We start from the raw sequence: 56,332 nt of genomic DNA, 5'->3' as shown, positions 1-56,332 counted from the left end.
CGTGACCACCTCGGCGCGGAAGGCGTCGCTGTAGCGTCGGTTGCTCGGGCGTCCTCGCTTGCGCGACACCAGGCCGCTAGCGCCGTCCTGTCGCAGGCGGCCCAGCAACCGGTACACCTGCCGCCTCGCAAGGCCGAGCAGCTCCATCGCGTCCGCGACCCGGATCTCGCCACGGTCGAGCCGCATCAGCGTGTCGAACCGGGTGATCTCAGCAGAACTCATCGCCAGCACCGTCATACAATGCGCGTCCTCGTTGCCGAGAACGGCTATGACACCGGCGACCCGCTGAGAGCACCGCAGAGTGCCATTTCTATCTAGCGGGCTGGTGCCATTTGTACTTAGCGCTTACACAACATAAGATCGATAACACAGATTATGTTAAATAGAGGACGTGTCTTATGAGCGTCGGGACAGCGCTATATAACATGACGATGTTCGTGGCATCCATCAACCTTGTTGCAGCGCTCCTTCTGACATTCATTCGCGCGCGAACGATTCATCACCTTGTTTTCGGTGTCGTGCCCTCACTCGGCGCCTTTGCGTTCGCGCTGGCCTCGCTGCTGCTCGATGATGAGATGCAGGCCGGCGTGGCTCAGGTCATTGCGCTTGCCCTGCTGGGCGTATCAGCGACCTTGGCGCGCAAGCTCCCGCAAAGGACCGACCTCTTCGAAGGCAATCGCTGAACGAAGACAGGGCTTAAGCCGAAAGCAGCGGCCCCGGCCCCGTCACTCGAAACGGCCTCAGGTTCTCACCCGACACACATATTTGTGTGTTGTCCCGCGCAGCTTGACCATCGGGTCAACTTCACATCTATTTCGAAGAGAAGTGGGGACGCCGTTGAATAACGTCTTGATTGCAGGAACGCTTATCGCGCTCGCGATTGCCGCCTGGAACGCTGTCACTGCTTGGCGGCATGCGTCGAAGCCTCATGATTGGCGTGTCGACCGCGTCGGCCTCCCACAGCCGGCGAATGGCAGTCAGCTGCTCGTCCTCGGCGCTGCGGCGTCCATTTCGATGATTGTGCTGTTGCTCGCACACGCATCGACCGATGCGCTGCTCGCCGTGCTGTTTGGCTGGTCGGTCGCCTTTGCGGTGCTCGCGGTGCAGAACCGACGCCGCTCGTACGCCTGGTTCCAAGGTCACGACCGCCCCCGCAGGTGAGACATGCGCCCGCCTGCGCCACGGCAGGACAGTAGCGCAAGGTATATTCCCTCCTACGAGGGACCTTGCTCGCGCCCAGGGGTTTAGGGCTGATGGCTCTTTCGACCAATCCCTACGCGCTTGTTGTTGATGACGACGCCATCATTCTCATGGATGCCTGCGGCATCTTGGAAGACGTGGGGTTCCGGACGCACGAAGCCGACAACGGCGACGCAGCGATCGTCATGCTTCCGGAGCATGCACATACGATCACCCTGCTCTTCTCGGACGTCGACATGCCGGGAGATACCGACGGGTTTGCCCTCGTCCGCCATGTCGCCGAGCTCTATCCGTGGATCGAGATCGTAATCGCGAGCGGCCGCTTGAAGCGCGAGGACGGCGACATGCCCGAGAAAGCCACATTCCTCAGCAAGCCCTTCTCCGCGGCCATGGTTCACCAGCACCTTCGGGACACCCTGCCAGACGGCAAGAAGCCGGAGCCGCTGCGGAACGCTGTCTGATCGGAGGCAACCCAGCTTGGTTTCGATGCCGTATCCGGTATGTTTGAAACGGACCAACTGGGAGCGACGATCATGGCCGAGCCTGACAGGGCGCGTCTCGCTATCCCCGAGACCAGCTGCCGGGATCACCGCAAGTCCGTTATGAACCTCATGGACACGGCCTACTGGTTCGCGGTCGTCGCCCTGCTCATCTACGCCGACGTGGACCCGTGGGTGTGGGGAGCGTCCGCCATCATCTTCGTCCCGATCTACGTCTTCGGCCTTGGCTATGTGCGCACGCGTCTTGGCTTGTTGAGGAGCAGCTGAGCCATGCGGCGAGAAGCATCCGCCGGCATTGGGACGGGTCTAGCGTCAGCTGCCCTGAAAGACCGTCTTGATCGTTGCCGGAGCGCCAGTGGTTAGCACGGCTAGACGCTCACGCACTGATATGTCGTCCTCGCCCGGCAGCCCTGCCATTGCCCAATCTCCAAAGGCGCGCTCCGTCTCGGCCGTGTCGCTCAGCACCTCGACGTGCGAGTGCCGGTCGTCTCGACGGATCCGCTCGAACGTCGTTGCCACGCTCTCGGGTGGGCCCTCGAGCACCTGCACGAACATGCCTTGCTTTGCCAGCAACAGGCCGCTGATCCCGTCGATGCCGTTGTTCGCGCGGCTCACCCGCAGGATGTCCACCAAGTCGTGATCGTTCGCGCGGCTGGTGTAGATGAGGCGGCGCAACGCGCCGGTGTCGTTTGAGGCCATACGGCCTATTTAGGAGCTCTGCGGCTGATTTGGAGCAACCGTGAAGGCGATCGAGTTTTCTCGGACTGCAGTCTACGCTATCGATGATCGCGGGGAGAACGGCAGCATGGATCAGCACCGCAGACAACCCGGCCAAGATCCGGTGATCAATCTCGAACGCAGCCTGCGGCGCATCACCGGTCGCTACACGTGGACGCGCATGTTCCTCTTCGGCGCCCTGCTCGTCTGGCTCATCAAATCCTATGGCACCCTCGTCTACGACGTCGTCGGCCAATCCTACATCGGCGTCTGGCTACTCGCGGCGATCGGATGCTGGACAGCGTCGGGGTGGCTGCTCGATCTTCCGCGCCAGCTCTTCCCAGACGTTCAAGCTTTTCAGCACCTGCGCCGGCCAGCGCCACCGCGTTGATCGGCGAGGGCGACTAGCACCAGGTTGGGCGATATTGTCCGGGTGCCGGAACAGCGCGATAGGAAGACTGTTCAATTGATGACCGATGCCGAAGCCCAGCGCTTGGTCCAACCGGCGCCTTGTTGATTTCTCCCCAAACGCAACGAGGCGCCATTTAGCCCTCTGCGATCGCCGCGCCCTTTCGGATTCGATTACGCTCCGTTAGCTCACCGCGTTGGGCAAGACGGTCCCAATTCAAGGCGGACTGCAAATGGCGTTCCTGCACGCGTTCTAGCGTTGCCTCGGCCGCGGCTCGCCGCTCGACCTCCGCCTGCTTGCGACAAAATATGTGATCCGCGATCATAGTTAACCCTCCCGCTCCCGCTGAACGCATAACGAGGCACTTCGTCCCCGCGACCGTGGCAACCAAGACGGGGCTACGCGTTTTCGCGTCATTGCACGGAGGATTAACGTTGGACAATGTAGCGCTCATCAACGTCAATACCGCCTCGGCCGAGGAGCTGGACGCCGTCCCAGCCTTGAAAGGCCACGGCTTCGAGATCGTACGCTATCGCGGCGAGCGCGGCCGCTTCACCGATCTTCGACAACTCGACGAGGTGCCCGGATTGACCGGGAAGGCTGACGATGGTCGCACCGCGCTGACGGTCGGCGACGCCTGAGTATGCGCGGCTAGGTGTAGCGGCTCGCAAACATAGCGGCGTCTGCTCGCCATCGAAGCGATTTTGTGCTCACGCTCTCTGCCACTGGCGGGTAAGCGTGATGTGGAGACCGCGGATTATGCGGCTTGTGCGGTCGGCTGATGTGCCGGCGGCATCCAGTTCCACGGCATGAGTTCATCCCATCGGCTGGCAAGCCAGTCTGCCGCGACTTTGGCGATGACGTCTGCGATATAGGTCTGCGGATCGACGCCGTTGGCCTTGCAGGTCTGGATGACGGTGTAGATGGCAGCGGCCCGTTCGCCGCCTGCGCGCGAACCGGCGAACAGCCAGTTGCGGCGTCCGACCGCGACACCGCGCAGCGCACGCTCCGCGATATTGTTGTCGATCTCCAGGCGGCCATCGTCGAGGAAGCGGGACAGCGCTGGCCAGCGCTTCGTGCCATAGGCGATGGCCCTTGCCATGTCGGACCTGGACGACAGGCGGCGCAAGCTGGCGTCGAGCACCTCGCGCAAGGCGTCGACCAGCGGTCGACTTTTTTCCTGTCGGGCTCGACATCGCACGTCGGGTGGTTGGCCACGGACCTCGGCCTCGACAGCGTAAAGCGTGCCGATCCGCTCGAGGATGTTGGTTGTCAGCGGCGTGGGTGACCGCTCGTGCAGATCGAAGACCTTTCGGCGAAAGTGTGCCCAACACGCGACTTCGGTCACGCCGCTGCGGTAGAGCCCGTCATAGCCGGCATAGGCATCGGCCTGAAGGAAACCGCGGAAGCCGGCGAGATGGGCCATCGGGTGCGCGGCCGTGCGGTCGGGCGTGAAGCGATACCAGGTCGCGCGCGGCGCCGTGCCGCCGGACGCCTGGTCGTCGGCTGCGTACACCCATAGCCGCCCGGTCGCGGTCTTCCCCCGGCCGGGGTCGAGCACCGGCACGGGCGTGTCGTCGGCATGGATCTTGTCGGCCTTGAGCACCTCGTCACGGATGCGGCTGACGATGGGGTCGAGGAGCACCGCGGCCTGTCCGGTCCAGCCCGCCAGCGTCGAGCGGTCGATGTCGAGCCCTTGCGCGGCCATCATCTCGGCCTGGCGGTAAAGCGGCAAATGGTGGTCGAACTTCGAGACGACGACATGCGCCAGCGTAGCGAAGGTGGCCTTGCCACGCGCCACGGCGCTGACCGGGGCGGTAGCCTGGACGATCTTCTCGCACACCCGGCAGCTGTATTTGGGGCGGACGTTGCGCACGACCCGCCAGCGCACCGGCACGATGTCGAGCATCTCGTGTGCGTCCGAGCCGAGCGCGCGCAATGCACCGCCACAGTCCGGGCAGGTGCAGGCACCCGACGCCGGCTCATGGACGACCTCCTCGCGCGGCAGATGTCCGGGAAGACTGCGGACGGGCACCGGCCGAACCGCCACGCCGCTGTCGGCCATCTCAGGCCCAGGCGCGTTGCGCTCCGTCTCCAGTTCCTCCAGCGCCAGTTCGAGCTGCTCGATCTCGCGGCCGAGCTTCTCGGACGAGGCGCCGAATTGCATCCGCCGCAGCCGCGCGATCTGTCCGCGCAGCGTATCGATGAGCAGGTCGCGGGCAGCCAGAGCGGCATTGGCCCGGGCGAGTAAGGCCTCCAGCGCGGCGATCCGCGCGGTGGCATCTGCAGGGGAAACAGGCGCTTCCGACACGCTGTCTTCATAGCAGATTGCAGGTCGGCGAGCGAGCAAAAGCGGCGTAAAACCGCCGTTCTCACCCCGCCAGCGTCGGCGCGAACGTCCGCTCGGGGCGTCGCCAGTCGATGCCCTCCAGCAGCATCGACAATTGCGCCGGCGTCAGCACCACCGTGCCGGTCGCGGTCACCGGCCAGACGAAGCGGCCACGGTCGAGCCGCTTGGAAAACAGGCACAGCCCCTGCCCATCGAACCACAGCAGCTTGACCAGATGTCCCCGTTTGCCCCGGAACGCGAACAGCGCACCCGAATGAGGATTCTGCGCCAGCACCTGCTGCACCAGCACCGCCAGACCATCGAAGCCCTTGCGCATGTCGGTCACCCCGCACGCCAGGAACACCCGCGTCGGTAGCGGCACCGGGCTCACCGCAGCACCGACAGCACCCGCGCCAGCGCGCCTGCATCCACGCCTGCGTCGACGCTTACCCGCACACCGCTCGGCAGTTCGATGTGGATGAGCCCCGATGAACATGGTGCCGGCTGTGGCGCTGACGGCGTCAGTTCCGCCACCTGCACCTCGGCAAATACCGGCAGCGACGGCATCGCCCCGGCCAGCTTGCCTTCGTGCAGCTGCTTGCGCCACGTGTAGATTAGGCTGCTCGATACCTCGCGATGTGCGATGACATCGCAGACCCGAACCCCCGGCCGGAACGCCTCGGCCAGAATCTCCAGCTTCTCCGCGTCGGACCATCGCCGTCGACCCGATACCCGGCCGACCACCTCTATCCGACCAGTCATACGAGTGCTCGTATGACTGGTCGTAGAACCGATAACTTCCTGCACCGCCCGCACCCTCTTCAAAGGCGGCAAGCATCCCGGCTACCGGCGCTACCGCAAGGCGGCCTGCTGACCACGCTTACACTGGCGGGCGGTATCGTGCTCGAATTAGCTGTCAGCGAGCTCGCCATCATCGGGCGCTGCTCGCAATCGAGGATGGCTGCTCACATTATCCGCTCCGGGCGGATGCCAAAGGCGAGTCCATTTCACGGGCCGGATCGTCCCATTTCTCCGTCTCCAACCGGCCATTTCGGGAATGAGCAATCGGGAACATATTTTGGGAAAACGGCTATTTCCCTGCCGTTCGGCGCGCCTTGCGACCGTCAGCCGTCCCGTTGGAGGTTCCTTTTTGGGAAAGTTTGGGGGGCCGTGTTATCCGATACTACCAAGCGGCTTTGCTCGACCATCTCCATCAACCGAAACCATCGTGAACAGCGCCGTGGCCGCATGTCGTCGTTCCCCGGATATTAAATCCTCGGCGCTCAGATCCACACTGATCCGCACAGAGCTGCGCCCCGTCATCTGTACTCCGGCAGTTAGCTCGACCATCTCCCCCTCCCGGATAGGGGAACGGAAGTCGATCCGGTCAGATGCTGCCATAACCATGACAGCCCGTGCCTGGCGCGTTGAGGCAATGAAGGCCGCCTTGCCCATCATGCGAAGCGCATCGCCACCATAGAGGGTGCCGTAATGGTTGGTCTGGTTCGGGAAAATCATCTCGACCATTCGCAATGGCTCCGCCGCATCATGCGGGACCGTCTCGCCCATCGGCGGCAGAGGGTCTTCGCTTCCGACCGAGACGAGCGTGAAACGGCCTAGCGTACACAGCCGTCGTTCGCCGGATACCGGCGCCTCTGCGATCAGTTCGACCTCTACGTCGAGCGACTTCCGCCCCACCCGCACGACCCGGCCTGTCACCTCGACCATGTCGCCGATCCGGGCTGGTGCCGTGAAATCGATCTTCTCCGAAGAGGCGGTGACGAAGGCCGCGCGGCCATGGCGTGATGCGGCGAGGAAAGCGACCTTGTCCATATGCGCCAGGGCCACACCGCCGAACAGCGTGCCGTGATGGTTGGCATCGCCCGGGAAGACCATGTCGATCAGCTGGATGGAAGTGCTGCGATAGTCCTGTGGCATCCTGGTCCTCAATCATGCGCGAGGATATCCAGACGCCAGCTACCAGCGAGAGAGTTACACCTCTCCCGCAGCAACGCAGCGGCCAGACCGGGCACCCCGCCGGTGGTCGTTATGGCGTCGAAGGCAGGTCTCCTGGCTCGCAGGTCGTCGTCAAAATCCCGGCCTTCCCAGCGCCAAAGCGCCAGTGACACACGAGGGGATTTCTACTCGCCGCTTACAGTTGCGGGGGCAGCATCGGCATTGAACCGATTTCCCGTCTTAGCCTTCGGCCATCCGGCGAAGGAACCTTGACCGTGCCAGGGTCGCAGGAAACGTCCCTATAGGTCAAGACCAGGGGGGATTTTCGACACCGCATGGCACAGTCGAAGTCATCACGATCACGACTGCGCTTCGCAGGAGATGAAGATATAAAGATATCTTTATATCAACGTTGACACCATCGGGCTAATGGTGTTGAACGGATATGTCGAGGTTCCCCATCCCAGGCGTGGCGATGGGGCTAAGACGGGAAGTCGGTGGTGTCCTTCGGGGCAGAATCCGGCGCTGCCCCCGCAACTGTAAGCGGCGAGTGGCGGCTCCATTTCGTGTCACTGGGCTCCCGCAAGGAGCCTGGGAAGGCCGGAGCCACCGCGTTGACCCGTGAGCCAGGAGACCTGCCTTCGACGCCATAACGTTCCTCGGACGGGGGTTCCTCCGGTGGATCGCGCTTGATGCGACGGTCCGTGGCTTGCCGCCATCCGGGCCTGTTCACGCCTTGCGCGATTTCGCCTGACCTCCCGCCCGTAAAGCCAGGGTTGAGTCATGACGAATAGCGGGTTTACATTCTCGATCAGCAGTATCCCGTTCGACGAAAACTATCGTCCGGCCGACAACACGCGCATCACTACCAACTTTGCCAATCTCGCGCGCGGGGACAGCCGCCAGGAGAATTTGCGCAACACGCTGATGATGATCGACCATCGCTTCAACGCGCTGATGCACTGGGATAATCCCAAGGGTGATCGCTACATGCTGGAGCTGAAAATCGTCTCGGCCGCGCTCACGCTCGGGAACGATGCCGACGACGAAGCCTTCCCGCTGATCGAGATCCTGCACACAACTGTGACCGACCGGGTCAGCGGCGAGCGCAGCGATGGTATGATCGGCAACAACTTCTCTTCCTACGTGCGTGACTACGATTTCAGCGTCGTCCTGCCCGATCATCTGAAGGCCGGACGTGGCGGCGCGCCGGAGGGCTTCGGCGATCTGCACGGCAACCTGTTCAAGCATTTCCTCGCATCGAGCGCGTACCGCACCGCGTTCCGTAAGCACCCGGTCATCTGCCTGAGCGTGTCGAGCAAGGAGGTCTATCACCGGACCGCCAACGTGCATCCGATCCTGGGCGTCGAGTATCGCAATGACAAATTCTCACCCACCGATCAGTATTTCGCGAAGATGGGCATGAAGGTGCGGTATTTCATGCCGCCGCATAGTGTCGCGCCGTTCGCCTTCTACCATATCGGCGATCTGGTCAGCGACTATACCAACCTGGAACTCGCCAGCACCGTCGCGACGATGGAGACGTTCCAGAAAATCTATCGTCCAGAAATCTACAACGCCAATTCTGTGGCGGCGGAGCATTATCAGCCGAGCCTGAGGTATCAGGACTATTCGCTGACCCGCATAGTCTACGATCGTGAAGAGCGCAGCCGCCTCGCCATTGAGCAGGGCAAATTTGCTGAAGAGCATTTCATCAAGCCGCACGCTGCCGCGCTGCAACGCTGGTCTGCGACCTGCGGCTTCTGATCCCCACGACACAAAGGTATTACTGATGACGACACTATTGCCGACGACGACCGCGGGCAGTCTGCCCAAGCCATCGTGGCTGGCCCAGCCCGAGAGCCTGTGGTCGCCGTGGAAGCTAGAGGGCGAGGAACTGATTGCGGGCAAGCAGGACGCGCTGCGCCTGGCCGTCGACGATCAGCGGCAGGCGGGCATCGACATCCTGGGGGACGGCGAGCAGACGCGGCAGCACTTCGTCACGACGTTCATCGAGCATCTCGACGGCGTCGATTTTGAGAAGCGCGAGACGGTGCGCATCCGCAACCGTTATGACGCCAGCGTGCCTACCGTCGTTGGTGCCGTCTCACGGTCGACGTCTGTGTTCGTCGACGATGCTCGCTTCCTGCGCGCCCAGACCGACCGGCCGATCAAGTGGACACTACCCGGGCCGATGACGATGATCGACACTCTCTACGACGCGCATTACCGGAGCCGCGAGAAGCTGGCATGGGAGTTCGCACGCATTCTCAACGAAGAAGCGCGCGAGCTGGAGGCCGCCGGCGTCGACATCATCCAGTTCGACGAACCCGCCTTCAACGTCTTCTTCGACGAAGCGAACGACTGGGGCATCGCCACGCTAGAGCGCGCGGCCGAGGGACTGAATGCCGAGACCGCCGTCCACATCTGCTATGGCTATGGCATCAAGGCCAATACCGACTGGAAGAAGACGCTCGGCACCGAATGGCGCCAGTATGAGGAAACCTTCCCAAACCTTCAGAAGTCGAAGATCGATATCATCTCGCTCGAATGCCAGAACTCGCGCGTGCCGATGGACCTGATCGAACTCATTCGCGGGAAGAAGGTGATGGTCGGTGCGATCGACGTCGCGACGGACACGATCGAGACACCAGAACAGGTCGCCGACACGCTGCGCAATGCGCTGCGCTTCGTCGACGCCGACAAGCTCTTGCCCGCCACAAACTGCGGCATGGCGCCGCTGTCGCGCAACGTCGCGCGAGGTAAGCTATGGGCGCTGGGTGCCGGGGCCGAAATCGTGCGGCGAGAAATAATTGGTTGATCACGACGGCGTTGGATCACCAGCGCGGGACGGGGTCCCACGCTGGCGATCCCCTCCGCCAGCTTAAAAATTGACCCTGGTGCCCAGACGCAAGGTCCGTGGCTCGACCACGCGGCTCAAGCGCCCATCGGTCGGTCCTGATGTATCGAAGGCGGGGATATACGACTCGTAGAAATAGGCGATGTCCTTGTCGCGGCTGTTCAGGATGTTGAGCACTTCGCCATATACCTCGAACCGGTCGATCTTGCGGGCCGCCCGGACGTTGACGACCGTGCTTCCGGAATCGCGAACACTGTTGTCCTCGATCAGGGGATAGGGGCCGAGGTGACGTACGCGGACGCTCGCCTCCCATGGATCGAGCACCAGCGCGATGCCCGCCGATGCCGCGTTCTCAAAGGCATTGGGAATGCGATCGCCATTGTCATAGCGTGACCGGCTTGCCGTGTAGTTTCCGTCGAGCGCAAGCCAAGGCTTCGGCCGCCAGAACGCAACCAGCTCATAGCCGCGCCGCTTGCTGGCACCAGTCGGCTCCACCGCGTTGGAATCGCCCACGAAGCGGAGTTCACTGCCCACATCGAGCCACCAATAGGTCGCAGTCAGCGAAAAGCCGGGCAACTGCCAGCGCGCGCCGAGTTCGCGGCCGTCCCCGCGCACCAGCACAGGCACCGGAGTCTCGACATTGACCGCACCGCGCACGTCGTTCGAGTGAAAGCCGCCCCCCAATTGGCATAGAATTCGAGGCGATCGGTCGGCGAATAGGCCACCGATGCCTTAGGCGACAGGATGGCGTCGTCCCCACTGCCTGCGCCCGCGATCGCCGCAGCTTCGTCGCGCGCCCGCACGGTGTAATGATAATAGTCACCTCGGACCCCGCCTATAAAACGTAGGCCATCGACCGGTGTCCAGGTCATATCGCCGTAGAGAGCAGCCGACGCCTCCTCGACGTGATACCGGCCCAGCGACGACAGGAACGAACGCGCGCTCGTACGATAGACGCCGACGCTTCCGATATGGTCGTAGCGTTCCTCCGTGCCGATCGACACGGCAAGCGCAGGCCCGAGCGTCCAGCGCTTTTCTCCTCGCGCGCCGACGATCCACCGTCTGTCGAACTGGCGGATCTGCGCGCTGGTCCCGTCCGGGTCGGTGTAGGTCGGATTGGAATACATCGACCAGTCGTAGAACTGACCATAGACATTGGCATGCCAGTCGGGCTGGCGCACCGCGATGTTGCCGATAAGCCGCGTCGTTTCACCCCGCGCCGTTGGATCGGGCGAGCAGAACACGTCCTTGCACAGCGCCGTGCCGATGATCCGCTCGGGGATCTGCTCGGTCGGCCGCCAAGTCGCGCGATAGGCGTTGAGCGACGCCTCGACCTGACCCGCACCGGCGGGAGCGATGTATTTCGCAAACCCTGATGCGTGACGCAGATGCTCGGGTTCCTGCCATGGTCCGTCATAGACCTTGGCCTGCGCCACCAGCGTCAGCTTGCCGGAGCCGACATCGTCGATCGTGCCGCCCGCCGCGACCCGGCCATAGCCGTAGGAGCCGCCCTCGATCGACATCCAGGGCCGGGCATAGCCATCGATCGTCGTCATGTAGGCGGCACCAGCCAGGGCGAAGTCGCCGCCATCGGCGCGGTACGGTCCTTTCCGGAAATCTTCGCGCGCGACGATCTCGGGGATCAGCCCATTCAGATCGAGATAGCCCTGTCCATGACCATGCGTCCGCAGGTTCATCTGCACGCCATCGATATAGGTCGTGAAGTCGGAGCCGTGATCCAGATTGAAACCACGTAGGAAATACTGGTTCGCCTTGCCGCTGCCGGAGTGCTGCGCGGCAACCATCCCAGGGACCGCTTCGAGTAGTTCGGCAACGCGAAGCAGCGGCCGAACCAGCAGGTCGGCACCGGCAACGGTGCCTTCGCTCGCCGCGTGCGCTACGCCGATCTTCGCCTCGCCCCGACCGAAGACGACGACTTCGTCGGCTGAAGCCTGTGTTGATCCGGCGTCCGCATCCTTCGTCTGCGCGTTTGCGGGCGTTGCACTGCACGCAATGATCATCGCTGCGCATCCGAGTAACTCTGCGCGTAATTTCAAAACCGTCATGTCCATCCCCCCATGCGCCAAGCGACTTTGGGCAGGGGCGTCCGCTGCGAACGGTCGGCGCGTGTCTACGGCCGGACGCAAACGCCCGCGACACGAACTGATGCGGCCCCCGCCGCTCGTTCGTCGCTCAGACGGAAGAACCGTGCCCCGACCATCCCCTGGGCCAAAGCAAGAGCGACCAGACGCTGGCAGGTCTCCTGGCTCACGGGTCGTCGCTCGACATACGGCCTTCCCGGATCGTTGCCGATGTGGTGGCTGATCCAGTGGCTGCATCCTCCAACGGAAAATGCGATGTACGTCTCGCTCGCCGCTTACAGTTGCAGGGACAGCCTCGGTTTGGGGGAGATTGCCTCCCTTACCGTGTTCCCTTTTAAGCCCCTTTCAGGACACCAGCGCGATCATTGCCCGGCAGGATCTACATCCAGCCCGACGAGAAGCGCGTACCCGTGGCACCGTCAATCTGCAAGATTGCCCATAGCTACCCTATCATGCGATCGGCATTGCCGGACAATCACCCGCCGCAGTGTCCCAAAACACCTATCAAACGGGATATCGAGACACTGGATAAATTCCCATTTCGCGATCCCAATGGGAATCCCCCGGCCGTCTCGCTGGCCGCTCATTTCCCGGCATCCCAAGTTGTTGCCCTATCGGGCCGGGCGGGTGCTAGACCAGCTATGTGTCGGATCAGGACCTCTGCCTAGACGTCCTTTCCAAAATGAACAGGAGTGATGGTGGCGGCACGGGAACACAGGATCGCGATCACGGACGAGGCGCTGCGTGATTTGCGGCGCCGCGTGATTGCAGCGCGCCTGCCCAACCCCATCGATCCTGGCAGCGGCGAGGACGGCACCAGTTTACGGTTGGTGCGGCAATTGGCGGACCGGTGGGCCGATGGATTTGACTGGCGCACGGCCGAGGCACGGCTCAACCGGCTTCCCCAGTTCGTTTCCCGCATCGACGGACTGGACGTTCACTATATCCATCAGCGCGGCGTCGGCCCCGCCCCCATGCCCCTCGTGATCACCCATGGATGGCCGGGATCGTTCATCGAGATGGAGCGTATCCTGCCGCTCCTTACCGACCCGGCGGCGCATGGCGGGCACGCGGCGGACGCGTTCGACGTGGTGGTACCCTCCCTGCCGGGATATGGTTTAAGTCAGGCACCGCGGTCGATTGGCGTGAGCTCCCGGACCATTGCCGACATGTGGGCAAGCCTGATGGCGGAACTGGGCTACGATCGCTACGGAGCGCAGGGTGGTGACATCGGTGCAGGCGTGTCGCTGTGGCTGGCACGGCAGCGGCCGGAGGCGCTGACCGGAGTCCACGTCAATTACATCCCCGGCAGTTTCGCACCCTGCATCGATGACGCGGTCGAGCCCATCACAGCGGACGAGCAAGCATTCCTCGACCGGGCGAGGATATTCGCGGCCGAGCACGGGGCCTATGCGGCGCTGCACGGCACGAGGCCGCAGACCCTCGCCTATGCGCTGTCGGACAGCCCGATCGGGCTTGCCGCATGGATGATCGAAAAGTTCGATGCGTGGAGCGACCACGACGGCGATCTCGAACGCACGATTCCGTTGGACACGATCATCACCAACATCGCCCTGTACTGGTTCTCCGGGACGATCGACGCATCGTTGCGGCTGTATAAGGAAAACAGGCTCAACCCCCTGGCGTTCGCGCGCGGCGAAAGGGTGCAGGTACCGCTGGGCGTGGCGGTCTTCCCGCGCGAGCTGCCGATGCCGCCACGAAGCTGGGTCGAGCGCGTATGCGATGTCCAGCGCTGGAGCGTGATGCACAAGGGCGGGCATTTCGCGGCCCTTGAGCAACCGGCAGCCCTCGCAGAAGAGATTCGCACACTTTTCCGACCGCTTCGCTGACCACCGCGACTGACGCTGCCGTATTGATCTGCGCACTGGCCGGCAACGGCGCGGAAACAAGCCGCATTCCCGCTTTCTCGTAAATCGATCCCAATGAGAATGCCCCGGCCGTCTCGCGTGCCGTTCCTAATCGGGAAAGTAGCTCACGCTCATTCTCACCCCTTGACCCTGACGCAACGTCATCCCGCACAAGCATGGCGTAGCGATTCGGAGTGAGATCATGCGGACAGTCAAACAGGTGGCGAAAGCGTCGGGGGTCAGCGTTCGTGCCCTGCACCATTACGATCATATCGGACTGCTGACGCCAGACATCGGCGAGAACGGCTATCGTTATTACGGGCAGGCGGAGATGCTGCGCCTTCAGCATATCCTGTTCTACCGCGAACTTGGCCTGCCGCTCGCGGAGATTGCCCGCATCCTTGATGATCCTGCCTTCGACACGCGCGCTGCGTTGCTCGATCTGCGCCGCCGGATCGATGAAGAGATCGCCCAGCGCCGCGATCTGGCGCAGACGATCGACCGGACGCTGGCGTCACTCGATGCCGACAAGGCGTTGGACGACCATCGCCTCTTCTACGGTGTCTCGGCCGAGAAGCAGGCCCAATGGGAAGCAGAGATCGTGGCCCGCTTCGGCGATTTGGGCGACGTCGCGGTCCGTGATGCCAAGGCGAGGATGGAGGGCCTGTCACCGGCCCAATTGCTCGACTTCAAGGCGGAGATCGACGCCATCCACGCTGGAATCGTCACGCTGATCGAGGCAGGGGGTACGCCCTCCTCCAATGCGGCGCAGGAACTGGCGGGCCGGCACTATCGCTGGGTGTGTCGTTCGTGGCTTCCCGATGCGGCAGCCTATGCCTCACTCGGCCGGATGTATGTCGATCATGCGGATTTCCGATCGATGTACGACGCCCTGCATCCAGGCATGGCCGTCTTCATGGAGCAGGCGATGGTTTGCCACGCCCAAACCGTCCTTCAGGGGCGCGTGCAATGAACCGCCGCACCGTCCTCGCCACCATCATCGTCGGAGCCACCTGCATGACCGCGAGTAATCTGAAAGCCGCCGCTCCGCAGGAGCGCGATGCGACCGTTACCGTATCGGGTGTCGAGATCGCGTGCCGCATCACGATGCCGCAGGGCATTGTACGCGGCGCGGTGCTTCTCATTCCCGGATCGCTCTACAGCGACGTGGACGGCAATTATCCGTCAATGAACATGCGCCCGCACGCCTATGCCGACCTGGCGCGCCAGCTCGGGAAGCGGGGCTTCACCGTCCTGCGTATGGCCAAGATCGGTCCCGGCACGGGGTCGCGCACGATCGACGCCGACGCCGCCCGCCGGCACATCGACTTTCTGACCCGCGTCGAAGTCGCGCAGGCCGGGCTGGACCTGCTTCGCCGCACCGTCGTGACGCGCCCGCTCCTTGTGGCCGGACATAGCGAGGGTGCCGTGGTGGCATCGCTGCTCGCCGCAGGTCCATCCGGCGCGGTGATCGACGGTGTGGTCAGCCTGTCTGGCCCAGCGTTGCCGATCCTGTCGATCCTGCGTGCGCAGGTCGCAGCCATGTCCCCTCCTGGCGTCACGCCAGACATGACGATGTTCGATCGAACGGCAGCCGCCATACGGGCGGGTCAGGCTCCCTCGGACGAGGCAAAGTCGAATCCGCAAACCGCTATGCTTGCGTCCATGCCCGAGCCGGGACTTGCCTATCTGCGCAGTGCCGATCGCGTCGATCCGGTCGCTGCACTGGCTAAAGTCCAAGCTCCGGTACTGATCGTTCAGGGCGGTCGGGACGATTCCGTCCCGGCAGCGCACGCCGAGATGCTGCGCGCCAGCCGGACGACGCTGCCAACGGAAGTCGCGACATTCCCGAACCTGACACACTTCTACAAGGTCGCCCCACCGGGCTTGTTGCCGATGCAATCAATGGGGTTGGAGACGGAAAGCGATCCGGCCATCGCCGGCGCTATAGCTGTATGGGCCAGCCATCTAGGCCGGTAGATTTTCTCAATTGCTACGTCCGCGACGGCTTTTGGGAAGGTTGTCTGCCTTCCCAAAACTCGATCCCAACGGGAACGCTCCCGCCGTCTCGCTGCCCGTTCGTTTGTGGGAAAGCGAAGTTGATCGGCTCCAGCCTCAGGCCGACGATGCCGAGTACCGGCCTGGTGTGATCCCGAAGTGTCGCTGGAAAGCCGCGATGAACGCGCCGACGCTCCTGTAGCCACAATCCATCGAGACATTCGTCACGCTCTCGCGGTTCGACAAGCCGATCACGGCGTGCAGCAGTCGCGCCTTCTGCCGCCACAGTTCGAGGGTCAGACCGGTTTCGGCGGTAAAGGTGCGTTGAAGCGTTCGGAGGCTGGCGCCGCTCGCGACCGCTAATTGACCAAGGCCCGTGGGATCAGCCGGATCGCTGCGAATGCGATCGGCGAGGCGGAGCGCGCGTGCGTCGCATGGTAGCGGCAGGATGAGGTCTTGGGGTTCGGCCTCAAGCAACAAATCCAAGAGGAAGCTGGCCATGCGGGCGTGCGTCGGCGTGTCTCTCGCCAGCATACCAACCTTGACGATGCGAAGGATCAGCTCCCGCAACAGCGGAACGACCTCGACGACCGTCGGCACGCCAGGAAGACCGATTGCGCGATCTCTCGCGATATAGAGCGTGCGAAGCGATACCTCACCACGCACGACGATGCTGTGGCGGACGCCCGCCGGCAGCCAAATTGCGCGGGTCGGCGGAGTTAGCCAGATCGCGTGATCGCTCCGCACCCACATAGCGCCGGATGTGGCGAACACGAACTGGCCCCAGCTATGCTCATGCCATCCGATCAGCGCTCCACTCCGAAACGTAGCGCCTAACGATCGTACATCGAAGCCGTCATCGTCCAATGGCATACCCCGGCTCGAACTGGATAGCCCCGGCGATGTTGCCTTCGGTGTCGCGGAAGTAGATCAGCTCGCCTACCCCTTCGATCCGGTAGGGCTGCATGACGATCTCACCGCCGGCCGCCTCGATTGCGGCAATCGTGGCCTTGAGGTCGTCCACGCCGAAGCTGGTCTCGAACGTCGCGGACCTCGCGCCGGGAATGATCTCGCGCCGCTCCTGTAACGCACCCTGCACTTCCGGTCCCGCGTTCTTCACTTGGTAGAAATTGGGCGGACCCCACGGGGCAAAGGTCCACTCGAAAGCCTGCTCGTAGAAGCGCTTGGCCCTGGGAACATCGTCGGCGTTAATCGCGAAATGACGAAGCGTAGCCGGCATGTCAGGTCTCCTTGCGACACGGCTTAGCTCAGCTCATGATGGCGCGCTTCCGATAACCTGTCATCCAACTCCTCTCACGCGCCAATCGAGCGGCGCCGGCATGTTTTCCCGATCAACGATCGTTGATCGGGAAAGCCTGCGAGCCGGCTACCAATCGCCCATACCCGACGCACCGGCCCGGTACTCTGCGATCCGCCGGGCCGTAGCTGGCGAGGTCGATGCCGGGAGCTTGTCGAGCGCGAACCACTCGGCTTCTTCGATCTCCATCAAGTTGGCACGTTGTAGCCGGTCCCCGCCCGGCGACCCTGCCCGAGCGACGAAGATCACGATGTGGTCGTCCTTGCTCTCACGTTTGCTGTGGTACACGCCTAGGACACGTTCAATCGAGGCGTTCTCCATGGCGACCTCCTCGGCAAGCTCCCGAGCTATCGCTGCTGCCGTACTCTCGCCCTTCTTCACGCCGCCGCCGGGCAGATACCATTGGTCAGTGTAGGTGTGTCGCACCAGCGCGATCCGGTTATCCCGATCCAGTAGGACAGCCCGCACGCCGATCGTTCGCGGTTTCGTGATGCGCCAAACCGCCCGAGCGGCTTTTCCGACTACCCGGTGGTGCCATGCCATCGCGTGCTCCTGTCAGCCAACTCTACGGCCGGACCATTAGTGCCCGAAAACGATCCCCAACCGGGAAACACGGGCGAGCGACGGCGCATAGCGACAACGCGAACACCCTGTTACGCACCTCCCGCCGTTGCATCATTCTTCAATGATGACGTTCGGCTTCTCCACGTTACTCGATCTTCTGAGTTGGATCGTGGCCATCGCACTAGGTGCGAAGGTCTGACCTGAGCCCTTCGGATTGGTCCATTCTTTGTGAGAAATTCCCGGTTAGGTTTGGCAGGTGCCGGACGAGGGAATCCGCCGATGAAGAAGTCGAGGTTCAGCGAGCAGCAGATAGCGTTCATCCTGAAGCAGGCCGAGGATGGAACGACCGTGGAGGAGGTATGCCGAAAGGCCGGCATATCGATCCAGACCTATTACCGATGGCGCAGCAAATACGGAGGGCTGATGCCGTCGGAGATGAAGCGCCTGAAGGTGCTGGAGGAGGAGAACGTCCGGCTGAAGCGGCTGGTGGCGAACCTCAGCCTGGATAACCCTGTCCTGAGCTTGTCGAAGGGGAAATGCTGCAGGACGTCATCCGCCGAAAAATGTAGGGCCTGGTCGAGCCCGGGAGATCGTCGGCTATTTGCAGGCGAGCTACCAGGTCAGCGAACGGCGAGCCTGCAGCGCGTTTCCGATCAATCGATCGACCCAGCGCTATCAGTCGCGCCGCCTCGATCAGGCCGGCCTCAAGATGCGGATCAAGGAGTTGGCTGCGACCCGTGTTCGCTATGGGTACCGACGCATCCATGTGCTGCTCCGACGGGAGGGCTGGGAGATCAACCACAAGCGCACTCATCGGCTGTATCGTGAGCTCGGGCTGCAGCTGCGCAACAAGACGCCCAAGCGCAAGGTGAAGGCGAAGCTGCGCGATGACCGGACGCCGGCGACGGCACCCAACGAGTGCTGGTCGATGGATTTCCTGTCGGACCAGCTGTTCGACGGTCGCAAGATCCGGGTGCTCTCGATCGTCGACAACTTCACCCGTGTGTCGCCAGCGCTCGACGTACGGACGAGCTACCGCGGCTCTGACGTGGTCGAGACGCTCGAGCGCATTGCCGTGGTACACGGTCGTCCCAAGCGTATTCGTCTGGATAATGGCCCGGAATTCATCTCGAAGGATCTCGACCTGTGGGCTTACCAGCATGATGTGGTGCTGGACTTCAGCAGGCCTGGAAAGCCGACCGACAACGCGTTTGCGGAGGCGTTCAACGGCCGGGTGCGGGCCGAATGCCTCAACGCATACTGGTTCTTGAGCTTGGACGACGCACGGGTAAAATGTGAGGCGTGGCGGCGTGATTACAACGAGCACCGTCCGCATAGCTCCCTCGGCAACCAGACCCCGATGGAGCGCGCTTTTTCGTCAGGGCAGGCATGCCTGCCCTGACGAAAAGAGAGCCGGTTTTCTCATAAAGACCGGACCAGAGACGGGGTGAGGCTCAAAGAGAGCCGGTTTTCTCATAAAGACCGGACCAGAGACGGGGTGAGGCTCAGACGACGATGCACTAACTATCTACCCGGACCACCCGGTGGGGGCTGCTCAGATGTCGCGGCCGGTCTGGCGCGATATCTCGGCGGCAAGGTCGGCGAGCGTCACCGCGTCGTCGCCGGCCAGCTCATAGGTCTTGCCCTCATGGCCGTCGCTGGTCAGCACGATGGCTGCGGCTTGGGCATAATCGGCGCGGGTCGCGAGCGACAGGCGTCCCTCGCCAGCGCTGCCGACGAGCGCGCCATTCTCCAGGGCTGCGGGAATCGAGCCGGTGTAGTTCTCGGTGTACCAGCCATTGCGCAGGAGGGTCGTCGGGATACCGGAGGACGCCAGCAGCGCTTCGGTCGCACGGTGCTCCTCGCCTAGGCTGATCGGCGATCGGTCGGCGTGCAGCAGGCTGGTGTAGACGATACGCTTGATGCCCGCCGTCTTGGAGGCCCCGATGACGTTGCGGTGCTGTGCCTCGCGCTGCCCGACCTCGCTCGACGAGATCAAGAGCAACGTGTCGATCCCGGCCAGTGCCGGAGCGAGCGTCACAGGCTGCGCGTAATCGAACGCGCGTGCCTCGACACCCAGGTCGCTGGCCTTTTCGGGCGAGCGCACCAGCGCCACGATCGGCTCGCCGGTCGACTTGCGCTTCAGGCTTTCGATGACGAGGCGGCCAAGCTGGCCGGTCGCGCCGGTGACGGCGATGGTCATGATAATTCTCCTTCAGTGACGCGGTGAGATCAGTTGAAACGGAAACCCGAGATGGCGGTCGACAGCACTTCCTCGGCATAGACCCGGGCGCCTTCGCCTTCGGCCGCGCCGGCCGCGACCATCAGGGGCAGCAGATGCTCCTCCTTGGCGGGCGGATGGGCGAACCGCGCCGATGGCGCATCGGCCCAATGCGCCAGACGCTCGGCTCGCTGCGCACCATCCAGTTCCATGCTCTCGGCCAGCCACTGGTCGAACGCCTGCGAGCCGGGCGTCGAGCGCGGGTCGCCATAGGCGCGCATGTTGTGGAAGCTCATGCCCGAACCCAGGATCAGCACACCTTCCTCACGCAGCGGCGCGAGGGCGCGCCCGGCAGCGACATGGAGGGCCGGGTTCAGCCCCCGCTCGACGGACATCTCGATCAGCGGAATGTCGGCATCCGGAAAGGCCACCTTGAGGGGCACGAACACGCCGTGATCCAAGCCCCGTTTCGCGTCGACAGACGAGGGGATGCCCGCATCCTTGAGCAGGGCCGCGGCACGGGCGGCGAGCGCGGGCGAGCCTGGTACGTCGTAGCGCAGCTGATAGGTATGGGGCGGGAAGTTGTAATAGTCGTAGATCAGCTCGGGCCGTTCGGCGCCGGTCAAGGCAAAGCCGTCCGTCTCCCAATGTCCCGAGACGACGAGGATAGCCTTGGGCTTCTCGGCAAGCGAGTTCGGCAGGCTGCGCAGGAACGCTTCCATACCGCTCCACACGCCGCGCGGATCGTCCATGAAGAAGCAGGGGCCGCCGCCATGCGGGATGAAGTAGGTAGGCTGGACGCTCATGGTCATACACTCCGGTGCAGGCGCCACGGAAGCCGCCTGGATCATTGTTCGATCTGTTGACCGGGATATGTGCCCACTATCGCGCAATGATAATCTGCCACGTAGAAGAGTCAGCTTCAACCACGGGTAGGAAATCATGGCGGATCGGTTGACGGGTATGGACGTGTTCGTAAAGGCGATCAGGCTCGGTGGCATCTCTGCTGCCGCACGCGATCTGCACATGTCGCCGACGATGGCGGCCAAGCACCTAGACGCCCTCGAAGCGCGGCTCGGCACCACGCTGGTCCAGCGCTCGACGCGTCGGCTGTCGCTGACCGAGGCAGGCACCGACTATTTCGAAAAGGCCGAACGTATCCTTATGGAGATCGGAGAAGCCGAGGCGGAGGCATCGTCGCGGTCGATCACCGCCCAGGGACTGCTGCGCGTCAGTGCGCCCGCCACCTTCGGCGTTCTGCACCTTGCCTCACTCATCCCTGCTTTCTCCGCACGTCATCCCGAGGTGACGATCGAACTGGGCTTCAACGATCGTTACGTCGACCTGCTGGAAGAGCGTTGGGATGTCGCTGTACGGATCGGGCGCCTCGCCAACAGTGCGCTTGTTGCCCGCAAGCTCGTGGCGATGCGGGTCGTGTTGTGTGCCGCCCCCTCTTATTTGGCGAGGCGGGGAACGCCAACCCGCCTGGCCGATCTCGGCGATCACGATTGTCTGGGCCACACCAACGCGTCGCTTGCAGGAACGACATCGTGGGCGTTCGGCAAAGACGGGACGATCAAGGTGCCGATCTCAGGATCGATGTGTTCCGACAATGGCGAGGCCTTGGTTCGCGCTGCCATCGCGGGCCAAGGGCTGGTCTATGGGCCACGCTTTATTGCGGCAGAGGCGCTTCGCGCCGGCCAGTTGAGCGAGCTTGAGCTGGACGAGCCGCCTATGATGCTGGGAGCGGCATATGCCATCACACACCCGACGCGGCGCCCCGCCGCCAAGACGCGGGCGTGGATTGACTTCTTAGCCGAAGCACTCCCCGCTCTTGGCACCGATTGGTGAGATGCCGAGCTGGCAGACGTCCCGAGTTTTCACCCGAGGACCGCGTCTGCTATCTCGAAACATCACGGTCTTTTACGATTGTAGATATCAGTGACCCAGCGAAAGCGACGCCCACAACCGCACATGGCGGGCATCGATAACGCCGAGGCTTGGTCCCTCTCAGTTGGTGCAGCGGGGGCCGCGGGCGCGGCGGACGTTGAGTGAGCGTGAACCGCATCACTGCCAACCCTCGATGACGATCTTGCCGCGTGCGGTAGTGCTCTCAAGCGCCTGGTGCGCGCGCTTGAGGTTCGCGGCGTTGATGGGGGAGAACCGTTCGGTGAGGGTGGTGCGCACCTCGCCGGCGTCCACGAGGCTGGCGATGGCCGACAGGATCTGACCCTGTGTTTCCATATCAGCAGTCTCGAACATGGACCGGGTGAACATAAACTCCCAGTGGGTCGACACCGACTTGCGTTTGAACGGTACGACATCGAGCGTCTTGGGGTCGTCGATGAGCGCAAAACGTCCCTGCGGGGCGATCAGCTCGGCGATCTGCTCGATATGCTCGTCGGTGTGCGTGGCCGAGAAGATGAAAGCCGGCGCGCCGATGCCCAAATTCGCCACTTGCCGAGCCAGCGGCTGGCGATGATCGATGACATGGTGCGCACCGAGCTCACCCACCCAGGCCTGCGTTTCAGGGCGCGAGGCCGTCGCAATGACGATCAGCTCGGGTACTTGGCGAGCAAGCTGGATCGCCATCGAGCCTACCCCGCCGGCACCCCCGACAATCAACAGCGCATGTGCTGCACCGGCTACAGGAGTACGCACGGACAATCGCTCGAAGAGGGCCTCCCACGCGGTGATCGCCGTCAGCGGCAACGCCGCTGCCTCTGCCCAATCGAGGCTGGCCGGCTTCTTCCCGACAATGCGCTCGTCGACCAGGTGCAACTCGGCGTTGGTCCCATCGCGGCCAATGCTGCCCGCGTAGAACACCTCGTCGCCCGGTTCGAAGCCGCGCACTTCAGGGCCAACAGCGCGAACGACACCGGCGGCATCCCAACCCAGGACACGCCAATCACCGTGGATCGAACCCGAGCCAGCGCGCACCTTCGTGTCAACCGGGTTTACCGAGACAGCCTTGACCTCGACGAGGAGATCACGGCCGGTAGCGTTGGGATCGGGAAGTTCGATATCGACGAGAGCTTCCGTGCGATCGATCGTTCCGGGCTGCTGGTAGCCGATTGCGCGCATGATAAATCCTATTGTCAGGGGCTGTATAGCGAACTTTGTCGCGTACGGGATACGCACAAGCGACATCGCGGTTCGACATCGTCCTCAGGCTGGCGACGGCGTGATTGCCGCTGCCGTCTTCCCCGTGAGGTCGGTGATGACCGCGCCGATCAGCGCCCGTAACCAGCGGTGTGCGGGATCATGCCGATAGCGGACGTGCCAAGCCATTTCCACGGGAAAGCTGCCAAGGTCGACCGGAGCCGGCAGGATCTTCAGCCGGGGGTCGTGCATCAGCCGCCTGCAGATGAGCGAGGGCAAGGTGGCGCAATAGTCGGTCACCGCCACCATCTCGGCTACCGCGAAGAAGTTTGTCACGGAGATTGCGACGTCGCGCTTCAGCTGCTGCTGCGCCAGCGCCTGGAACAGCCCGGCGCGCATCCGTCCGGGCGGCACGATGTTGACATGCTTCATCGTCTCGAACTGCTCGCGCGTCATGACATCGCCGACGCCCGGATGGTCGGCACGGACGGCGCAGGCGAGCCCTTCGTCCATCAGGTGCTGGACGACGAGGTTGTCGGGCGGATCGACGATGCGGCCCAGCACGAGCGCCGTCGTGCCCGACACGACCCCTGTTTCCACAAGATCGTTCCCGTAGGGCGTCAGACGAAGCTTTATGCCGGGGGCGACCTTCTCCAGGCGCGCCACGATAGCGGGGACGAGGACGAACTCGACATAGCCGTTTGGCGCAATCGTGAAGAGCCGTTCGGCCTGTGCGGGGTCGAAGGCCTGCTGACCGAGGACCGCGTCGTCGAGCTGGGCGAGTGCCTCGGCGATCAGCGGTGAGAGTTCAAGCGCGATCGGGGTCGGCTGGATGCCGTAGCGCTCGCGGACGAACAGCTGGTCCTGAAGCATCAGTCGTAGACGCGATAGGGCGTTAGACAGGGCGGGCTGCGTCATGCCCATGCGCTCGGCAGCCCGCGTGACGCTGCGCTCCTCCATCAACGCGACGAAGATCGGCAGCAGGTTCAGATCGTAGCGCATGCAGTCATCCTGTCAGACGTATATCTGACATCAAAAAGATAAACTTCTAGAATATATCAACGAGGCCCATTTCCCGTCCATCGGCGACGGGCGCCGCGAACATGGAGGTTCAGATGAGCAAGGGTCAGGTTCTCGTTCTTGGATCGAACGCGACACAGCTCGGTCTGCGTAGCGGCAGTACCGCAACGGTCGGTCAGTATCTCAACGAGACGGCAGTCCCCGCGCTGGCACTGCTCGACGCTGGCTATGATATTGTTCTCGCTACGCCCAACGGGACCAAGCCGCACATCGACGCCGGCTCCGACACGAAGGACCACTTTGGCGGTGATGAGGCGGCATACCAGCGCGCCAAGGACTTCTTCGCCAGCCACCCGGCCATGAACGACGTCCGCACGCTGAAATCGGTTGTCGACGAGGGTCTGGACGGCTTCGTTGGCGTGTTCGTGCCGGGAGGTCACGCGCCCATCGTCGATCTGATGCAGGACCGTGATGCGGGCACGATCCTCCGTCACTTCCACGCGGCGGCCAAGCCGACCGCGCTCCTCTGCCACGGACCGGTGGTCGTTGTTTCTACGCTCGACGATGCTCCGGCCTTCCGCAAGGCGCTGGAGGAAGGCGATGACGCCGGGGCGGCCGACCTGGCGCGAGACTGGATCTACTCAGGCTACCGCATGACCGTCTTTTCGGCGAGCGAGGAGAAGATTGCTGAGGAGCAAGTGCTGAAGGGCGAGCTCTTCTTCGACATGGAAAAGGCGCTGCGGTCGGCCGGTGGCGACGTCTCGGTCACCGACAAGAACTTCGCTTCGAATGTCGTCGTGGACCGGGAGCTGATCACGGGTCAGAATCCGGCGTCGGACCAAGCCATGGCCGACGCTTTGATCGAAGCCCTCGATCGCGCCGCTGCGTGAGTACCAGGATGACGGGCGGGGCGCTCAGGATGCGCCCCGCTTCGCATAGAACCATTATGAGGAACGGTACCATGACCGCCAACGTGAAGATCGTCGCCGTCCTCACCGCGCGTGCGGATACCGTCGACCGCCTGCGCGCTCTGCTCGACGCCATGCTAAAGCCGAGCCGTGCCGAGCCGGGCAATTTGCGCTACGATCTCTGGCAGGACCAGAGCGATCCGAACCGCTTCGTCCTCGACGAGCTGTACGCGGACGCGGATGCGGTTACCGCCCACCGCGCGACGCCCCACTTCCAAAACTACCTCTCTCAGATCGGCGATCTGGCCGAGCGCGCCGCGTTTGTCCTCAACCCCATCTCCGCGATTTAAGGGTGCTGCCATGGGCAAGCTTAAAGAATGGGTGGGGTCGGCGCTGCTGGCACAACCGTTCTACATAGAGGAGCTGCGGATGATCGGCCTGTTGGCACCTGCGCTTCGCGCGGGCCTTATGGGCCTCGTTCATCCACGCGGCTACCGCTGGCGCGGGGCCGCGACCCAGCGAAAAATCAACATCTGAAGTGAAGGAAACACAGTCATGACCAATGGTATCGAAGGCAAGGTTGTTCTCATCACCGGCGGGAGCACCGGCATCGGCGCCGAGACCGCGCGTCTTCTCGCCGAACGCGGTGCGAAGGTCGCCATCGCCGCACGGCGCAAGGACAAGCTCGACGAGGTCGTCGCGCAGATCGCCGAGAACGGCGGAACGGCACGCGCCTATGCGCTCGACGTCACTGACAAGTCGGCGGTCCAGTCCGTCGTCGCCGCGATCGTCGCCGACTTCGGCCGTCTCGACGTACTGATCAACAACGCCGGTCTGATGCCGATCCGTCCGATGGCCGAGGTCAACACCGACGAATGGGACCAGATGATCGACGTCAATTTGAAGGGCACGCTCTACGGCATCGCCGCGGCTCTTCCCGGCTTCCTGGAGCAGGGCAGCGGCCACATCATCAACCTGAGTTCGGTCGCCGGCATCAAGGTCTTCGCCCCGGGCGGCACGGTCTATTCCGGCACCAAGTTCGCCGTCAGCGCGATCAGCGAAGGTCTTCGCCAGGAGGTGGGCGAGAAGGTCCGCGTCACGTCGATCGAGCCCGGAGCCGTCGAGAGCGACCTGAAGTTCACGACGTCGGGTACGGCTGCCGAGACGGTGCTGGACTTCTACAAGCAGGCCATCCCGGCGGCATCGGTGGCGCGTGCTATCGCGTTCGCTGTCGAACAACCTGATGACGTCGACGTCAACGCGATCGTCATCCGGCCGACCGCACAGCAGTTCTGATTTCGACGAGGAGGCGGGGCCGCGTGTGCTCCGCCTCATGGGGAACGTACCGGCCCGCTCTTCCGTTACTCTGCCGAATAATGACTATCGGTTTCACTTGAGGAGTCATTTATGCCCAAACTTGCCCTGTATGTACCACTGAAGGCCAAGCCTGGAAAAGAGCGTGATGTCGCCAATTTCCTGACCTCGGCATTGCCGCTCGTTCAAGCTGAGGCGGGCACTCTGACCTGGTATGCGATCGAGGAAGGTCCCGGTGCGTACGCGATCTTCGATACGTTCGACACAGAGGAGGATCGGCAGGCCCACCTTGACGGCAAGGTTGCCGCGGCACTGATGGACAAGGCAGAAGAACTGTTTTCTGAACCGCCGCAAATCCACAAGTTCACCCTGCTGGCCGCGAAATAGCGGAGCGGTCGGCACCCTAGCGCGTCGCTCTCATCGCCCGTGTGGGGGGGGGACCCGCGCGCGGCGTGCGTTGAGAGGCTTTCCCTGAACTGGCCACGGAGACACGCCATGCGCAGCACCCGGACGCTCGACCTGAACGACGCGCGGACGATCATCGATGCGGGGATCGCGGAGACCGAGCGGATCGGCAACCCGATGAATATCGCGGTGGTGGACGCGGGCGGCTGCCTCCTAGCGTTCGCGCGTATGGACGATGCGTGGCGCGGCAGCGTCGACATCGCGATCGGCAAGGCGTGGACGGCGCGCGCGTTCGACGTCGAGACCAAGGCGCTGGCGAAGCTCGCCCAGCCGGGCGCCGACTTCTACGGCATCCATGCCTCCAACAACGGCAAGGTGATGATCTTCGCCGGGGGCGTGCCGATCAAGGAGGGCGAGACGGTGATTGGCGCGGTGGGCGTGTCGGGCGGCACCGGCAAGCAGGACCAGGGCGTGGCCGAGGCGGCGGCGCAGGCGTTCGCGCGCGGCTGAGCCTTGGAGCGCGGTGCCGGGCGCGGCGGCGCCGGCTCAGTCGACGGCGGTTCAGTCGACGGCGGCGGGCTCGGGCGCCGGGCGTGCCTCCCGCGCGGCGCGGGTCGCCTCCTTTTGGCGCGTTCTTCGGCCGTTCGGGCCCAGTCATTCAGAAAACCGCCGTGGATCGATCCCAGGATCGCCCTACGGGAAGGAACCTCTCAGGTAGCAGAAGGCTTAAAAAACTGAGATCACTTGGAAGGGTGCGATGTCCTCCGCCGTTGCGATTGATCGGATCATCAGCAAGGTCTCGATTTGATGACGCGTTGAGTAGAGCTGCGAAAGGAAAGGATCCATGAAAGCTGTCGTGTACAACGGGCTCCGGCAATCATCAAACTGCGCGAAAGGATCAAGCGACAGACCATCGAACATCGGCGCTTGCAGCACCGCAATTTCGCCGCCTAATATCAACCCCCTGACGAGGTCCGCACTCCGCTAATCTACGCAGCGATTTGTGCCGAATGTTCTGACGACGGACATTCATGGCCGCCTACAATTTCGCTCGCCGGCTCGAGACCCTCAGCGGCCCCACCCCCTACGAATACATCGCCAAGATCTGGACGTCTGAGCAAGACCGGTTCATCGTCGACCCGATCCACCAGATGCCGGGACTAAACACCTAGGTCTGCTGTGCACTCAGATCAGCCGGGACCTTAGGTGGCACGGCGCAAGATCATGTTCCGGGTCAGATCGAACGTTACGAGCGGAAGGTGTCGCGTGCTATTTGTTCAAACAACCGGACTTCCCGAGAGGTGTCTCCGACCCGAACGCTCAAGATGATAGGTGATGTTGCAGCTTCGTCGCGAATCCTGACATATGTAATGTCGCTGCGCTGAACGTGCCGCATGGAGGAAGGGACAAGTGCCAGTCCCGCTTCCGATGCGACCAACCCAAGCGCGACCTGTACGTCGCGCACTTCCTCGACATTATCGTGCGCGAGTCCATGGTCACGAAGAATGGTAAAAACCTGATCTGCATAGCTGGGTCGTGGCTGGCTAGGGTAGACGAGTAATTTGCGAGTTATTAAATCCGAAAGCGTGAGTGAGTCAGCTCGCGCCAGTGGATCGGCGCTGCCGATCGCCGCGATTAACGCCTCCTCCTGTAGTACCTCTCGCTGGATCGCCGGGTCGTCGATCCGGATCCGCCCGAGCCCAGCGTCGATGCGGCCATCTTTGAGCGCAATGACCTGCTCCAAGGTTGTCATTTCCAACAGCTGAATTTCAAGCCCTTCCGATCGTGCTCGAAATTCCCGGATGACCTCCGGCATCATACCGTAAACGATAGACGCCACGAACCCGACTACGAAGCGCCGTTTCTCGCTGGCGGAGAGCCGCCGCATCGAGCGGCATAGTTGCTCCGTACTCGAAAGGATCCGCGTCGCCTGCTCGTGAAAGATTCTTCCAGCCTCCGTCAACCGGATCGGTCGGCTATCACGATCGAATGAGCAGCCCCCACCGGGTGGTCCGGGTAGATAGTTAGTGCATCGTCGTCTTGAGCCTCACCCCGTCTCTGGTCCGGTCTTTATGAGAAAACCGGCTCTCTTTTCGTCAGGGCAGGCATGCCTGCCCTGACGAAAAAGCGCGCTCCATCGGGGTCTGGTTGCCGAGGGAGCTATGCGGACGGTGCTCGTTGTAATCACGCCGCCACGCCTCACATTTTACCCGTGCGTCGTCCAAGCTCAAGAACCAGTATGCGTTGAGGCATTCGGCCCGCACCCGGCCGTTGAACGCCTCCGCAAACGCGTTGTCGGTCGGCTTTCCAGGCCTGCTGAAGTCCAGCACCACATCATGCTGGTAAGCCCACAGGTCGAGATCCTTCGAGATGAATTCCGGGCCATTATCCAGACGAATACGCTTGGGACGACCGTGTACCACGGCAATGCGCTCGAGCGTCTCGACCACGTCAGAGCCGCGGTAGCTCGTCCGTACGTCGAGCGCTGGTGACACACGGGTGAAGTTGTCGACGATCGAGAGCACCCGGATCTTGCGACCGTCGAACAGCTGGTCCGACAGGAAATCCATCGACCAGCACTCGTTGGGTGCCGTCGCCGGCGTCCGGTCATCGCGCAGCTTCGCCTTCACCTTGCGCTTGGGCGTCTTGTTGCGCAGCTGCAGCCCGAGCTCACGATACAGCCGATGAGTGCGCTTGTGGTTGATCTCCCAGCCCTCCCGTCGGAGCAGCACATGGATGCGTCGGTACCCATAGCGAACACGGGTCGCAGCCAACTCCTTGATCCGCATCTTGAGGCCGGCCTGATCGAGGCGGCGCGACTGATAGCGCTGGGTCGATCGATTGATCGGAAACGCGCTGCAGGCTCGCCGTTCGCTGACCTGGTAGCTCGCCTGCAAATAGCCGACGATCTCCCGGGCTCGACCAAGGCCCTACATTTTTCGGCGGATGACGTCCTGCAGCATTTCCTTATCCAGGCTGAGGTTCGCCACCAGCCGCTTCAGCCGGACGTTCTCCTCCTCCAGCACCTTCAGGCGCTTCATCTCCGACGGCATCAGCCCTCCGTATTTGCTGCGCCATCGGTAATAGGTCTGGATCGATATGCCGGCCTTTCGGCATACCTCCTCCACGGTCGTTCCATCCTCGGCCTGCTTCAGGATGAACGCTATCTGCTGCTCGCTGAACCTCGACTTCTTCATCGGCGGATTCCCTCGTCCGGCACCTGCCAAACCTAACCGGGAATTTCTCACAAAGAATGGACCAATCCGAAGGGCTCAGGTCAGTTGACCGCCCATCGCGCCGGGGCCGTCCAGCACCGACGCATAGCCCTTCGCGACCTGAAGCTGCGCCACGTCCGGCGTCAGGAAACGGCCATAGTCGAGGCGGTTGTCGGCGGGCAGATAAACGCGGATACCGTCGATCGACACCGGCACCTGGAACCGGTCGAAGCCGCGCACGAACAGCAGCCGCTCGTTACGTGACCCGCCGCTGTTGCCGGCAGTGACGCCGGGGATCAGGCTCGCCGCCTCGTCGAGCGACTGACGATCGAACTTGTAGATCGCCTCCTGGCCAACGGACTCGCTGCCGATCTCGACGCCCTGCGGACGCGCGCCTGTGACGATGATCTCGCCGAGGCGGAAGCTGTTGTCCTGTTCGTCACGCGGCGCGGAGGGCGTATCCTGCGCGAACGCCGGCATGGTCGATGAAGCAAGCAACATGGCCGCAGTCAGCGTAAAGCGCATCGATAGTACCCCTTTGCGATCGAGCCGACTGTTTCGTGTCTTCGATCATCTATATACGACGAGATATATACCCTGTTGAAGGAGTTGCCGCCGATGTTCAATGCCTTGCTCGCTGCCATGCTGTTGCAGGTGTCCGCTCCTGCCCCTGATACGTGTCCTGCGGTCACCGCGCCGCCTGCGGAATTGTCAGGCTGGGCTTCGCCGCGTCCGCTTGGTGCCGGTCGCACAGCCGCGCAGGCAACAATGCTGACACCGGGCGTAGCGGTCACCGCACGCCTCCCGTCCACGCGGGACGTGCAGTACGTTGTGCGGCCAGAGAAGCCGGGCGGGTCAGTCAGCTATGGGGGCGTCTTTGCGTTCACCGTCGCCACCCCAGGTCGCTATCGGATCGCGCTGGGTTCGGGCGCATGGATCGACGTGCTGGCGGACGGCAAACCCGCGACCTCGGTCGCGCACAGTCACGGCCCTGCCTGCACCGGCATCCGCAAGATGGTCGATTTCGATCTCGGCGCTGGCCGCTACGTCCTTCAGGTCGCCGGCAATGGCACCGCCGATCTGCCGCTGATGGTGACGAAGCTGCCGGCGTGATCGGACGGGCGGCGCTGGCGCTCTCGGCGCTGATCCTAACGGCTTCGATTGCTGCTCCGTGGCGATGGTCGCAGCCGGCGGGTGTCGCCGCACCGATGGTTCCCGCCGACAATCCTATGTCGGCCGCCAAGGTCGCGCTTGGCCGTCGGCTGTTCTATGACGCTGACCTGTCGATCGACGGCACGATGTCGTGCGCGAGTTGCCATGAGCAGAAGCACGCCTTTGCGGATAGCAACCCGACCCGACCGGGTGGGCACGGCGATGCCGGTCGCCGAAACGTGCTAGGTCTCGCCAATGTCGCATGGCTGCCCATCCTGACTGCGGCCGATCCGCGCGTCACGACGCTGGAGGCGCAGGCGATGATTCCGATTTCCGGCCTCACGCCGGTCGAGATGGGGATGCACGGTAGCGAGCAGGAAATTCCCCGCCGCTTGTCCCGCGATACCTGTTATCGGCGGCAGTTCCGCGCAGCTTTCCCGGATCGCCGGGGGCGCATCGATATGACCAGCGTCGCGATGGCGTTGGCGAGCTTCGAGCGCAGCCTGATGTCGTTCAACACGCCTGCCGATCGCGGCACGCTGTCACGTGAAGCTCGGGCGGGCAAAGCGGTGTTCAGTCGCTCCTGTGCCTCCTGCCATTCCGGTGCCAATTTCACCGACGGCCGCTTCCATGCAATCCTGCCGGTCAACCAGTCGGATCGCGGTCTTGCGGAGGCAACGGGGAGAGCGGGGGACGAAGGCCGCTTCCGCACAGCCGCCCTGCGCAACGTCGCAGTGACCGGTCCGTGGTTCCATGACGGGTCCGCGCGTACGCTCCGTGACGCCATTGTCCGCCATCCTGTTGCGCTGGATGCTGCCGACACGGACCGCTTGCTCGCCTATCTGGAGGCGTTGACCGATCGCAATTTTATCGAAAATCCCGCCTTCGCGTATCCCGACGATCCCTGCGGCAGCAAATGACGGCGCTGCTGCAGGGATCGGGGTCGATCACAGGCGGAAGCGGATTGTCCCGCCGATGGTGCGCGGGTCACTCGGCGTCCCGACGATCAGGCCGGAGTTGCCCGCCTGGATCGTCAGGTTCTGGATATAGTCGGCGTCGAGCAGGTTGCGCGCCCAGACGATCAGCTCCAGCCCATCGGCGAAGCGATAGCCGATATTGGCATTGGTCAGGTTGTAGCCGCGGATATAGGTGAAGCGCGACAGGCTGGGATCGCCGTTGAAGCCGCTGCGCGACGCGGTATCGACATGCACGAAGACCTGCCCGTCACCGAGCGGCCGCTGATAATCCAGGCCTGCGGTCAGCGCGAAGCGCGGCAAGGAAGCAAGGCGCCGCCCCGTCAGACTGCACCGGGTTGTCGCTGCGGTCTGTACCTCGAGCGGGCACGGCCCGGCGGGGTAGTCGGTGTATTCGCCATCCGAATAGGCAAAGTTGGTGCGCATGCTCAGCCCCGGCAGGATCAGCGCGGTCACGTCCGCCTCAATCCCCTTCACCGTCACTTCCGGGATGTTGGACAGGTAGCCGCGCAGCTGCACCGACTGGGTGAGCGAGTTCTCGACCACCGTCGCCTGGAAGTCACGGACCTTGGTATAGAAGCCGTCGATGTTGAAGATCAGCCTGTTGTCGAACAGCGTGTTCTTGAGGCCGATCTCATAGGTCTCGTTGCGCTCGGGCCGCACCACGGCAGTCGCCAGCACCGGGCGATTGTTGTTGTCGAGCGGCAGGCCCGACATGTTGATCCCGCCCGATTTGAACCCGCGCGCATAGCTTGCATAAGCCATGGTCGTGTCGGTCACCTGCCAGGCGAGATTGCCGCGTCCGGTGAGGCTGCCGTCGCTGTCATGCGCCTCATAGCTCTGCGGGCGCAGTACGCCGAGGCGGGCGTTGATGAGCGCGGTGTTGGTCGTCGCCGGTCCGCCCGAGACGGTCGTGTTGTAGTAACCATCCTTGTCCTCCTGCGTGTAGCGCAAGCCGACCGTCGCCGTCAGGCGATCGAAGAAGCGGTAATTGACCTCGCCGAACGCCGCATAGCTGAGGCTGCGGAAGTCGGTGCGGCCGTCCTGCCCGTAGCCGTCGAGCAAATTGGAGGGGACGGCCGTGTTGTTCGCACCCGTCACCGTCCCGATGAGGTAGCGAGCGGCTGCCGGGCCATAAATGCTGATCGGGCGGCCGGTCAGTCGCTGACGGAAGCCATAGAGCCCGACGACATAGGACAGCGGCCCGGTGCCGTTCGAAGCGAGCCGGAGCTCCTGGCTGTACTGATCCTGTCGCGAGGGGATGTGCTGCGAGAGCTGCACGGGGATGCCGGTATAGTCGCGGTCGTTCTCCGCATCCCAGTTCCAGAAGCGCCATGCCGTGACCGACGTCAGCGTGACCGCCCCCAGGTTCCAATCGGTGATCGCACTGACGCCCCCCTCGTTGGTGTCGACGCCGAGCGGCCCATCGATGTCGATCTTGCGATCATAGGGGTTGGTGCTGGGCGGCGCATAGCCGAACTGCGCGGCCAGGCCGCTGGGACCGCCGAACTGGCGGTTCGCGGCGCGCAGGCTCGTGCCGGTGCGCAGATAGACCTGGGTGCAGCAATAGGCCTGGAAGTTGGTAAAGTCGGCGATGACGCGCATCTGGATCGTGTCGTCGGGCTTGAACAGCAATTGCCCGCGCACCGCCTGCGTGCCGAGTGTGTTGGCCGCCCGGCCGGTGCGGACATTGTCGAGCACCCCGTCGCGGCGGGTCGAGACGCCCGAAATGCGATAGGCAATGGTGTCGGTGATCGGTCCCGACGCCCAGGCCTTGGCCTGGACGAAGTTATAGTCGCCGTACGACAGCTCAGCGAAACCCTCGCGAGTGAAGGTCGGTGCGCGCGTGGTGATGTTGAGCGCGCCCGCCGTCGTGTTCTTGCCGAACAACGTGCCCTGCGGTCCGCGCAGTTCCTCAACCTGCTCGATGTCAGCAAAGTCGAACGCGGCCGTTGCCGGGCGCGCATGATAGACCTGATCGACGTAGAAGCCGACGCCACCCTCCAGGCCGTCATTGGCCTGGCTGACCGCAACGACACTGGAGCCAAGGCCGCGGATGGTGAAGGCGGTGTTGCGCGGATTGGCCGAGCTGTAGTTCAGCGTCGGGATCAGGGTGGTCAGACCTTGCGTGTTAACCGTGTAGCTCTGATCGAGAAGCGCGCCGCCCACTACCGACAGTGCGGCAGGCACGCGCTGTGCATCCTCCGCCCGGCGACGGGCGGTGACGATGACGTCGGGCAGGCCTTCATCGGTTTCCGATGCCTGCGCATTTGCCTGCTCTGTGGCGGGTACAGGGACGGTCGTCTGAGCCATCGCAGGTGCGGAGATGGCAGGCACAGCTACGGCACACAGCAGGACTGCGATACGCTTCGACATCGATGGAAACCCCTTTTCGCGGTCTCAGCCGCGGTTCTATGCACGGCCATATATCGATGTGATATCCATCCGTATATATCGGGTTTGATGCCGGTACGTTCTTAGTCCGTGGGTAGTGGCGCAGAGCGCAGAAAGCCCTGCAGTCGGGCATAAGCTGGCTGATCAGCAACAGCGGATGCCTGCCGCTCCATCTCGCGATAGGCTTCCAGTACCGCCTTCCCGGTAGGGCTGACCTTCGATCCGCGGTCCAGCCCGCCGCCCTTGACGGTATCCACCAGCGGAGGATCGAAGCACCGGTTCATTTCATCGACCAGCAGCCAGGCACGGCGATAGCTCATGCCGAGCGCGCGACCTGCCGCGCTGATCGACCCCTCCGACTGGATCGCCTCCAGGAGGTCGGCTTTACCCGGTCCCATCGCCAATGCGTCGCCGCACGCAATCTGAATTTTCAGCCAGAGGGGTCCAACCTTCATCTTACTTACCGATCATCACGTCGCTGGCCTTGATGATGACGGTGACCGCCTCACCTTCCGCGAGCCCGAGATCGGCGATCGCCTCTTCGGTGATGTTGGCGGTCACGACGTTCCCGCCACCGATATCGACCTTGATCGAACCATTTACCGCGCCCGGTGTGATCGACACGATGGTGCCGGAAATCTGATTGCGCGCACTGATCTTCATGGAAACTTCCCTGCATTCGAGTTTGCCCATCTGGGCAACCGATCGGTGTGTACCGTAACCAGTAGAAAAGTGCGACTGCGCGACCTTCCGTCAGCCGTTTGCGATACAATGTATCGACGAAAATATAGTGCTCTATCCTAGGATAACCGTGGCCGGCAGGACGTTCAGGGGCGATCACCCTCCAGCCTCGCGAAAGGTCATCAATCATGGTCACCGCTACCGGTTACGCCGCTAAGCATAGTTTCTCGCGTCTCAAGCCGATCGAGATCGAGCGCGACCCGCCCAAGGCCAATGAAGTGCAGATCGACGTCCTCTATTGCGGCGTCTGCCATTCCGACATCCACCAGTGCGAGAATGACTGGGGCAACACGGTCTACCCGTGCATGCCGGGCCATGAGGTCGTCGGCCGGGTCTCGGCCAAGGGGGATAGCGTCACCAAGCACGAGGTCGGCGATCTGGTCGGGGTCGGCTGCATGATCGACAGCTGCCAGGAATGCGGCCCGTGCAAGGCGGGTGACGAGCAATATTGTGAGGGGCCGAACAGCTGGCTGGCAACCTATAACGGCCCGATGAAGCCTGCGGCACAGGCAAAGACGGGCACGAACATGTATGGTCGGGACAATACGTTCGGCGGCTACTCGGACGTCCTCGTCGTGCGCGAAGATTTCGTGCTGAAAATTCCGGCGTCGATCCCGATCGAAGCGGCAGCCCCGATCCTGTGCGCCGGCGTCACCACCTATTCGCCGATGAAGCACTGGGGCGTGAAGGCTGGTGACAAGGTCGGTGTCGTCGGCTTTGGCGGTCTGGGTGACATGGCGGTCAAAATCGCGGTTGCGATGGGCGCGGATGTGACGGTCTTTACCACCACCAAGGAGAAGGTCGCCGAGGCGGAGAAGTTAGGTGCCAAGGGCGTCGTCGAAGGCGACAAGGAAGCCTCCGAAGCGCTCGAAGGTCAGTTCGATTTCATCCTCTCGACCATCCCCGAAAAGCACAAGGTCGATCCCTTCATTCCGCTGCTCAAGCACGACGCCGCGTATGTGTCGGTGGGTGCCCTCGCCCCCATGCCGGGCTGGAACCACATGAACATGATCATGGGCCGCAAGACGATCGGAGGTTCGCTGATCGGGTCGATCGCAGAGACGCAGGAGGTGCTCGATTTCTGTGCCGAGCATGGCATCGCGCCTGACGTGCAGCTGATCCCGATCCAGGAGATCAACGAGGCGTACAAGAAGGTGAAGTCGGGTGACGTCCGCTTCCGCTACGTCATCGACAGCGCCAGCCTCGCGCAAGAAAAGGCAGAGGCCGCCTGATAGCATAACGGCATGGCATCCCCCTTGTAGCGATGCCATGCCATATGAGAAGCCCCCGACCGGTACGTCCAGTCGGGGGCTTTTCGTTGCATTAGGCGACGCCGGTACCACCGGTGACGCCGTATACCTCGCCACTGATGTAGCTGCCTTCCTGGCTCGCCAGCAGCACATAGACAGGCGCGATCTCGACCGGCTGCCCCGGACGGCCATACTGGCTTTCCGAGCCGAACTTCATCACCGCCTCGGGCGGCTGCCCACCGGATGCCTGGAGCGGCGTCCAGAAGGGGCCAGGCGCCACGACGTTGGCGCGGATGCCCTTCTCCAGCAGCTGCTTGGCCAGCGCCTTGGTGTAGGCGACGATCCCTGCCTTGGTCGTGGCATAGTCGAGCAGGATCGCGGACGGCTCATAGGCCTGGATCGAGGCGGTAGTGATAACCGACCCGCCTGCCGGAAGATGCGGCACAGCCGCCTGCGCGATCCAGTGCATGGCATAGAGGTTGGTCTTCATGGTCTTGTCGAAATCCTCCGACGTAACCTTCGAGATGTCCTCACGGTTCTGCTGCCGACCCGCATTGATGACCAGAATGTCGAGACCGCCAAGCTTCTCGACCGCCTGCTCCACGAGCGTCTTGCACCACGCCTCGTCGGTGATGTCGCCGGGCAGGTCGACGGCTTTGCGCCCCTCCGCTTCGATGAGTTTGATCACCTCGGCCGCGTCACTCTTTTCGGACTCGAGGTATGACAGAGCGACGTCAGCGCCCTCGCGTGCAAACGCGATAGCGGCCGCGCGACCGATGCCGCTGTCCGCGCCGGTGATGAGCGCCTTGCGCCCGGCAAGCTTGCCTGAGCCCTTATAGCTCGTCTCGCCGTGGTCGGGCACGGGATCCATTTTCGACGCTTCGCCGGGGACAGGCTGCGGCTGCCGCGGGAAAGGCGGCTGCGGATACTGCGAGCGAGGATCCTGCATAGTCAGACGATCAGTCATGCTTATCTCCATTGGGATAGGATCAGAGTCAGTTGCAGGCCGCTGCCTCGTCGAGGACGGACAGTGCCATGACGTGGGCCAGATGGCTGAGACCTTGGGGAAGGTTGCCGAGGAACGCGCCACTCGCCGGATCGATCATCTCTGAGAGAATGCCGTGCCCGTGGGACAGTGCATCGCTCAAGGCATCGAACCGCTGACGAGCTTCAGGCCGTTGACCAAGTTCGGCACGGGCCTCCACCATCCAGAAGGAGCAGGCAAGAAAGCACCCTTCCTCCTTGTCCATGCCGGTGTAGCGATAGTGGAAAGGCCCGCTGCCTAGCTCACGATCGATCGCATCCATCGTGGCTTGCAGCCGATCATGACCATCAAAACCGAAGCGGACGGCAAGCGCCAAGGAGGCATCGAGCTTGTCGGTACCCGGGTACATGACGAAGGCCTGCTTCTTCTCCGACCAGCATTCGCCTTCGATCCAGTCCTTGATCCGGTCGCGTTCGCGCGACCAGCGTTCCCGGCATGTGGTCGGCAGTTGACCCTGGTCCGCCAATTCTACGGCGCGAGCCAAAGCCTGCCAGCAGCTGACCTTGGACATCGTGTAATGCTGCAAATCTTCGAGTTCCCACATGCCCGCATCGGGCAGGCGCCAGCGGTCGGCGCATTCATCAGCGAGATGCGACAGCAGCTCCGCGCTCGCGGGGTCGAGGATGTTGCCGCAGCCGACAAAGCAGGCGGCCGTCTCGAAGATATCCCCGTAAACGCCGTGTTGGCGCTGGTCGGTCGCCTGATTGCCGGTACGAACCGGGGTCGATCCAAGGTACCCTGGCATCGCCCATTCGGACACGCCGGGTACAATCTTGCCATCAAGGGTGTAGACGACGCGCGTGCCAACGCTGCGAAGCTGATCGAGTAGCCAGCTGAACGCAGCCTTTGCCTCGGTTTCAAGCCCTGCCGTCAGGAACGCCTTGATCGTGTAGCCGGCATCCCTGATCCAGGCGTAGCGATAGTCGTAGTTCTTGGATCCGCCGATGCCTTCCGGGATCGATGTCGTCGCCGCGGCCGCTATCGCGCCAGACGGCGAATAGAGCAGAAGCTTCAGCGCCAGCGCACTGCGCAGGAACGCGTCGCGCTCCTCGCCCGTGTAGGAGACGTGCTCGCTCCAGTCCCGCCATTCTTGGTCCGATATGTCGATGCGTGCATCAATCTGCTCGATCGTTGGCGCCACCAGAGGTTCATCACGACCAGCCACGACCGCAACGGTCTGACGCTCGCCTGCCGCTACCGTTACCTCCCCCGTGATGCCTTCGTCGGCCCAGTCACAATGTACCGTGTCGCTGTGGACAAAGAGACCGAGAACGCGCTCGACATGGAAGACGGTGTGGTCGCCAATCTTCGAATGGTACGAATTGACCGTGTCACCCCGCCGACCGGGCTTCATCGTCAGATTGAAGCGAACGGTGCCATCCAACCCATCGACCCGCCGCGCCAGCTCAGCCCAAGGCAAGCGCCCCGCTGTGCCGCTATTGAGAGATTCCGTCAGTTTGGCTCGCCCGCTTGGCGTCGTGAAGATCGTCTCGAGTACGTTGCTGGCAGGACGATAATGGCGCTCGACCGTGAACGGGCGATCAGGCTGGAGCGTGAAGCACCCACCATTCTCGCCATCGAGCAGACGATCGAACAGGGGTGGCGAGTCCATGTTGGGCACGCACCACCAGTCGATCGATCCGTCGGCACCGGACAATGCGACAGAACGGCCATCCCCAAGCGCGCCATATTGCTCAAGCGGCAGGTAGCCGTCCTTGCGGACACCAAGTTCGGCCTGCTCATGATGCTGCGGCAACAGCCGCTTCAGCATCCCGGTCAACGGAGGAGACGCGGCAACGCGCGTGACGCACCTACGCCCATCAAAGCGCCCGCACCCAGCAGACCGCCGGCCACGCCAACCTTCAGCACACCACGCTGCCGGCTCGTGAAGAACTCGCGGCGGCTTCCCTTCACTCGGTCTGTGCCGTCACCGTCAATTCGCGCAGACCCTGGAACGGCCTCCTCGAGATTGCCGGCGCGATCGGGCATCGGATCACCCTGCTGCTTGTCAATCATCCCGGCTGCCTGGCGATCGGAGAAGCCTGGAGCCGCGGATTGTCCTAGCGCCATCATCAGCGTTGAGCGTCCGACCCAGAACTCACGCTGCGGATCGTGCGCTGCGGTCCAAATCGCCTCAGCGCAGAGGCGCGGATCGAAGATCGGATCAGGAATGATTTGCTCACGGCCAGTGTGAGTGCGTGCCCAGCTGGTCTGCGGCGTATTAACGCCCGGCAGATACACAACACTGAGCGTGATCTTCGATTTGTCCGAGATCAGTTCCGAACGCAGCGAATCCGTAAACCCGCCCACCGCAGCCTTTGCCCCACAATATGCGGCCTGCAGGGGGGCGGCCCGGATCGCGAGGCCGGACGACACCTGGATAATCGCGCCCTGGTCCCGCGTGCGCATGTGACGAAGCGCGGCAAGCGTTCCATAGACCTGCGATAGATAGGTCGTGCCGGTGACGCGGGCATATTCTTCCGGTGTAATGTCGTGCGCGCGAGCAACCACCGTCGACATGGCGTTGTTGACCCAGGCATCCATCGCGCCAAATTCGGCGATCACCTGATCAGCGGCATCATCGATGGCGTTCGCGTCGGCAACGTCGGCCGAGATCGCCAAGACCTTACCGCCATGCTGCTCGAGCATCGTTTTGGCTTCGTCGAGGCGTGCTGGATCCCTCGCGATGATCGCGACCTGCCATCCGCTGCGCGCGAAGCGATCTGCGGTCGCGAGGCCGATACCGGCGCTCGCGCCCGTTACTACGACGGTTTTCATAAAGATGGTCTCGTTTCCGAATGAGAGGCTTGACTGACCGCTGAACGCCCAAGTGGCGAAGTGGTCGCGGCTTTACGCTTCACCCATCCTTTAGATGCTCGGACACTCCGATCGTCGATTGGTGACCAGCGGCAATAGCCCGGCTCGAAGCCGCGCGAGTGATCGATACGCACCAGGCCGGTGCCCGCAGGACGCTCGCCCATGTCATGCAGAAACCGCTCGAAAGAAGTGGCCCATGCGGAACATGGTGTAAGGCCCAGTGCGCCTATCGAGACCCAAGCCGATGACGCCGGATTTCGGGCACCATCGTTGAGCAACTGCCAGCTTCGATAGGTCGGGCCGTGATATTTGCGCGCGCGATGACCGTGAACGGTCAGGCGTTCAGCACAGATCTCGCGATGAAGGCAGCCGCAGCTCGCCGTGCTACCGGCGCGAACGTTGCAGCCATCCGCGACCACCGTGCCGCCACAGTCGCAATCGAAATGCCAATGTGCGCGCCCGCCTGGCGAGGTGTACGAGTAGGCAATGCCGACAAGTCGCCCATACCGCCGGCCTTCCATGTCGATTCGCAACTTCCTCGGCACCTGACGCTCCACATACCGTTATATCCGGCCATATATAATGCATGGATCTACGGTTTGTTCTTTGGACGTCGCGAAAGTTCGAAGGAGGGCACGAGCCCCTGCGCAAGCGCATCGCCTCACGCTAAGCGCAGGGTTGATTGCCTGTAATCACACGTCGATCAGCCAAGCTGACAATCGGTCATCAGCCTCGGCCGCCGTTCGGCTTGCCTCCACGTCGGCGGTAATCTTTCCGGCTTCGATCAGGCATAAGCGATCCGCGCTCGCCAGAGCGTCCTCGACGTCGTGCGTGATGAAGATGATCGGGAGCGGCGTTTCCGACCGGAGCTCTTTCAGAAGCTGGTGAAGGGATCGTCGCGTCGGCCGATCAACCGCCGAGAAGGGTTCATCGAGCAGCAGTATTTTTGGGTTTCTGGCGAGCGCGCGCGCGAGCGCGACCCGCTGCTGCTGCCCGCCTGATAGTCTAGCAGGCAAGCGATCGCCGAGCCCTTCCAGGTGGACACGCTCCAGGAGGGCGTCTGCACGGTGCCGGCGCTCATCACGCGGCCGATCGAGCATCGCTTCCATAATATTTTGTGCTGCGGTGAGATGCGGGAACAGCGCATAGGATTGAAACACCATACCAGTATGCCGCTGGGAGGCGGCAAGATCGATCCCGGCCGCGGTATCCAGCCAGGTATCGCCATCCGCCCGGATTGTACCTTCTCGAACGCGGTGCAGCCCCGCGATTGTCCGTAAAATCGTGGACTTGCCCGCGCCCGATGGACCAATCAGTGCCAGCGTCTCATGCGCATGGACGGAAAACGCCACGTCAATCGCGATCGGCGTGGCGGCTCGTATGCAGACATCCAGGCCGTCAGCCATGCCGTCGCTTACGCCCCGTCAGGATGAAGCTGATCGTCACCGCTATAAGTGATATCCCCATCAACACAGCCGCCATGCTGGCAGCAGCCGCATTGTCGAACGCCTGCACCCGGTCGTAGATGGACAGCGCCAGCGTCCGTGTCTCGCCGGGCAGCGAGCCGCCTACCATCAGCACGACGCCAAACTCACCCAGCGTGTGGGCAAACGCCAGCACCGCTCCGGTGACGATACCAGGCCATGCCAGTGGCAGCTCGATGCGCCGGAAGGTCTGCCAGCCCGAATGACCGCACGTCGCCGAGGCATCACGTAGCTCCTGGCTGATTGCCTCGAAAGCGCGCTGCGCGGGTTGGATCGCGAAGGGTAGATTGACGATCACCGATGCAAGCAGCACGCCTTGGAAGCTGAATACCAACGCGCCCCCGAACAGCGCCTGCCAGACACGGCCAATCGGGGAGTCAGGCCCCATGCCGACAAGCAGATAGAAGCCGATGACGGTTGGAGGCAGAACGAGGGGTAGCGTCAACGCCGCTTCGATAAGCGCACGTCCCCGTAATCGTGTGGTCGCAAGCCAGCGCCCGGCGACGATCGCCACGGGCAAGAGCACCGCGATCGTTAGAAAACCGAGCCACAACGATAGGCGGAGCGCCTGCCAGTCCATCCGCCGCGATCAACGCTCGCCGGGAAGCGCGAAACCGTAGCGGACCAGGATGCGGCGTGCAGCGGGTTGCTGGACATAGCTATAGAAGCGCTGTGCCGTCGGACTGGCGCCCTTGATCAGCACCATGCGTTGGCGGAGCGGCTTGTGCCACGTGGCGGGCAGCAGCTTGTAGCTTGCGCGAGCCCCGAACGTGGGATCGAGGACCAGGGCATACGAGACGATGCCCCCTTGGGCACCGCCAGCGATCGCAAATTGCAGCGCTTGGGATACGTTCTCGCCCAACACCAGTTTGCTGGCGAGCGGCTGCCACAGCTTCACGTGCTGCAGCGCCTCTCGCGCTCGTGCGCCGTAGGGGGCATGCTCAGGGTTGGCGATGGCGAACCGGGTAATCTGCCTACGCGCGAGTGCGCTGCGCAGGCCGGCAAGGTTGCTGTCGAGCGTCAGCGGCGAGCCCTTTGGCGCAACCACCGCAAGGCGCCCGATTGCGTAGAGCGTACCCGCGTTCACGGTTTTGCCGGCGCGGGCAAGATCGGTCGCATACTGTTCATCGGCCGAGAGGAAGAGCTGGAACGGCGCGCCCTGCTGTATCTGCTGAAAGAACGTGCCCGATGACCCGAACGTTAGCTTCACCTCCTGTCCGGTATCGCGCTTGAATGCTGCTGCGACATCGGTCAACGCCACGCGCAGGTCCGCCGCAGCCGCGATATTGGGCACGTCTTGTGCCACTGCTGGCGCCGAGAGGCCCAGCGTCAGCCCGACTAGGAACAGGCGGCGGGGGATTTCAAAAAACGGCTTCATGGTCGCCTCGATCGTTATATCTTGCGGTATACATCGCCGTGCCTGTGCCGGGCTGTCAAATGCAACGTGCTTCGAATCTTCGTGCTGCGCGATCACTCCTCGCTTCGCAGCTTACGGAGCTTTACCGATAGAACGCGATCGTTTCGCGATTTGGATGGTATTGCGGGAAGCTAAGGCCTTCCTCAAAACTCATGCGTGACGCCATTTCGATAATGCAATGGCAAGCTGTTTACCCGGTTGAGGAGCGGGTATGCGGTAGCGCGACGAGAGGCGCACTGATTACCCGAACCTCGTCGCGTGACAGCAGCGGCTGCTCGACACCGTACCGGCCTGGGCGGAAATGAAGTGCGAAGTGAACGAGCGTATCGACAGCGCATTGGCGAGCGCAGGAATAGTCCTCTAGGCTAGAGAGGAGGTCCGGGCTATTTTGGGAGAGCTTAGGCCGAGCTGGGCAAAGCATATAAAATCGCCGATCGATTGGCAGGGCCTGCGCATACCTCGAACGCCTATCCGGCTTTTTTTAGACCAATGGCCTGTAGGTCGGCCTCAAACTCAGCAAGACAAGCCTTCGGAACTGCCAGCACGAAGAGATCGCGCGCACGTGTGAGAGCAACGTAGCCGATTCGACCGTCTTCGCTTCCGGTGCCGTCCAGAAGCGCCCGAACATGCCTCTTCTTGGCGACATACAAGACGGCATCGAGGCTCGCGCCCTTAACTTTGTGTACTGTGGATGCAGGAAATGCGGTGACGCCGACCTCGGCAAGATCCGGGATCTCGATGAGCGGGCGGTTCTCCAGTGCCTTCTTCGCGAGCTTATTGCCGAGATTTTCACCGAGCTTCAGTCCGTAGTCGCCCTCAAGCTGTAAGAGCAGCGCCCTAACACGAGCGCAGAGCAGCGGATGCCAGGCCGTGTCAGCGACCAGCGCTGATGAAGGCAGCCCCGTCTTGGCATCGCGGACAAATGACCAGATCGCACGGCGAAGACCGACAACATCCTGACCCGTGCCGCGAGCGAGCTGCGACGTCAGCCCGCCGTGTTCGGGCGCCAGCAGGCCGATGACGCCTGCGCACGCCTCGCTGAAAGCACGAGGAAGCTTGCCCAGCTGATCGCGGCTGATCGCGGCGTTGGCAAAGCACCGCACGACCCCTACCCCCTGGCCATCCTGCTCGCCACCCCATTCGCCAGCGAGATCGCTCGACCGGCATAGCACGACGCCGCGCTGGACATCGATCCCCGCCCTCTCCAGCAAGCTTTGGAAGGTTGAGAGCGCCGGGCCGCGGTCCTTTGAATCATAGGGAATGTAGAAGGCGCCGTGACGACCTACCTGGGGTTGCCGGTTGGCGGTGTCGGCGCGTCCTGTCAGATGGTTCGCCACCTCTAGAATGCTCGGAACGGACCGATAGTTTACAGAAAGCTGGTGGTCGCTGACCCCGGTTCGGGCACCGTAGCCGGAGAGGAACCCGCCGTCAGCTTGCGCGAACTCATAGATCGCTTGGTTTGGATCGCCGATCAGCGACACCTTTGACCCGTGCTGGATCAGCAACTCTAAAATTGCTTGGTGCTCAGGTCCAATGTCCTGCGCCTCGTCTACCAGGATGTGTGGATAGCGCCGGGCGAGCACGTCGAGAAGGGAGGGCTGATTCTTGAGGGTGCGCCATACCCAATACCTGGCCGAAGCATGGGTGTAAGCGCCCACCGCACCGAGCTTCGCGACAGCAGCCTCGGCACGCCAACTGTCGATAACCTGCGCCTGCCGCCCGACGGTATGCACAAAGGCGCCACCCTGCAGCGACATTGACAGGCTCGCCGTCGAGTGGCTGCGCGTGCCGTCAAAGACCGTGAAGCTCTTCAGAAAAGGCTCCCTCCCCTCGACCAAAAACGGCGTGCAGTCGCAACCCATCACCCGGTGCCCGTGCGGGCGCAGCACATTGGTGGTGATGAACCCATCCATAGTGTCGATTTCTACTGCCCTGTCCCGCCTTGAGGAGGAGCCCTGCAATCGTACTGCAGCGGCGTATTCGTTCCGGAACGTCTCGACGGCGACATTCGAGAAAGACAGGAGCACGACAAGGCTTCGCTCGTTCACGTGCAGTCGGCGCATCGCTGCCAGGCGGCTCACGGCCGTGCGCGTCTTACCGCTGCCGGCGCAGGCAGTGACGGCGATAGGACCCAACGGCAGCCCTACGATCGCCTCCTGCTCGGCGGATAGCCCCGTTATTTCTGGCATGCGTGCCGGACCGCGGCGAGGATGTAGGCAGGCGTCACGAACGTCGTCGCCTTGACCGAGATCCTGGCCGCAAGAGCCTGAGCGAACCTGCCCTTCTGCACGTTATTGGATGGCCGCTCGAACATGCCGCGAAACAGCAGCTTCGCCTTTTCGCGATCATCGGCACCCTCCTCAACCTCAAGCTTCAGAGCAGTGCCGATCTGTGGATGAATGTCCTCGAGCGCGCTTAGCATGACGGCGCGGTTGCTCTCCTCCAAAGCGAGGTCGTATTCGAACGTCTTCTGCCCGTGGAATACCTTCATCAAGCTGTCCTGCCGCGCCTGCATCGCGGCCGTGTTGTCGGAGACGATGATGCTCTCTGCGGAGGTCGGATAATGCGCTACCCATTTGCCGCCAACCTCGATCATGGGGTCGGCGTCGGTGATCACTGCGGTCGGCACCTTGATGGCCTGCTCACCAAACAAGGGCATGAATGAATCGAAGTTCAGACCTTCGACGCTGATCAGGCTGACACCATGGTCGCGAAGATCCAGGCCTTCGCGTATGGCCAGCGCATTGACCAGAAGCAGTTCGGCCGCGCCCTCAACGAAGATGACCCGTCGGGCGAAGAACAGTTCTGCGCGCGTCACGTCGAGGTAGCGGGCAAGCTTCTCGCGCTTGCCCTTCTCAAACTCGACGGTGCGGGGGTGGAACACCTCCGCGCCTCCTGCCGCGTTCATCAGGCACACAATCGAGTTCAGGTCGGCAATGCTGGCGAAATTTGGCGAGTGGCTGGTGACGAACACCTGTACAGGTTTCTCGCCCGTGGCATCGTGGTCGATGCTCGACAGGTAGCGCAGCAGTACCGCCTGCAGCTGTGGATGCAAATGCGCTTCCGGCTCCTCGACAATTAGGCTTCGAAACGCTGCATCAGCATTCTTGGCGAGCTCACTAAGCACGACGGCCATGAAGATCAGATTGTTGTAGCCAAGCCCATTGCGCTCGATCTCGAAGGTGTCCACCAATAGCGATAGTCGGGCAGCAAGCTTGGAGAAGTCCGAGCCAGCCAGCTCCACATTGACAATTTGGGCCAACTGCTCGCCGAGCATGGTCTGGTGCCGGCCGCTGATCGCGGATTGCGTATCAAGGATCGGTTTGTGCTTTTTCAGTTGCTTGTCCAACTCGGTCAGCGCCGCGGCGATGGCGTCTTTACCCGGCTCGTCGGCAAGCAGATGAAGCAACCTCGACAGCTGGCTGTTGCGGCTCGGCCGGAGCCCCTGCTCGGCATCCCGCAGTGGCTGCAAATAGACACAGCGCAAATTCTCGAGGATCGTACTCGTCACTGCGACATCGTCAAAATCGCCGCACCACCGGCGGGCACGCAGCCGCCCCGACTTGTCTGGCTCCCCGTAGGTAACGCCAAGCACCGCTTCGTATTTGCCGCCCTCGCTAGGCCGCAGTGCGTGCAGGAAGTCTGCCTCGTCAGCAGGCTCGAGTCCGCGGAAGACATATTCAAACCGTATCTCGCCCGAGGAGCTTCCACCGGCCGGGAGATGCAGATCGTCCGCCGTGAAGCGGGGGTAGGGATCGTCGGCGCCGGCAAGCAGGGCGCGGAGCGCATCGACGACCGCGCTCTTGCCAATATTGTTAGGACCAACGATCACGTTGAGCCCCGGTCGAAACTCGAGCGTCACGCTCGAGAGCCGTCGAAAATTGGCGATCTTCAGTTCCGCCAGATACACATTCGCCCCCTGCTGCCCTCGTACTGTTTGCTCGGAGGCACCGCGGCAGGTCAACAGCCGAAAGAGGCTGTTTGGCGGTGGGGCCGAATGGCCGGCGATCAGCGCCAGATTCGCATGCCCTGTGACAACCCGCCCCTTGAACGTCTACAAAATAGTCACGTAAGCTCATGAAAATAAACGGCTTCGACACAGGCTTGCGAAAGTGCCAGCCCACAAGGTAGTAGAATTAATAAATTAAGCAGTGTGACGTCATGCCTCGAAGCGTCTTGCAAATTCTCGCTGAAGAAGGTCCAGCGCGGTCCTCGCGCGTCGTCGCGGCGCTGATTGAGGAAGGGCTCTCCCCCGAGGCTGCCCGGCAGCGCCTCTCTCGCGCGACAAAGCCGATCCGTCGCTTCCCGGTGCAGCTCCTCCCCAAGCGGGAAGCGTTCGTCTACCTCGAAAAGGACCGCAACACCGAGAGGTTCTGGGCCAATCTGATCCGCGATCTCCGGGCAAGTGCCTCGGTTTTTGCAGCAGCGATCGACGGGATCACCGCCCGAGGCGGTTTCATCAGGGTGAGCCAGCTCTCTGTAGTCAGCGGCGCTCCGGCGCTTCCGCAAAAGGGCCAAGTGCCAGTTGCGCTGATTGCGCAGCGGCTGATCGCAGCAAGCATCCTGAAGGAAGTGCAGGATAGCGAAGGCGAGCTTTGCTACAGCCTCGCCCCGTCCCTGGCTTATGGCGACGAGACTGGCCTTCGTGCCCGCGACCTCGCGGAGCGCGTTCTCCTCGACGGAATGCGTGAATGGACTCGCAAGATCGGGCTTGGAAGCTACAATGCTATCCGTATCCGCGGCGACGCGGAGCTGAAGGCCATCGGTCCCTTCGAGTTCGACTTGGCCGGACCAAGTTATTTGCTGCCGCTGCAGGGCGGCGCGGCTAAGCCGGGATTCGTAGTCGCAGATGCTTTCGCCGAAGGCATTCTCACCGCCGACCAGATACAATTTTTCATTCGCAAGGCGCGCATGCTGAAGGCAACCCTGCCAAACATCGGCGTGCTGTCGGTGCTTGTTGCCGAAGGGTTCACCGGAGAAGCGCTCACCGCCGGCCATGCCGCCGGCATAATGATGGCGACGCCTAGGGACCTATTCGGCAAGCGCGTCGGCGCGGCGATCGCTTCGCTTGTCGCGGTACTGAAGAACGCCGGCGCCTACGCCTCGTCATCAAGTCCTGAACGCCTTCAGTTTCTGCTCGACAATTTGTTCGACATTGAGGGTAGAAGCCGAAACCTGCGCGGCGTGCTCTTTGAGCTGGTCGCCGCCTATCTGGCTCGACGAGGCGCGATGTCGATCGACATGAACGTCAAGGCCAAGGACCCGACCACGGGCAGGATCGCTGAAATCGACATCCAGCAGGTGACGCAGCAGGCGAGCGAGGTCACCGCGATCGAGTGTAAGGGCAAGGAGCCCGGAGGGGTGCTGAGCCTCGCCGAGGTCGAAACTTGGCTCGGCAAGATCGCGATCGTTCGCGCCCATTATCGTGCTCATCCGTATTTCCGTGAAGCACGGCAAAGGTTCGAGCTGTGGACGTCAGGAACTATCGCCGCTGACGCGCTCGACATGCTGACCCAGGAGCAGGCACGGCGCGTAAAGGCGCCAATCGCCTGGAAGGATGGTCAGGCGGTACTCGACCTCGCCCGGGCGGGTAAGGAGAAGGGTATCGCCGATGCTCTCAATCAGCATTTTCTTGAGCATCCCTTCGCAGTCGTGGCCAAGCAGTTGGAAGCCGAGGCTGCCTTGGCCGGCGTCGCTGCCGTTCAAGGTCCTGCGCATGGCGTGCCGGCTTCACCTCTGCCCGCCGTGAGCTTCTCTACTGCGCGGGCCAAGGCGCCTGCAGCTCTTCGCCCGATAGCGCCCGTCTCAGGCGACGAGCGCTGTCCCGAGCTGAAGGCGGCCGAGTAATCAGCGCCGTCGCTTCCGCTCGTCGTTGTCACGTGTGGCTGAACGAACGCCGGACAGCGATCATTCTGATTTCCTCACCGGCGGTGCCGCTAAAGGTTGTTCGTCAGGCTGATCCGGTTGCCAAGATGGCGGAAGGCGCGATCGCGGCAGGTAAGTAGGATGACCTGCATCCGGGTCGCGGCTTCTGTCAGAATCTCGGTCATGAGGTCGAGGCGGGCATCGTCCGAGTAGACGAGCGGGTCGTCCAAGATCAGCGACACCGGCACTCCCTGCTCAAGGAGCATATCAGCAAACGCCAGGCGGGTGAGAACCGCCAACTGCTCCTGCGTGCCCCTGGAGAGATCGCCGCAACTCTCGCCCACACCGCCCCGCGCGATCGACGATAGGCCAAGGTCGTCACCAAAGCCGGGGTCAGCGCCCGGCAGCAGGCGTTCAATGTGCCGGCGTGCACGTCGTGCCACCGGCCCGACAAACGTTCGTGATGTCTCGGCGCGTGCGCTCTCCAGCGTGTCGCGTAGCAGCTTCAGCGTATCCGCTTCCTGCGCCACACGTGCCAGGTTGGCAGCTGCGGCATCAGCCTCCTCACGCGAAACCGCTGCGCGTTCGGCCAGGCCCTTGCCGCCTTCCGCCTCAATCCGCGCCTCCAGCCCGGCAACCACCTTTTCCAGGTCGGTACGCTGTGCCCGGGCCACCTCGACCCGCTTGTCTAGCAGGCCGATCTGCCGTTCGATCGTCACAACGTCATGCGCGGTCGCTGCCCGTTCGGCATCCTGCAGGTTGACGAGCGCTGCAGCCTCCTGCTGGCGCGCTTCGCGCAAGGCCTCGTCAAGCGAAGCCACCTCGGGCCTGGCTTCCAAGGCGGCAAGCTGTGCCGCGGCGTTCAGCGCATCCCGCTCGGCGCCAGCTTCCTGCACCATCAGAGGAGCATTGCGCGCCTCCACTTCGCGCAACTGCTCGGATGCCACGGCATCGACACCTTCCGCCTTTGCCAACGCCGTATCCGCCTCACCTGATGCGATGGTTAGCGCCTCGACGTCTGGTTCTTCGCCACTCCCCTCCCCTTCCGCGCCTTCCCGCAATCCGGCGATAAAGAGCTTAAGGGCGGACGCACCCGCCTCGATTTCGAGCAGCGTCACGGCAGGCGTGATCCCGGCGATCCGCGCCTCGAGCGTGCGAAGATTGGCGACCGCGTCACGCGCGCTCTCGTTGCGAGCGCGAGCCGCAGCGACACTCTCCACCCCAAGCTCGGCCAAGGCTGCGTTCAGATCATCGGTTGCATTGGCAAGTGCCGTCTCGGCGCCTTGCAAGCCGACCGGCGGCCGGATAATCAGTTCGGCAGCGCCCAGTCGGATGAGCGTCTCGCGAGACAACATCCGGTCTCCACGCTCCGCCGCAGATCCGTCGATTGTCAGGCCGCTTACGTCGCCCGCGAACTCGATCCGCGTCGCACCGGCATCCACGGCCGCCCGCGCTTTGTCCACGGCACGTTCGCGTTCCTCGAGGCCCTTGATGACGGTGGTGGGGATCACCGCAGTCGCGAGCTGGCGCGTCGCTTCGTAGTCGGCCTCCAGCGCAACCAAATCGGCATATCGCCGTCGTGCCTCGCCAATTGCCCCCCGGCGCTCGCGCTCCGCATCCCGTATCCGAGCAGCGTCAAGTGCCGCGTGGGCGGTCCGCCGAGTGTCACGAGCACGGGTTAGCAGCTCACGAACTGTCGTCGCTCGTTCCTGCGCGGCCACCAGCTCCCCGACCAGGCTGGATCGACTATCCCGTGCCTTGCTGAGCGCCGCAGCCGCGTCGACGACAGCTTTGCGGGCGGTTGCGAGGCGCGATGCGAGATCTTCGAATGCCTTGACGCGGTCCACAAGGCGGCCCTGCTCAGCGCGGCGTGTGTCGAGCAGCTGAGCCGCAGAGCGCGCCACGTCGAGCTGGCCTACCAGCGTCCGACGCTGCTCAGCATCGGTGGTATCGGCAAGATCGCGGTCTAGCACCTTTAGCCGCGCTCGCGCAGCCTCGAGATCGGAGAAGCCTTGTTCCAAGGCGGCAAGCCGAGTGGCCGCCTCGCTCGCGGCGCGTTGTGCTGCCTCATGCTCGTCGCGTGCCGCGGTCTGGCGACCGGTCGGCCGACCGCTGTTGGTCCAGTATTCCGCGAACTGGCTGTCGATGCGGGGGCGAACACGCTGGTAGGCGGCACCGCCCATGATCGTGCCGACCTCAGCTTCCAGGGTGGCGCGAACGCTGTCGCGCACGATCTCGCCCGGCGCCGTCACTTCAAGCGCCTGCGCCTGGCCGACCCACAGCAGGCCGAGTGCGCCGTGCGCGGCCGCGTCGCCGCCTTGGCTGGTGTCGCGACGCGCACCGAGCAGCGCTTGCAGCTGCGCCTCGGCATCCTCGCCCTGCGCACGCCCGTTCGGTCCCCGAACCTCAACCAAAGCACTCTTCAGGAAGCGCTTGCTGACTTCCCACGCCTCGCCTTTCGCCTCGAAGCCGATCTCGATCTGCGGGGCGACGGCCTCACCGTAAGGCGCATAGCTACGCGCAAGCCGGTTGGCGGTGTTGTGCCGGATGAAGAAGGCAGCGCGCATCGCTTCCAGCAGCGTCGACTTGCCGGTCTCGTTGGGCTCGATGATGACGTTGAGCCCGTCGGTCAGCCCGTCGAGTACGAAGGGGTCGCGGTATTTGCGGAAGTTTGAAAGCGCGATGCGCCGGATCCGAAGACTCATGCCGCGTCCTGTCCCCGCTGATGTTCCACGAACAGGCGCTCGAGCGCGCGCCTGGCAATGGCGCCATCGCTGCCACCGGCTTCTATCATGCTCATCAGCTTGGCTGCAGCCGTGCCGATCATCCCCTCGACCCGCAGGTCTGCCAGATCCTGTTCGCTCGGCCGACCGACGAGATCGTCGGCGGTGACCGCCAGATGGCGGAGGCGATGGCGCAGGTCATTGTCGAGGCGCGCAAGGATCGCGATACGATCGGACAAACTGACGATACCCGAGAGCGAGAGCTGCAAGAGGGTTGCCGATGGTTCGACCTGTGCAAGCAGCCGGTCACACTCGGCGGCAAAGCCCTCCGCGTCTGCAACCGTCCACGAGCGCATCAGCCACTGGAACCTGCCAGTACGGATTGGCGACACCGACGGCTCCGCTCCTGCCTCAAGCGTTACGAGCAGAGCGTAGCCCGGCTCATCCCGCTGGAAGCGATCGGTTTCTGGCGTTCCTGAGTACCAGGTGCGCGCATCGACCCTGAGTCTCCCATGCCAGTCGCCGAGCGCAAGATAGTCGAGGTTGGAGCGCTGCGCGCAATCAGGTGCGATCTGGTTCTGCGCCTCGCCGCGCGACGAGAAGTCGCGGATCGAGCCGTGAGCGAGACCGATGCGCAAGCACGCGCCTGGCGTCTCCATCGTGTCGAACAGCGTGGTTGGATCGTCGAGATTGTGCCGGTGGGTTAGCGGTGCCGGCAGCAGCCACTGCCCGGGCTCTAACTCGCCTGGCACCGGCTCGGCGAGGATGCGGATATTGGCGACGCCCTTTGCGCGGACACGGTCCCACAAGCCGCTGTTGCGGGCGAAGTCGTGGTTGCCGGGCAGCAGCCACCAGGTACAGGCATAGCGCTGCATTCGCGATACCGCCTGCACGATTATACGGTCTTCTGGTCCTTCGGTATCGAACACATCGCCGGCGACCAGTACGTGCCTGACCTCATGCTCCGCTGCCGCCTTGCCGATCGCGTCAATCGCATCGAACCGGGCTTCGCTGAGGGCAGCGCGCACATCGCTGTCGAAGCGGCCGTATGGCTTGCCGAGTTGCCAGTCTGCTGTGTGGATCAGGCGTAGCATCGAAACCTTCTGGCGGTGTGGGCCATGGCAGTCGAGCCGAGCCCCCTACCCGCTCCCCTAACCCTTGACCGTACGAAGTCAGCGGATCGCAACAACCTTTACCTCGACGGCGTCGGCGACCTTCTTCCAATTCTGGTCGCTGGTCCATGCGGGCAGACCGTCGCGCCGTGCGAGTGCCAGGCAGAAACGATCACCGAGACTGAGCCCCGCCTCGGCTGTGGCCGCCCGCAACCGCCCAGCGATCTGCGCGAGCGCCTTGTCGGCCGGCACGACCGTCAGCGGCAATGGATCGAGCATCGCATCGACTTCGCGCTCGGGCATGCCGGCATGGACGAAGTGGCTGACGACCTCGGCATAGTTGACGCTGCTCACTCGCGCGCCACCGATTTCCGCCGCAACTTTTGCCGCGCCGCGCTCGCCCTTGAGCATCGCAATGATCGCAGACGCGTCCAGCACCACGCTCATTCGCCGCTCTCCTCCCGACGTCGGGCAAGAAATGCGTCCACAGATGCGTCAGGATTACCGCCGGTGTACTGCTTAGCCAGAGCCTGGGCGCGTGCCACAGCCTGGCCTGCCGTCCGCAACACCACGCCGTCCTCCGTCTCGTCGAGATAGACTGCACCACCGCCACTCAGGCCAAGGCGCTTCCGGACGTCCGCTGGCAGGCTCATGCGCCCGTTAGGGGTAATATTAATTTGCAAGGTCATGTTAGCACGCCAACCCCGATGCACCACGTCGATGCAATATAGCTGAAACGTCCGCCCACGACAACAATGTCGCTCTTGCGCCCATCTTCGACTCCAATGTCATACTTGTCCTTACGTGTCACACCGCTACGATCCTGCCAGATGCGCTTTTTAGGAGGTGCGTTTTGGGTATGCCTTTTGAAGACCGGCCCTAAACTGGTGCCTTAATGGCGCTTCATCCACTTAAAAAAGACTGGACAAATAAGCACTACGTATCGAAGACCAAACCATGTTTATCCGGGCCTACCTCCGCGCATCTACGTCCGAGCAGGACGCATCACGCGCCCGCAGCGTCCTCGACGCCTTTGCGGTTGAGCAGGGACTGCGGATCGCAGCGCGCTATGTTGAAAACGAAAGCGGGGCCAAGCTGCATCGGCCTGAGCTGTTCCGCTTGCTCAACGACTGCGAACCCGGCGACGTTCTGTTGGTGGAGCAGGTCGACCGGCTGTCCCGACTCACCTCCCTGGACTGGGTCCGCCTACGTGGCCTGATCGATGCCAAGCAGGTCCGCATCGTCGCGCTCGACCTGCCGACATCGTGGACCCTGACGGCGCCGGCCGACGAGTTCACCGGCCGCATGTTCGCCGCGGTCAACGCGATGATGCTCGACGTACTCGCCGCGGTAGCGCGCAAGGACTATGAGGATCGCCGTCGTCGCCAGGCTGAAGGGACGGCTAAGGCCAAGGCCGCCGGTCTCTACAAGGGCCGTCCTGCGAACAAGGCCCGGAACGCTGCTATCTCATCTCTGCTGAGCGATGGCCGCAGCTGGCGGGAGATTATGGACGCGACTGGATGCAGCCGCACCCTGCTCGCCAAGATTGCTCGCGATCGCCGGCTCCTCAAAGCTGCGACGTCGGTCGAAGCGGACGGCTAAAGCAGTCCCGTAACTCCATCTCGATCAAGCCATTTCGGGAAAACAGTTTCGGGAACGGATTTCGGGAATTTTGCCGCGCTCGCCTCTGGATACGGTCCCAGCCCCGCCACGATCTCACCCGACCTTCCCAATTGGGAAAGCCTGATTGTCGAAGCGCACGCCATCGCTACCATAGTGACATGCGCCTCCTTTTTAGTATCGCCGCCCTGACGTTGGTGTCTGCCGCCCCACCAGTCGCACAGCAGCCCGTCCAATATACGCTGGCGCCGGAGGTGTCCGGCGGCAATATCACAGCCTTGCGGGTTCAGGTCCGCTTCCGCGCCGACCCCTCGGGCACCACTGACTTCCGATGGGATGACGGTTGGAGCGGCGAGCGCCACCTTTGGCAATGGGCGCGCGATGTGAAGGTCCAAGGTGCGACGGGCGTCGAGCAAAGCAATGACGGGCATTGGCGCATCCGTGCCGCCCCCGACGCGAGCCTGACCGTGACCTATCGCATCGTATCGGCATATGACCACGATCCGACCGTCGAGGACAGCGAACAGGCGCGACCAGTTGTCCGGCCGGGCTGGTTCTATGCCGCGGGCAACGCGCTGTTCGGCTTCCCCGCCGGCCGCGAGAAAGCGCCCGTGACCTTCGACTGGACAGGCGCATCCGGGATCGGCTTCGCGTCCGATCTCGAGCATCTCGCGGGCCGGACCCGCGCGGCGCTTCGCCCCGGCACCGTGGCCGACGCGCTGGAAAGTATCGTCATCGGCGGACATGACCTCAGGACATTTCCGGCACGGGACGGGTCCGGCGTACGCGTGGCAACGATTGGTAGTTATGCCTTCACGCCGGAGCAGTTGGATCGCCTCGCCCGGCGGGTTGTCGCCGTTGAGCGGGATTTCTGGCGGACGGATCGGGGTGCGCCCTTTCTAGTGACGGCGGCTCCCCTCGTGGGCAATCCGGCGGTGATGAGTTTTGGCGGCACCGGCCGCGGTGATGCCTTCGCGCTATGGGTCGATCACCGCGCACCGCTGGACCGCATGAAATGGCTGCTCGCCCATGAGTATTTTCATAGCTGGAACCCCGCGCGACTCGGCACGATGCCCGAAGATCGGGATGCGCGACCGGCGCATTATTGGTTCAGCGAGGGCTTCACCGACTATTATGCGCGAGCCCTGATGGTTCGTGCCGGCGTGATTTCCCCGGCCGAGTTCGCCGCCCAATGGAACGAGATGCTGGCAGCCTATGCCGGATCGCCAGTGCGGACCTTGACGGGCGCGCAGGCGGCATCTGCCTTCTGGGACAATGACGCAGCGCAGAAGCTTGCATATCAGCGAGGCGCGCTCCTTGCTGCGATCTGGAACCGGCGACTGTTGGAGGCCAGCGGCGGACGGACAAACCTCGATACGGTGATGCTTGCGCAATTAGCGGCGGCCCGTACGTCCGACGGCTACGCGACCGACATCTTTCGCCGTCTGGCCGCGCGCAGTGGACTGAGTGTCGATGACGACGAGGCACGCCATCTGGCTCGCGGAGAACCGATCCTGTTGCCCGCCGACACCTTCGGATCATGCGCGACGATCGTCACTGAACAACGCCCCTCTTTCTCACGAGGGTTCGATGCCGAAGCGACCGCCGCTGCCGGCAACGTCGTGATTGGAGTTGATCCTGGCCATCCCGCCTATGCGGCGGGCCTGCGTAACGGCATGAAGATTCTTGAACGAACCGAAGGGGAACCGGACAACGCCCTTGTTCCCTATGG

General features: G+C 63.0%; 52 protein-coding genes, 7 pseudogenes and 3 riboswitches (2 of these 62 cut by a window edge). Of the genes and pseudogenes, 27 read left to right on the top strand and 32 right to left on the bottom strand.

Features of this window, described 5'->3' with window-relative positions; all coding sequences use genetic code 11:
• Positions 1–237: the start of an ISNCY family transposase gene (locus tag NPJ82_RS16975; RefSeq protein WP_188659480.1), read on the bottom strand. It extends 1,182 nt beyond the left edge of the window; the window shows 237 of its 1,419 coding nt (coding positions 1–237); it begins with the start codon at positions 235–237; the stop codon falls past the left edge of the window.
• A 188-nt stretch (positions 238–425) separates the two neighbouring features.
• Between NPJ82_RS16975 and NPJ82_RS16970 the strand changes: the two genes are divergently transcribed.
• The 4 genes from NPJ82_RS16970 to NPJ82_RS16955 all read left to right on the top strand — a co-directional run bounded on the left by NPJ82_RS16970 (position 426) and on the right by NPJ82_RS16955 (position 1,967).
• Entirely contained in the window at positions 426–683 is a 258-nt protein-coding gene (locus NPJ82_RS16970) for a hypothetical protein (protein ID WP_342659127.1), read from the top strand.
• A 154-nt stretch (positions 684–837) separates the two neighbouring features.
• Entirely contained in the window at positions 838–1,161 is a 324-nt protein-coding gene (locus NPJ82_RS16965) for a hypothetical protein (protein WP_342659126.1), read from the top strand.
• Between the two features lie 92 nt (positions 1,162–1,253).
• Positions 1,254–1,661: a response regulator gene (locus NPJ82_RS16960; protein WP_342659125.1), complete on the top strand. Its 408-nt coding sequence runs from the start codon at positions 1,254–1,256 to the stop codon at positions 1,659–1,661.
• Positions 1,662–1,733: 72 nt separating this feature from the next.
• Positions 1,734–1,967, top strand: coding sequence for a hypothetical protein (locus tag NPJ82_RS16955; RefSeq protein ID WP_342659124.1), 234 nt, complete (start codon positions 1,734–1,736; stop codon positions 1,965–1,967).
• Positions 1,968–2,012: 45 nt separating this feature from the next.
• Here the strand turns inward: NPJ82_RS16955 and NPJ82_RS16950 are convergent, their stop codons facing one another.
• Complete coding sequence (locus NPJ82_RS16950; RefSeq protein WP_342659123.1) at positions 2,013–2,399, bottom strand: BLUF domain-containing protein; 387 nt, start codon at positions 2,397–2,399, stop codon at positions 2,013–2,015.
• A 40-nt stretch (positions 2,400–2,439) separates the two neighbouring features.
• On the opposite strand from NPJ82_RS16950, the gene NPJ82_RS16945 reads away from it, so the two are divergent.
• Positions 2,440–2,808 carry a hypothetical protein gene (locus NPJ82_RS16945; RefSeq protein ID WP_342659122.1) on the top strand — a complete coding sequence of 123 codons (369 nt, stop codon included), beginning with the start codon at positions 2,440–2,442 and terminating at the stop codon, positions 2,806–2,808.
• A 452-nt stretch (positions 2,809–3,260) separates the two neighbouring features.
• Positions 3,261–3,467, top strand: a complete 207-nt coding sequence (locus NPJ82_RS16940; RefSeq protein ID WP_342659121.1) for a helix-hairpin-helix domain-containing protein — start codon at positions 3,261–3,263, stop codon at positions 3,465–3,467.
• A 116-nt stretch (positions 3,468–3,583) separates the two neighbouring features.
• Here the strand turns inward: NPJ82_RS16940 and NPJ82_RS16935 are convergent, their stop codons facing one another.
• The 4 genes from NPJ82_RS16935 to NPJ82_RS16920 all read right to left on the bottom strand — a co-directional run bounded on the left by NPJ82_RS16935 (position 3,584) and on the right by NPJ82_RS16920 (position 7,093).
• Positions 3,584–5,155 (bottom strand): IS66 family transposase, encoded by a 1,572-nt coding sequence (locus NPJ82_RS16935; protein ID WP_342659242.1) that lies wholly within the window; start codon positions 5,153–5,155, stop codon positions 3,584–3,586.
• Positions 5,156–5,198: 43 nt separating this feature from the next.
• Positions 5,199–5,546, bottom strand: a complete 348-nt coding sequence (gene tnpB / locus NPJ82_RS16930) for an IS66 family insertion sequence element accessory protein TnpB (protein WP_342659120.1) — start codon at positions 5,544–5,546, stop codon at positions 5,199–5,201.
• Entirely contained in the window at positions 5,543–5,917 is a 375-nt protein-coding gene (locus tag NPJ82_RS16925) for a transposase (RefSeq protein WP_342659119.1), read from the bottom strand. The genes tnpB and NPJ82_RS16925 overlap by 4 nt, the downstream gene beginning before the upstream one ends.
• Before the next feature lie 411 nt (positions 5,918–6,328).
• A complete protein-coding gene (locus tag NPJ82_RS16920) occupies positions 6,329–7,093 on the bottom strand; it encodes an acyl-CoA thioesterase (RefSeq protein WP_342659118.1) in 765 nt (254 codons plus the stop codon).
• Between the two features lie 104 nt (positions 7,094–7,197).
• Positions 7,198–7,398: riboswitch (cobalamin riboswitch) on the bottom strand.
• 147 nt (positions 7,399–7,545) lie between these two features.
• A riboswitch (cobalamin riboswitch) is annotated at positions 7,546–7,769 on the top strand.
• A gap of 125 nt (positions 7,770–7,894) precedes the next feature.
• Here NPJ82_RS16920 and NPJ82_RS16915 point away from each other — a divergent pair.
• Entirely contained in the window at positions 7,895–8,878 is a 984-nt protein-coding gene (locus NPJ82_RS16915; protein WP_342659117.1) for a DUF1852 domain-containing protein, read from the top strand.
• A gap of 25 nt (positions 8,879–8,903) precedes the next feature.
• The gene (locus NPJ82_RS16910) at positions 8,904–9,932 is read left to right on the top strand and encodes a methionine synthase (protein WP_342659241.1); all 1,029 of its coding nucleotides are present in this window, start codon (positions 8,904–8,906) and stop codon (positions 9,930–9,932) included.
• Between the two features lie 63 nt (positions 9,933–9,995).
• Here the strand turns inward: NPJ82_RS16910 and NPJ82_RS16905 are convergent.
• Positions 9,996–11,992, bottom strand: a pseudogene (locus NPJ82_RS16905) (TonB-dependent receptor).
• 214 nt (positions 11,993–12,206) lie between these two features.
• Positions 12,207–12,446: riboswitch (cobalamin riboswitch) on the bottom strand.
• A 322-nt stretch (positions 12,447–12,768) separates the two neighbouring features.
• Here NPJ82_RS16905 and NPJ82_RS16900 point away from each other — a divergent pair.
• The 3 genes from NPJ82_RS16900 to NPJ82_RS16890 all read left to right on the top strand — a co-directional run bounded on the left by NPJ82_RS16900 (position 12,769) and on the right by NPJ82_RS16890 (position 15,921).
• Positions 12,769–13,923 (top strand): epoxide hydrolase family protein, encoded by a 1,155-nt coding sequence (locus NPJ82_RS16900; RefSeq protein ID WP_342659116.1) that lies wholly within the window; start codon positions 12,769–12,771, stop codon positions 13,921–13,923.
• 220 nt (positions 13,924–14,143) lie between these two features.
• Entirely contained in the window at positions 14,144–14,914 is a 771-nt protein-coding gene (locus NPJ82_RS16895; protein ID WP_342659115.1) for a MerR family transcriptional regulator, read from the top strand.
• Positions 14,911–15,921 (top strand): alpha/beta fold hydrolase, encoded by a 1,011-nt coding sequence (locus NPJ82_RS16890; RefSeq protein ID WP_342659114.1) that lies wholly within the window; start codon positions 14,911–14,913, stop codon positions 15,919–15,921. The genes NPJ82_RS16895 and NPJ82_RS16890 overlap by 4 nt, the downstream gene beginning before the upstream one ends.
• Before the next feature lie 135 nt (positions 15,922–16,056).
• Here the strand turns inward: NPJ82_RS16890 and NPJ82_RS16885 are convergent, their stop codons facing one another.
• The 3 genes from NPJ82_RS16885 to NPJ82_RS16875 form a co-directional block, all read right to left on the bottom strand.
• Positions 16,057–16,713, bottom strand: coding sequence for a helix-turn-helix transcriptional regulator (locus NPJ82_RS16885; protein ID WP_342659113.1), 657 nt, complete (start codon positions 16,711–16,713; stop codon positions 16,057–16,059).
• A gap of 82 nt (positions 16,714–16,795) precedes the next feature.
• On the bottom strand, positions 16,796–17,179 hold the full coding sequence (locus NPJ82_RS16880; RefSeq protein ID WP_342659112.1) for a VOC family protein: 384 nt from the start codon (positions 17,177–17,179) through the stop codon (positions 16,796–16,798).
• A 147-nt stretch (positions 17,180–17,326) separates the two neighbouring features.
• Positions 17,327–17,800: an NUDIX domain-containing protein gene (locus tag NPJ82_RS16875; protein ID WP_342659111.1), complete on the bottom strand. Its 474-nt coding sequence runs from the start codon at positions 17,798–17,800 to the stop codon at positions 17,327–17,329.
• A gap of 300 nt (positions 17,801–18,100) precedes the next feature.
• Between NPJ82_RS16875 and NPJ82_RS16870 the strand changes: the two are divergent.
• Positions 18,101–19,223 (top strand): annotated as a pseudogene (locus NPJ82_RS16870) (IS3 family transposase).
• Positions 19,224–19,379: 156 nt separating this feature from the next.
• On the opposite strand, the pseudogene NPJ82_RS16865 reads toward NPJ82_RS16870, so the two are convergent.
• Positions 19,380–20,024: pseudogene (locus NPJ82_RS16865) on the bottom strand (SDR family oxidoreductase); the annotation flags it as partial.
• 29 nt (positions 20,025–20,053) lie between these two features.
• Entirely contained in the window at positions 20,054–20,848 is a 795-nt protein-coding gene (locus NPJ82_RS16860; protein ID WP_342659110.1) for a class III extradiol ring-cleavage dioxygenase, read from the bottom strand.
• 136 nt (positions 20,849–20,984) lie between these two features.
• Here NPJ82_RS16860 and NPJ82_RS16855 point away from each other — a divergent pair, with 136 nt between their 5' ends.
• Positions 20,985–21,893: a LysR family transcriptional regulator gene (locus tag NPJ82_RS16855; protein WP_342659109.1), complete on the top strand. Its 909-nt coding sequence runs from the start codon at positions 20,985–20,987 to the stop codon at positions 21,891–21,893.
• 216 nt (positions 21,894–22,109) lie between these two features.
• Here the strand turns inward: NPJ82_RS16855 and NPJ82_RS16850 are convergent, their stop codons facing one another.
• Both NPJ82_RS16850 and NPJ82_RS16845 read right to left on the bottom strand, forming a co-directional pair.
• A complete protein-coding gene (locus NPJ82_RS16850; RefSeq protein ID WP_342659108.1) occupies positions 22,110–23,126 on the bottom strand; it encodes a zinc-binding alcohol dehydrogenase family protein in 1,017 nt (338 codons plus the stop codon).
• Positions 23,127–23,210: 84 nt separating this feature from the next.
• Complete coding sequence (locus tag NPJ82_RS16845) at positions 23,211–24,146, bottom strand: LysR substrate-binding domain-containing protein (protein ID WP_342659107.1); 936 nt, start codon at positions 24,144–24,146, stop codon at positions 23,211–23,213.
• Between the two features lie 113 nt (positions 24,147–24,259).
• Between NPJ82_RS16845 and NPJ82_RS16840 the strand changes: the two genes are divergently transcribed.
• From NPJ82_RS16840 to NPJ82_RS16805, 8 genes and pseudogenes are all read left to right on the top strand, one after another.
• On the top strand, positions 24,260–25,054 hold the full coding sequence (locus tag NPJ82_RS16840; RefSeq protein WP_062126426.1) for a type 1 glutamine amidotransferase domain-containing protein: 795 nt from the start codon (positions 24,260–24,262) through the stop codon (positions 25,052–25,054).
• A 71-nt stretch (positions 25,055–25,125) separates the two neighbouring features.
• On the top strand, positions 25,126–25,422 hold the full coding sequence (locus NPJ82_RS16835) for a putative quinol monooxygenase (RefSeq protein WP_342659106.1): 297 nt from the start codon (positions 25,126–25,128) through the stop codon (positions 25,420–25,422).
• Positions 25,423–25,432: 10 nt separating this feature from the next.
• Positions 25,433–25,609, top strand: a complete 177-nt coding sequence (locus tag NPJ82_RS16830; protein ID WP_342659105.1) for a hypothetical protein — start codon at positions 25,433–25,435, stop codon at positions 25,607–25,609.
• An 18-nt stretch (positions 25,610–25,627) separates the two neighbouring features.
• Positions 25,628–26,368, top strand: a complete 741-nt coding sequence (locus NPJ82_RS16825) for an SDR family oxidoreductase (protein WP_342659104.1) — start codon at positions 25,628–25,630, stop codon at positions 26,366–26,368.
• A 111-nt stretch (positions 26,369–26,479) separates the two neighbouring features.
• A complete protein-coding gene (locus NPJ82_RS16820; RefSeq protein WP_037093999.1) occupies positions 26,480–26,773 on the top strand; it encodes an antibiotic biosynthesis monooxygenase in 294 nt (97 codons plus the stop codon).
• Positions 26,774–26,881: 108 nt separating this feature from the next.
• Positions 26,882–27,301 carry a heme-binding protein gene (locus tag NPJ82_RS16815; RefSeq protein WP_342659103.1) on the top strand — a complete coding sequence of 140 codons (420 nt, stop codon included), beginning with the start codon at positions 26,882–26,884 and terminating at the stop codon, positions 27,299–27,301.
• A 354-nt stretch (positions 27,302–27,655) separates the two neighbouring features.
• Positions 27,656–27,745: pseudogene (locus NPJ82_RS16810) on the top strand (pyruvate, phosphate dikinase); the annotation flags it as partial.
• Positions 27,746–27,819: 74 nt separating this feature from the next.
• Positions 27,820–27,963: pseudogene (locus NPJ82_RS16805) on the top strand (IS481 family transposase); the annotation flags it as partial.
• Positions 27,964–28,037: 74 nt separating this feature from the next.
• Here NPJ82_RS16805 and NPJ82_RS16800 read toward each other — a convergent pair.
• The 3 genes and pseudogenes from NPJ82_RS16800 to NPJ82_RS16790 form a co-directional block, all read right to left on the bottom strand.
• Positions 28,038–28,679, bottom strand: a complete 642-nt coding sequence (locus NPJ82_RS16800) for a LysR substrate-binding domain-containing protein (RefSeq protein ID WP_342659102.1) — start codon at positions 28,677–28,679, stop codon at positions 28,038–28,040.
• Positions 28,680–28,887: 208 nt separating this feature from the next.
• A pseudogene (locus NPJ82_RS16795) lies at positions 28,888–29,988 on the bottom strand (IS3 family transposase).
• 87 nt (positions 29,989–30,075) lie between these two features.
• Positions 30,076–30,531, bottom strand: a pseudogene (locus tag NPJ82_RS16790) (Plug domain-containing protein); the annotation flags it as partial.
• A gap of 294 nt (positions 30,532–30,825) precedes the next feature.
• Between NPJ82_RS16790 and NPJ82_RS16785 the strand changes: the two are divergent.
• Together NPJ82_RS16785 and NPJ82_RS16780 are read left to right on the top strand one after the other, a co-directional pair.
• Positions 30,826–31,119, top strand: a complete 294-nt coding sequence (locus NPJ82_RS16785) for a homogentisate 1,2-dioxygenase (protein ID WP_342659101.1) — start codon at positions 30,826–30,828, stop codon at positions 31,117–31,119.
• A complete protein-coding gene (locus NPJ82_RS16780; protein ID WP_342659100.1) occupies positions 31,116–32,078 on the top strand; it encodes a cytochrome c peroxidase in 963 nt (320 codons plus the stop codon). Before NPJ82_RS16785 ends, NPJ82_RS16780 begins: the two co-directional genes overlap by 4 nt.
• A gap of 27 nt (positions 32,079–32,105) precedes the next feature.
• On the opposite strand, the gene NPJ82_RS16775 is transcribed toward NPJ82_RS16780, so the two are convergent.
• From NPJ82_RS16775 to NPJ82_RS16765, 3 genes are all read right to left on the bottom strand, one after another.
• On the bottom strand, positions 32,106–34,508 hold the full coding sequence (locus NPJ82_RS16775) for a TonB-dependent receptor (protein WP_342659099.1): 2,403 nt from the start codon (positions 34,506–34,508) through the stop codon (positions 32,106–32,108).
• 101 nt (positions 34,509–34,609) lie between these two features.
• Positions 34,610–34,981: a ModE family transcriptional regulator gene (locus NPJ82_RS16770; protein WP_342659098.1), complete on the bottom strand. Its 372-nt coding sequence runs from the start codon at positions 34,979–34,981 to the stop codon at positions 34,610–34,612.
• 1 nt (position 34,982) lies between these two features.
• Positions 34,983–35,189 (bottom strand): TOBE domain-containing protein, encoded by a 207-nt coding sequence (locus tag NPJ82_RS16765; protein ID WP_342659097.1) that lies wholly within the window; start codon positions 35,187–35,189, stop codon positions 34,983–34,985.
• 206 nt (positions 35,190–35,395) lie between these two features.
• On the opposite strand from NPJ82_RS16765, the gene NPJ82_RS16760 reads away from it, so the two are divergent.
• Entirely contained in the window at positions 35,396–36,499 is a 1,104-nt protein-coding gene (locus tag NPJ82_RS16760; protein WP_342659096.1) for an NAD(P)-dependent alcohol dehydrogenase, read from the top strand.
• 91 nt (positions 36,500–36,590) lie between these two features.
• Here the strand turns inward: NPJ82_RS16760 and NPJ82_RS16755 are convergent, their stop codons facing one another.
• From NPJ82_RS16755 to NPJ82_RS16720, 8 genes are all read right to left on the bottom strand, one after another.
• The gene (locus NPJ82_RS16755; RefSeq protein ID WP_342659095.1) at positions 36,591–37,484 is read right to left on the bottom strand and encodes an SDR family oxidoreductase; all 894 of its coding nucleotides are present in this window, start codon (positions 37,482–37,484) and stop codon (positions 36,591–36,593) included.
• Positions 37,485–37,512: 28 nt separating this feature from the next.
• Positions 37,513–39,333 carry a glycoside hydrolase family 15 protein gene (locus NPJ82_RS16750; protein ID WP_342659247.1) on the bottom strand — a complete coding sequence of 607 codons (1,821 nt, stop codon included), beginning with the start codon at positions 39,331–39,333 and terminating at the stop codon, positions 37,513–37,515.
• Positions 39,334–39,338: 5 nt separating this feature from the next.
• The gene (locus tag NPJ82_RS16745; protein WP_342659094.1) at positions 39,339–40,340 is read right to left on the bottom strand and encodes an SDR family oxidoreductase; all 1,002 of its coding nucleotides are present in this window, start codon (positions 40,338–40,340) and stop codon (positions 39,339–39,341) included.
• 731 nt (positions 40,341–41,071) lie between these two features.
• Positions 41,072–41,785 carry an ATP-binding cassette domain-containing protein gene (locus NPJ82_RS16740; protein WP_342659093.1) on the bottom strand — a complete coding sequence of 238 codons (714 nt, stop codon included), beginning with the start codon at positions 41,783–41,785 and terminating at the stop codon, positions 41,072–41,074.
• Positions 41,778–42,443, bottom strand: a complete 666-nt coding sequence (modB, locus tag NPJ82_RS16735; protein WP_342659092.1) for a molybdate ABC transporter permease subunit — start codon at positions 42,441–42,443, stop codon at positions 41,778–41,780. The genes NPJ82_RS16740 and modB overlap by 8 nt, the downstream gene beginning before the upstream one ends.
• A gap of 9 nt (positions 42,444–42,452) precedes the next feature.
• A complete protein-coding gene (modA, locus tag NPJ82_RS16730) occupies positions 42,453–43,241 on the bottom strand; it encodes a molybdate ABC transporter substrate-binding protein (RefSeq protein ID WP_342659091.1) in 789 nt (262 codons plus the stop codon).
• A 506-nt stretch (positions 43,242–43,747) separates the two neighbouring features.
• Positions 43,748–45,469, bottom strand: coding sequence for a DEAD/DEAH box helicase (locus tag NPJ82_RS16725; RefSeq protein ID WP_342659090.1), 1,722 nt, complete (start codon positions 45,467–45,469; stop codon positions 43,748–43,750).
• Positions 45,457–47,190: an ATP-dependent endonuclease gene (locus NPJ82_RS16720; RefSeq protein WP_342659089.1), complete on the bottom strand. Its 1,734-nt coding sequence runs from the start codon at positions 47,188–47,190 to the stop codon at positions 45,457–45,459. Before NPJ82_RS16720 ends, NPJ82_RS16725 begins: the two co-directional genes overlap by 13 nt.
• A 251-nt stretch (positions 47,191–47,441) precedes the next feature.
• Here NPJ82_RS16720 and NPJ82_RS16715 point away from each other — a divergent pair, with 251 nt between their 5' ends.
• On the top strand, positions 47,442–49,127 hold the full coding sequence (locus tag NPJ82_RS16715; RefSeq protein ID WP_342659088.1) for a hypothetical protein: 1,686 nt from the start codon (positions 47,442–47,444) through the stop codon (positions 49,125–49,127).
• A gap of 89 nt (positions 49,128–49,216) precedes the next feature.
• Here the strand turns inward: NPJ82_RS16715 and NPJ82_RS16710 are convergent, their stop codons facing one another.
• From NPJ82_RS16710 to NPJ82_RS16695, 4 genes are all read right to left on the bottom strand, one after another.
• Complete coding sequence (locus tag NPJ82_RS16710; RefSeq protein WP_342659087.1) at positions 49,217–51,850, bottom strand: AAA family ATPase; 2,634 nt, start codon at positions 51,848–51,850, stop codon at positions 49,217–49,219.
• Positions 51,847–52,962 carry a DNA repair exonuclease gene (locus NPJ82_RS16705; RefSeq protein WP_342659086.1) on the bottom strand — a complete coding sequence of 372 codons (1,116 nt, stop codon included), beginning with the start codon at positions 52,960–52,962 and terminating at the stop codon, positions 51,847–51,849. Before NPJ82_RS16705 ends, NPJ82_RS16710 begins: the two co-directional genes overlap by 4 nt.
• A gap of 78 nt (positions 52,963–53,040) precedes the next feature.
• Positions 53,041–53,427, bottom strand: a complete 387-nt coding sequence (locus tag NPJ82_RS16700) for a type II toxin-antitoxin system VapC family toxin (RefSeq protein WP_043061448.1) — start codon at positions 53,425–53,427, stop codon at positions 53,041–53,043.
• Entirely contained in the window at positions 53,424–53,669 is a 246-nt protein-coding gene (locus NPJ82_RS16695) for an AbrB/MazE/SpoVT family DNA-binding domain-containing protein (protein WP_066548739.1), read from the bottom strand. Before NPJ82_RS16695 ends, NPJ82_RS16700 begins: the two co-directional genes overlap by 4 nt.
• Before the next feature lie 268 nt (positions 53,670–53,937).
• On the opposite strand from NPJ82_RS16695, the gene NPJ82_RS16690 reads away from it, so the two are divergent.
• Positions 53,938–54,582: a recombinase family protein gene (locus tag NPJ82_RS16690; protein WP_342659085.1), complete on the top strand. Its 645-nt coding sequence runs from the start codon at positions 53,938–53,940 to the stop codon at positions 54,580–54,582.
• Positions 54,583–54,761: 179 nt separating this feature from the next.
• A protein-coding gene (locus tag NPJ82_RS16685) for a hypothetical protein (protein WP_342659084.1) crosses the window boundary here: on the top strand, positions 54,762–56,332 show its 5' portion. 154 nt of this gene lie beyond the right edge of the window; 1,571 of the gene's 1,725 nt are visible here — the first part of the coding sequence; its start codon is at positions 54,762–54,764; its stop codon lies beyond the right edge, outside the window.

The sequence above is a fragment of the Sphingomonas sp. NY01 genome, from assembly GCF_038809135.1.
GTDB classification, from domain to species: domain Bacteria; phylum Pseudomonadota; class Alphaproteobacteria; order Sphingomonadales; family Sphingomonadaceae; genus Sphingomonas; species Sphingomonas carotinifaciens.
This window is presented reverse-complemented; position numbering and strand designations above follow the sequence as displayed.

Excerpts from the sequence above, each read along its gene's own strand:
- NPJ82_RS16970 (WP_342659127.1), top strand. The coding sequence starts at position 426 with ATGACGATGTTCGTGGCATCCATCAACCTTGTTGCAGCGCTCCTTCTG.
- NPJ82_RS16960 (WP_342659125.1), top strand. The coding sequence starts at position 1,254 with ATGGCTCTTTCGACCAATCCCTACGCGCTTGTTGTTGATGACGACGCC.
- NPJ82_RS16955 (WP_342659124.1), top strand. The coding sequence starts at position 1,734 with ATGGCCGAGCCTGACAGGGCGCGTCTCGCTATCCCCGAGACCAGCTGC.
- NPJ82_RS16950 (WP_342659123.1), bottom strand. The coding sequence starts at position 2,399 with ATGGCCTCAAACGACACCGGCGCGTTGCGCCGCCTCATCTACACCAGC.
- NPJ82_RS16925 (WP_342659119.1), bottom strand. The coding sequence starts at position 5,917 with ATGACTGGTCGGATAGAGGTGGTCGGCCGGGTATCGGGTCGACGGCGA.
- NPJ82_RS16920 (WP_342659118.1), bottom strand. The coding sequence starts at position 7,093 with ATGCCACAGGACTATCGCAGCACTTCCATCCAGCTGATCGACATGGTC.
- NPJ82_RS16915 (WP_342659117.1), top strand. The coding sequence starts at position 7,895 with ATGACGAATAGCGGGTTTACATTCTCGATCAGCAGTATCCCGTTCGAC.
- NPJ82_RS16910 (WP_342659241.1), top strand. The coding sequence starts at position 8,904 with ATGACGACACTATTGCCGACGACGACCGCGGGCAGTCTGCCCAAGCCA.
- NPJ82_RS16900 (WP_342659116.1), top strand. The coding sequence starts at position 12,769 with ATGGTGGCGGCACGGGAACACAGGATCGCGATCACGGACGAGGCGCTG.
- NPJ82_RS16895 (WP_342659115.1), top strand. The coding sequence starts at position 14,144 with ATGCGGACAGTCAAACAGGTGGCGAAAGCGTCGGGGGTCAGCGTTCGT.
- NPJ82_RS16890 (WP_342659114.1), top strand. The coding sequence starts at position 14,911 with ATGAACCGCCGCACCGTCCTCGCCACCATCATCGTCGGAGCCACCTGC.
- NPJ82_RS16880 (WP_342659112.1), bottom strand. The coding sequence starts at position 17,179 with ATGCCGGCTACGCTTCGTCATTTCGCGATTAACGCCGACGATGTTCCC.
- NPJ82_RS16875 (WP_342659111.1), bottom strand. The coding sequence starts at position 17,800 with ATGGCATGGCACCACCGGGTAGTCGGAAAAGCCGCTCGGGCGGTTTGG.
- NPJ82_RS16860 (WP_342659110.1), bottom strand. The coding sequence starts at position 20,848 with ATGAGCGTCCAGCCTACCTACTTCATCCCGCATGGCGGCGGCCCCTGC.
- NPJ82_RS16855 (WP_342659109.1), top strand. The coding sequence starts at position 20,985 with ATGGCGGATCGGTTGACGGGTATGGACGTGTTCGTAAAGGCGATCAGG.
- NPJ82_RS16850 (WP_342659108.1), bottom strand. The coding sequence starts at position 23,126 with ATGCGCGCAATCGGCTACCAGCAGCCCGGAACGATCGATCGCACGGAA.
- NPJ82_RS16845 (WP_342659107.1), bottom strand. The coding sequence starts at position 24,146 with ATGCGCTACGATCTGAACCTGCTGCCGATCTTCGTCGCGTTGATGGAG.
- NPJ82_RS16840 (WP_062126426.1), top strand. The coding sequence starts at position 24,260 with ATGAGCAAGGGTCAGGTTCTCGTTCTTGGATCGAACGCGACACAGCTC.
- NPJ82_RS16835 (WP_342659106.1), top strand. The coding sequence starts at position 25,126 with ATGACCGCCAACGTGAAGATCGTCGCCGTCCTCACCGCGCGTGCGGAT.
- NPJ82_RS16830 (WP_342659105.1), top strand. The coding sequence starts at position 25,433 with ATGGGCAAGCTTAAAGAATGGGTGGGGTCGGCGCTGCTGGCACAACCG.
- NPJ82_RS16825 (WP_342659104.1), top strand. The coding sequence starts at position 25,628 with ATGACCAATGGTATCGAAGGCAAGGTTGTTCTCATCACCGGCGGGAGC.
- NPJ82_RS16820 (WP_037093999.1), top strand. The coding sequence starts at position 26,480 with ATGCCCAAACTTGCCCTGTATGTACCACTGAAGGCCAAGCCTGGAAAA.
- NPJ82_RS16815 (WP_342659103.1), top strand. The coding sequence starts at position 26,882 with ATGCGCAGCACCCGGACGCTCGACCTGAACGACGCGCGGACGATCATC.
- NPJ82_RS16800 (WP_342659102.1), bottom strand. The coding sequence starts at position 28,679 with ATGCGGCGGCTCTCCGCCAGCGAGAAACGGCGCTTCGTAGTCGGGTTC.
- NPJ82_RS16775 (WP_342659099.1), bottom strand. The coding sequence starts at position 34,508 with ATGTCGAAGCGTATCGCAGTCCTGCTGTGTGCCGTAGCTGTGCCTGCC.
- NPJ82_RS16770 (WP_342659098.1), bottom strand. The coding sequence starts at position 34,981 with ATGAAGGTTGGACCCCTCTGGCTGAAAATTCAGATTGCGTGCGGCGAC.
- NPJ82_RS16765 (WP_342659097.1), bottom strand. The coding sequence starts at position 35,189 with ATGAAGATCAGTGCGCGCAATCAGATTTCCGGCACCATCGTGTCGATC.
- NPJ82_RS16760 (WP_342659096.1), top strand. The coding sequence starts at position 35,396 with ATGGTCACCGCTACCGGTTACGCCGCTAAGCATAGTTTCTCGCGTCTC.
- NPJ82_RS16755 (WP_342659095.1), bottom strand. The coding sequence starts at position 37,484 with ATGACTGATCGTCTGACTATGCAGGATCCTCGCTCGCAGTATCCGCAG.
- NPJ82_RS16750 (WP_342659247.1), bottom strand. The coding sequence starts at position 39,333 with ATGCTGAAGCGGCTGTTGCCGCAGCATCATGAGCAGGCCGAACTTGGT.
- NPJ82_RS16745 (WP_342659094.1), bottom strand. The coding sequence starts at position 40,340 with ATGAAAACCGTCGTAGTAACGGGCGCGAGCGCCGGTATCGGCCTCGCG.
- NPJ82_RS16740 (WP_342659093.1), bottom strand. The coding sequence starts at position 41,785 with ATGGCTGACGGCCTGGATGTCTGCATACGAGCCGCCACGCCGATCGCG.
- modB (WP_342659092.1), bottom strand. The coding sequence starts at position 42,443 with ATGGACTGGCAGGCGCTCCGCCTATCGTTGTGGCTCGGTTTTCTAACG.
- modA (WP_342659091.1), bottom strand. The coding sequence starts at position 43,241 with ATGAAGCCGTTTTTTGAAATCCCCCGCCGCCTGTTCCTAGTCGGGCTG.
- NPJ82_RS16725 (WP_342659090.1), bottom strand. The coding sequence starts at position 45,469 with ATGCCAGAAATAACGGGGCTATCCGCCGAGCAGGAGGCGATCGTAGGG.
- NPJ82_RS16715 (WP_342659088.1), top strand. The coding sequence starts at position 47,442 with ATGCCTCGAAGCGTCTTGCAAATTCTCGCTGAAGAAGGTCCAGCGCGG.
- NPJ82_RS16710 (WP_342659087.1), bottom strand. The coding sequence starts at position 51,850 with ATGAGTCTTCGGATCCGGCGCATCGCGCTTTCAAACTTCCGCAAATAC.
- NPJ82_RS16705 (WP_342659086.1), bottom strand. The coding sequence starts at position 52,962 with ATGCTACGCCTGATCCACACAGCAGACTGGCAACTCGGCAAGCCATAC.
- NPJ82_RS16700 (WP_043061448.1), bottom strand. The coding sequence starts at position 53,427 with ATGAGCGTGGTGCTGGACGCGTCTGCGATCATTGCGATGCTCAAGGGC.
- NPJ82_RS16695 (WP_066548739.1), bottom strand. The coding sequence starts at position 53,669 with ATGACCTTGCAAATTAATATTACCCCTAACGGGCGCATGAGCCTGCCA.
- NPJ82_RS16690 (WP_342659085.1), top strand. The coding sequence starts at position 53,938 with ATGTTTATCCGGGCCTACCTCCGCGCATCTACGTCCGAGCAGGACGCA.